The organism is Raoultibacter timonensis (genome assembly GCF_022845715.1).
Taxonomy (GTDB): Bacteria; Actinomycetota; Coriobacteriia; order Coriobacteriales; family Eggerthellaceae; genus Raoultibacter; species Raoultibacter timonensis.
Genome location: NZ_AP025564.1, coordinates 980,415 through 1,038,085, shown reverse-complemented (window position 1 = coordinate 1,038,085; position 57,671 = coordinate 980,415). Strand labels below are relative to the sequence as shown.

Sequence of the window (57,671 nt, the reverse complement as noted above, 5' to 3'; positions counted from 1 at the left end):
TCGCGCAGAGGCTCGAAAGCGCGAGAATGCCGATGATGCCGTAAAACACGTACGAGAGCGTTGCCGCGAGCCACTGGGCGACCGTGCCATAGGGAAAGGCGTTGAGCACGACGAGCACGATGGCGCACACCGGAAGGAACACCTGGTAGACAAACGACATGAGCGGCCGGTCGATCTTGAGAAGACTCAGGGGAAGCACCACGATAGCGGCCACGATACCCCCGAGCGTCTCGACGTAGAACGCATCGAACACCATGAACTTGCGCACGCCCATCACGAATGCGAACACGAGCAAGCCCGCGAACGGCAACACGGCAACCGAAGCCATCCTGCGCACGTTGGCGAGCATCTCGCGGGCATCGGTTTTCCCGTCGGCCGAAGCGGCGGACGAGCCGCCGACAAGATAGCCGAGCTCGCGATCGCCGTCGCGGCTCGGAAGGTCGGCGCCGCCGCGGTCGAGCTTTCCGCCTACCGCCTTCACGCAGGGAAGCGCCACGCCGATCAGCGCGAGCAGCCCGAACGCCACCAACCCGGGCTCGATGGCAACCGACGAGAGCATAAGCGCGATAAACGATGCGGCACCCACCATGATGGCCAGATAGAACAACGCTTGACGCAGGTCGAACAGGGCGAGGTACGTGCCCCACGCTATGCAGAGGGGAACCATACCGCAGGCAACGGCGGCGCCTGCGGCGATCATCACGCCTTCGTTGCCGAATCCCTCGACTCCGAGTCCCGCAACGAAGAGGGCGAACCCGCCGACATAGAGCACCGAAGATGAAATGACGAGCTGCGGGGTTGCGAACAGCGCAGCATTGCGCCGAAAGGCGAACCACGCCGAAACCGCTCCGGCAAGGGCGGCGACCACCATCATCGTATTCACGAACGGCGGCATGAGCGCATCCGCAGCGCCGTATTCCGAAAACAAGACAAGATTGGGCGAGTAGAGCGGCAGCGTTGCGAAGAAGGCGATGAACGCCAACGTTTCGAGTTTGAACTCCTGCGAAAAACGCACTGCTTCCACCTCCGTCGCGCATGGTCGTTACCGCCCACAGTATACCCCAAGAAACATGACGCCATTTCGTTTGGGCGCATGTGCCGTTTTGTCCAATCGCGCAGCGGACCCAACATCACGAATGACCGGAAGTCCGCCGCTCAACCGAGGTCGGGACGGCCGCGCAGGCGTTCGGCGGCGGTTCAGCGGTCCCTGCCCTGTTCGACCGCATGCCAATATCGGTTCGGCGGCAGGATGAGGTCAGCGAGGTTGCCGTGCGAGGGGGTTCCTGCATGAGATTTGCGATAGTGAACCCTCGAGGCTGATTAATGGCACGATAACCATATGCAGCCGCACGAAACCCGCAGATCAAATTCTGCGCTTCTTACCTACATGGAGTCACAATCGTAAATCTCATGCAAAATGAGGCTTTGATTCGAAACGGGCTTCGTCGCCGCCTGCATGCGCCCGTTTCGCCTGCCATCGCAAAACAACCTTCTCACCTGCAACCTTGTTGCAACTACCCCAAAACCGCGAGGACGCGTCCCGTCCGCCTCGCGGTTTCGGGCGACCTCGTTTCAGCAAATTCCCCCATCGCAGCGATTTTCACCGACGGCGGCACACCGTAGAGTGCCCTCGAAGCGTTCGTTCCCAACGGGAACCGAAAAAGCCGATTGGATAAGCGAACGCAGATCGATCGGTACCAAGGAGACAAGGGAGGAATCATGGCTATCATGAAATCAGGAATCTCACGGCGCGCGTTTCTCGGCCTCGGAGCGACGGCGGCCGTCGCGGCAGGAGCCGGGCTCGCAGGCTGCTCGCCCGCATCGAACACGAGCGGAACAGCCCAGGCCGAGCAGGGGTCGGCAGCGGAATCGAGCTGGAAGACCCCGCCTGCCGAAATCACCGACTTCGCCAAGGAGTACGACTGCGATGTAGTCGTATGCGGGCACGGGTTCGCCGGCATCACCGCATGCCGGGAACTCGCCGAAGAAGGCTACAAGGTGATCCTCGTTGAAAAGCAGCCCGAAGACACGTACGCCGCCGTGGGCAACGAGTTCGCAGCGCTCAACGCCTCCATCCTCAAGGAGCGCGGCGTTCCCGAGATCGACCCCGTGGAATTCTTCCAGAACTGGATGACCGTCACCGGAAACTACCCCAACCAAGAACTCGTTATGAAGTTCGCCCAGCACTCGGGCGAGAACTCCGACTGGTACCTCTCGGAGCTTTCCGAAGAAGACTTTGCCACCATGACGACGGCCTTCTTCCCCAAAACCGCCCATCAGCTCGACAACATCGGTCCCATCAAGTTCTGGCCGAGCGTCTGCAGCTTCTACGGCGATTGCAACCAAACCAAGATTCACGAGTACAACCGCGCCGTTGCGCAGGATAAAGGTGCCGAGTTCCTCTTCGGCACCGAGGCCCTCTACGTCATCATGGATAACGGCCAGGTGGCGGGCCTTGCCGCTAAAAACGCCGATGGCAACCTGAAGCTCAACGCCAAAGCCGTCGTCATCGCTTGCGGAGGTTTCGGCGGCAACCCCGAAATGATGGCCGACCTTATGCCCGACATGTACCACGCGCTCGTCGGCGACGAGCAGCTCACCTCCATGTCGGCCAACGACGGCCGCGGCGTGCAGATGGCCTACTGGGCAGGCGCGCACCTCGAAACCTGCCCCATCCCCGGCATGAACATGAAGGGGCTTTCGCTTCCCGGCAAGATGAACTGCCTGCCGCAGTCCGTCTGGATCGACGAGAACGGCAAGCGCTTCTGCAACGAGTACTACGCCACCTCCGAGCAGCGCGGACTCGCCACCGTATACAAGAGCCGCAAGACCAAGTTCGCCGTGTGCGACGCCAACTTCCCCGAGTACCGCCAGTACACCATCCCGCAGCACGCCGGGTTCACGGCCACCGAGGAGAACATCGCCTCGCTACAGGAATCGCTCGACAAGGCATATGCGATCTTCAAGGGAACCTACGAGGAGCCCGAGAAGGAAGAAGGGGAAGGCGGCGGCATGGGGCCGGTCACCACGATCGATTTCATTGCCGACGACACGCTCGAAGGTCTGGCGGGCCAGCTCGGCCTGACCGGTGAGGCGGCAACGAACTTCGTCGAAACGATCAACAACTACAACGCCTATTGCGAAGCGGGCGCCGACCAAGAATTCGGACGCGATAAGGCGGTTCTCTTCCCCGTAAAAGAACCGCCGTTTTTCGCCTGCACGTTCGACCCGGTTCTCGGCGAAACGATGGTCACCTGCGGCGGCATCATCACCGACGGCGAGCAGAACGCGCTCGATGAGAACTTCGAGCCGATCCCCGGACTCTACGTTTCGGGCAACGATTGCGGCCGCCGCTTCGGCTACGAGTACATCACCCCCATTCCCGGCTGCAGCCTCGGCATGGCCATCACGCTCGGCCGCGAATGCGGCAAGTCGGTCGGAGCGTACCTCGGCTAAACCGACCCCGCTCATCCCCCTAATTGCAAAGAGCCCGCTAGCGGGCTCTTTGCTCATTTGACTCGAATCGGACTGCCTCGAAGCTTTACCTCGCGCTTCAGCGGAGTGGGGACGGCAAACGCGCTTATTCCCCTTCGCCGACGGGAAACACCTCTTCGAGCTGCGGCACGGGTTCGCCGCCGTAGGGCAGACCGCCGAAATGTGCGAGCAGCTCCCTTACGGTCGCAATGTCCACGAGCGCCTCGCGGCGGGTGCCCATATCGCGAACTTTCATCTTGCCTTCGGCGAGCTCGTCGGGCCCGAGAATCACCACGCGGCGCGCACCGAGCTTATCGGCGAGCTTGAACTGACTCTTGAGGCTGCGCCCCTGATGGTCCATCTCGCCGACGATGCCCGCGTCGCGCGCCATCTGCAGAAGCTCGAACGCGGCCGAGCGCGTTGTCTCATCCACGCATGCCACGAAGAAGTCGCAGCGCGCCGCAGGGGCGAACTCGACTCCCGCCGCTTGCAGGGCGAGCACGCAGCGTTCGTAGCCGAGGGCGAACCCGAGACCCGAAGTCGGACGGCCGCCCACCTCTTCGGCGAGCTTGTCGTAGCGGCCTCCGCCGCCGATTGCGTTCTGCGACCCGAGGCCGTCGACCACCTGGACCTCGAACACGGTGCGCGTATAGTAGTCGAGGCCGCGGACCAAACGGGTATCCTCCACATAGTCGATCGATGCCGCGTCGAGATACGACTTAACGGCAGCGTAGTGCTCCTTGCAATCGTCGCACAGGTAATCGGTGATCTTCGGCGCCTCTTCCATGACCGCCGAACACGACGGGTTCTTGCAATCGAAGGCGCGCAGGGGATTGATTTCGGCGCGGCGCATGCACTCGTCGCAGAGTTCACCTTCATGCTCTTCCATGTAGGCGCGCACGCGCTCGCGATAGGCGGGACGGCACTTCTCGCAGCCCATCGAGTTCAAGAGCAGGCGCATCGATCGCTCGGGGATGCCGATAGCCGCAAAGAACCTCATGAGCATGATGATGACCTCGGCGTCGGTGGTCGGCGCTTCGGCACCCAAGCACTCCACGCCGATCTGGTTGAACTGGCGGTACCGCCCCTTCTGGGGACGTTCGGCGCGAAACATCGGCCCCGCGTACATGAGTTTCACCGGAGCCGCACCCTGCGGTACGAGATCGTGCTGCACGACGGCGCGCACAACGCCCGCGGTCCCCTCGGGGCGCAGCGAGAGACGGCTCTTGCCCTTGATGCTCTCACCCGCCAGGAGCTTCTTCAGATTCTCGCCCGAGATCGCCTGGAACATCTCCTTCGACACCACATCGGTCGCCTCGCCGATGCCGCGCACGAACAGCTCGGTCTGCTCGAACATCGGCGTCTCGATCGGCAGATAGCCGTAGCGCCCGAACACCTCGGCAGCCGTTTGCTTGAAGCGGTTCCAGAATTTCGCCTCATCGGGCAACATGTCCTTCGTGCCTTCGGGAGCCTGCAATGACATCTTGAGTTCCTTTCTCTAATCGCCCAGCGAGCGAAATACGTTTACGATGGCATCGTCGGGACGATGCTGGCAGTAAGCGGCAAGCGTGCTGCGGGCGATAACGAACAGCTCCGCATCCACCGCCGCTGCCGAAGCCTCGAGCAGCCAGTCGAGCACGGTCTCAGTCGGTGCCACCACGATACGGTTCTCAGCAAGTACCCCGTCGACCTCGTCGGGGGAAAGCAGCTTCGCCCCTGGGTCGTTCAACAGCTCCTCGAGCTCCAGCCGCGCCTGTTCGTAGACGATAGGCGAAGTAGTCATCGACTTCAGGTAGCCCGCCACCCCCGTCTGCAGCCGACCGGCCTTCCATTCGGCATACGCAAGCTGATAGTACCCCATTGCGATTTCGTTGGGAAGAAAAGCCGTTTCGAGGTAGCGGTTGATGGTAGCAACCGTATTGTCCATGTCGCCGACGAGCATGTACGTGCGCGCCATCTGCAAATACCCTGGACCGCCCATCGGCGCAAGCCCGATGCAGCGCCTGCCGTATCCAAGGGCTTCCTCGGTTCGATCGAACGAATGCTCGAGGAGCTTCACCGCTTCGAGGCAGCAGAAATACAGCGAGTCGGGAGCAAGCTTCACCTGACGGTCCGCATCCTGCCCGAACAAGCCCGCAAGCCGTCCGCGATTGTACACAACGCGGGAGGCGTAGGATTCGAAGCAACGAAACACGGTATCGGGAACATCGGCGAACCTGTCGGAAAGATCGGCTTTCCCAATCGCGGCGGCAAGCACCATAACCGCTTCGTCAAGCTCGCCTTTTTCGGCAATCGAACGCGACTGCATGATCGCGGCCATAAGCTCGTCTTCGCCGAGGAACTTGTTCACCACCGCGTTCTGGTCGTTCGGATCAACCTCGTCGGCGGTCAACGCCACCATGAGATCCGTGCACGCGTCTTGGATATCGGGGTCGTTCGATTCGCCCCGCATCGCGGTGACGATGCGGACGCGCTCGGTGGTGGTCGAAGCCTTCGCTATCGAATCGGCCAACCGCTCGCCGATGGAACGCCGTTTCGCATTGTAGTTCACCGCCAGGTCGGACAACTCGTTCGCCCCGAGCGCCGCACGGGCTGATTCGGGCACGGGCTGATCGACGATCTCGGGCTGCATACCGCGCAAGGGGTTTGCCAGCCGCTCGTCCTCGAAGGGCGACTCGATACCGGGCTGTCCGACCGTCACGCCGAGCCACGCGAAAAACGGTGCAGGATCGCCCTCGCCCGCCTGGCGGTACGCCCCGTTCGCGCAGAACGCAGACCTCTCGAACTCGACGGAGAACAGACGGGGCGGCTCGTCTTGGGGAAATTCCCCCGATCCGCCCCCCGCTTCGAGGCTATCTGACACCGTCCGCACGGCGACCCTCACGCTATCGATTGCCCGACTCTGCGAGAACGCGATGGCGGCGAGGATGATGGCGACGCGCATGGCGTACCGTACGGCCTGAGCTTCCCGCTCCGACGCCGACACCTCCACCCACCCGGCCACGCCCTGTGGCCATCGGGTTGCCGGCATAAGGGAAACGTCCGGAACCACGGCGTCGAACGCTGCCATGCCGCCTGCGGCGTTCGTTCTGAAATCCGTTGTGAAACGAAACGGGAGGCGCAACCGCTCGATTGCCTCCGCGATGCCGAGGCGCACGGACCATTCGCCCGCTCGGGCGCCCTGGGCATCGGCCGGCGCCTCCGCAAGGGGCATCTGGCGAGCGATGGATTCGATGAGGTAGTAGTCCCATTGCCCGGCTTCCGCCTCATGCGCGGTATTCGCTTTCGCCCCGAGCGATTCCGCCGAGAGGAGATAGCGGTTGAGTGCGCCTTCGAGCGCCCATACCATACGGCGATACGGAGCCGCCGCCTCGTCGTCGCTCGTACCGAGGTAGTACGTATCGGCATACCGCTTCGTGCGGATGAGCCGCAACGGATCGCCTTTGGCCATACGGCTCAGCTCCACCGCGCGCTCGGTTCCCAAACCCGCCTCGGCAAGCCATCTGACCAAACATCGCTCGAGGCCCGGCGCCGTAAGCGCCGCATCGGCATCGGCTCCGGCGACGACCTCGACAATACGGTTCATCGCATCGAGGGGCTTGCTTTTCCGGAGCGCCTCGTCAACGTTGTCGATCCCGTACAAGGGCGGCTGCGTTGCGCAAAGTGCGGGACGGTATACGAACGCGAGGTATATCCGCGCGATGAAATCCTCGTAGGTAAGGTTCTCGCTGAAAGGACCGAAGTCGAACCACGACCCCTCAATGAAATAGCGTCCTCGCTCGAACCGGTATTCGGCAACGAGGCGCATCTCGCCGTTGGGATCGAGCACCTCGATGCAACCGCGCTGGCACGCCTTTCCCGATCGTTCGGGATAATGGGAAACCGTAAGATCGGGGGTTTGGGCGGGTGGGTACGTGATAGGCTGGTCGACGGCGAACACGCGGGCGAACTTGTCGAAGTAGGCGATGACACGGTACGTGGTCTTACCGAGGAACTCGACGATGTACTTCTCGTCTTTGCCGGGAGCAGGCATGGCACCGCTCACCCATCCGTAGGGATTCTGGGGCGCGAACCCCGCGCAAGGCGGCATGGCGAGGGGAAGCTCGTGTTTCTTCGCGAAGATCAAGCTCGCCTTGTCCGCCTCGAAGATACCACCTGTTCTCTTGTCGTTATCGCCCATCGCTGCCGCCTTTCCGATACCGTCAAGGATACCAGAGTTGCGCACGATAAGCGGTTTGGCACCGCGCGATACGCGGGCAATCCATGCGCTCGCCGGGTGCACGGCAAACAGGATGGCCGATTGTGCTGGCTTCCAAGACTTCGGTTACGAGCAACCTGCATGTCAGTATGCGTTGCTTGTGGCAACGGGCAATCCCTCGTACGATAATGCGAGGAAATCAAAAGGAGGACAGATACATTGCTCAGCGAAAACATTAAGGCCATGAGGAAATCCAAAGGGCTTTCACAGCAAGAACTTGCCATCGCATTGAATGTTGTACGGCAAACGATCTCGAAATGGGAGCAAGGATTGTCGGTTCCCGACTCGGATATGCTGATTTCCCTATCGGAGGTGCTGGAGACCCCCGTGAGCACCCTGCTTGGGGAAACCGTTGCGGAAGCCAAAGTTGACGACCTGAAGGCGATTTCAGAAAAACTAGAGATTGTAAATTTGCAACTCGCACAAAAGAGGATCGCCAGACGAAGAATCATTCGAGGATCGCTGGTAGCGCTGTGCTCTCTCGTGGTAGCAATATCAGCGGTCTTAATCGTATCGAATAGCCCCTATTTGAGCTGGAACTACTATGACCCTGAAACCGCTGTTCTGGGTGTAGGCTTTCATGCGTTCGAATGGCTATTCGTCAGGTTGGCGCCCATTGTACTTATCGGTGCAATCGCAGGGCTTTTCTTAACGAGAAGGAAAGCATAGCGCCCGCATCGCTTCGATATGCGAAGCTCGACGCTCATTCGAATCACCGTACGAGAAGGCGCGCGGTGATTCGCGCGCCTTCTCGCAACCGGCTTTGCTACCGCTTATTCCTCTTGTTCCAGGCGGGGTCGGCCCCTTGCATCATCCGGTCCCGTTCGGTCTCCCGCAGGATGCGGGCGATGCGCATCGCCCGCATCCTAGTGGTGATGCTGGCAGGTGTTCTCCATGCCCATGATCGCCACGTTGCCCTGTGCGACGAGCTTCGCCACATCGCCGACGTTCGGGGTCATGTTCTCGAAGTATACGGTGATGCCCGCATCGTTGAAGCCCATGAGGGGCCTTCCGCCCATGCCCGCCGCCACGATCGCGTCGACGCCCTGCTCGGCCAGAAGGCCGACCGGGCGCAGGCAGCCGCCCTCTTCGTGGGGGGGATTGGCGAGGATCGACACCTCTTTTATCTCGCCGTCGACGATGTCGACCAGGGTGAAGCAGTCGCAATGGCCGAAATGGCCCGACCGCTCCGCCTCAAGACCGCCTTCGCCCATCGAGGGCACTGCCAGCTTCATCGTTTCGCTCATGGTTTATCCTTTCCGTTCGGGAGCAGCTCCCGTATCGTCTTGCGGACCGTCTGATCCCGTTTCCCCGAGATGGGCGAGCCCGTTTTCCAACATAGATGCGAGCAATCCGTCCAAGCGCTCGCGGCTTCGCAAGGCATCGATCCACTGTTCGGCCAGCTCAATACCTTGTTCGGTCAGCTCGTACTCGCGACGGCGCGGGCCTGCACCCTCCTCGCACCAGCGCGACACGACCGAACCTTCTTCCTCCATCCGCCGCAGCGTGCGGTACAGACCGCCCACATCGGCATCCACCTCGCCATCGCTCATCTCAAGGATGGTGCGGCGAAGGTCGTAGCCGTATCCGCCAGCGAACAGCAGGGCGGCCAAAGCAGCAGGCTCGACAAGCGCGCCGCCTCCCCCGCCTCGGCGGCGACAGCACGGCTTGCGCCCCTCGTTGCCCGAACAATCGCCCCTCGGCATGGTTGCCACCTTTCGTTTCGCACGCGTCCGTTGCGCGATATCGTGCACTCGCGCGGCTGCACATACGCCCGCCAACCCGCAGCGCGGCTTTGTCGGTATCATCTATATGACGTTAACATATACCTCCCTTTATATGTTGTCAACATATAATCGAGAGCAGAGCACATGGCAAAGGCGAGGGGCGCAGCAGAGAAGACATGAAAAAACGCCTCGTCCGCATAAAGCGGATCGAGGCGTCCCATTCCCTGTATAACAGCAGCTTAGAGCTTCGAAACCACCAGATCTCCCATGGCGGCCGTGCCGACGATCCTATCCTTCGGCGTCGTGTTGTTGGCGATATCGCCCGTGCGCCAGCCCTCGTCGAGCACCGATTCGACAGCTGCCGCGACGGCATCGGCCGCATCCTGCATGTCGAAGCTGTAGCGCAGCATCATCTCGACCGAGAGGATCTGAGCAAGCGGGTTCGCAATACCCTGGCCCGCGATATCGGGCGCGCTGCCGTGGCTCGGCTCGTACAGCGCGGTGCCGTCGCCCAAGCTCGCGCTTGCGAGCATGCCGAGCGACCCGGTGAGCATCGAGGCCTCGTCGGAGAGGATATCGCCGAACATGTTCTCGGTGACCACGACGTCGAACTGTGCGGGATTGTTGATGAGCTGCATCGCCGCATTGTCCACGAGCATGTCGACGACTTCGACATCGGGGTACTCCCCCGCTATGCGGTGCGCGACCTCGCGCCACAGGCGGCTCGTCTCGAGTACGTTCGCCTTGTCGATGGAATGCACGCGGCCCTTGCGCTTGCGCGCGGTTTCGAACGCATGGCGCACGATGCGCTCGATCTCGTATTCACGGTACTCGAGCGTATCGTAGGCGCGCTGGCCCGTTGCGCCGTCGGCTCCGCAGCCCTCTTCATCGTAGAAGCGCTCGCGCAGCCCGAAGTACAGGCCGCCCGTCAGCTCGCGCACGATGACGAGATCCACCCCATCGATGACCTCGGGCTTGAGCGAAGAGGCGTCGGCAAGCGCCCCGAAGATGCGTACGGGGCGCAGGTTCGCGTACAGGCCGAGTGCCTTACGGATGCCCAGAAGACCCTGTTCGGGACGCGGTTTATTCGGATCGGTGGTATCCCATTTCGGGCCGCCGACTGCCGCAAGCAGCACGGCATCGGACGCTTTGGCCACACGAAGCGTGTCCTCGGGCAGCGCCTCGCCCGTCTCATCGATGGCGATGCCGCCCAAAAGCGCTTCGGTGTACTCGAACGACGCATCGAACTTCGCGCCGAGAGCGTCGAGCACCTTGCGCCCCTCGGCGATGATCTCCGGCCCGATACCGTCGCCGGGAAGCAGGCATATCTTGTAGGTTGTCGTCATAGTTGCTCCTTGGTACACATCAAAAGGGCGCGGGCGGTTGCGTCCGCAGCGCACTCGATCGGTTACTTTCCCAGCTTCGCTTTCGTGCGGTTGATGAGCCCGCCCGCCTCGATGATCTCTTTGATGAACGGGGGGAACGGCTGCGCGGTAAAGGTCTGGCCCGTCGTCTCGTCGACGATCACGCCCGCGTCGGCATCCACGCTCACCGTATCGCCCTGCGAAATCGCGTCGACGGCCTCGGGGCACTCCATGATGGCGAGGCCCGTGTTGATGGAATTGCGGTAGAAGATGCGCGCGAAGCTCTTCGCGATGACCACGTCGACGCCCGCCGCTTTGATCGCGATCGGCGCATGCTCGCGCGACGAGCCGCAACCGAAGTTCTCGTCGGCCACGATGATGTCGCCGGGCTGCACCTTGCTCACGAATTCCTTGTCGAGATCCTCGAGGCAGTGCTTCGCCAGCTCAGCGGGATCCGAGGTGTTCAGGTAGCGTGCGGGGATGATGACATCGGTATCGACATCGCGCCCGTAACGGTGCGCGGTTCCTTTGAATTTCATGACAGAACTCCTTAATCCAGATCTTCAGGCAACCCGATATGACCGAGCACGGCGCTCGCTGCGGCAACGGCCGGCGAAGAGAGGTACACCTCGCTCGTCGGATCGCCCATGCGTCCGACGAAGTTGCGGTTCGTCGTGGCGATGGCGCGCTCCCCCGCAGCGAGGATGCCCATGTAACCGCCCAAACACGGCCCACAGGTCGGCGTCGAGACGACACAGTTCGCGTCGAGGAATACGTCAGTGAGACCCTCCTCCATGCACTGGCGATACACGAGCTGAGTTGCGGGGATGACGATGCAGCGCACATCCGGATGCACGGTGCGTCCGCGCAGAACCTCGGCGGCCTGACGCATGTCCTCGATGCGCCCGTTGGTGCACGAACCGATAACGGCCTGGTCGATGCGTATATCGCGCGCTTCGGCAGCGGGCCTGGTGTTGGAGGGCAGATGCGGGAACGACACCGTCGGCACGATGTCGGCGGCATCGATGTCGTACACCTTCGCGTATACGGCATCGGCATCAGGGTGGTACTCGGTGTAAGGACGCTCGGTGCGACCGTCCAAGTAGGCGCGTGTGATGTCGTCGACCTCGATGAGCCCCGCTTTGCCGCCCGCCTCGATGGCCATGTTCGAGATGGACATGCGCTCTTCCATCGACATGCTCTTGATGGCGCTGCCGGTGAATTCCATGGCTTGGTACAGCGCACCGTCCACGCCGATCATACCGATGATGTGCAGGATGACGTCTTTGCCCACCACGCCCGGAGCAAGTTCGCCCTCGATGTTGAACAGGATCGATTCGGGAACCTTGAACCAGGCCTTGCCAGTCGCATAGCCCACGCCCGCATCGGTCGAACCAACGCCGGTAGCAAACGCGCCGAGCGCGCCATAGGTGCAGGTGTGGCTGTCGGCACCGATGATCAGATCGCCCGCCCCCACAACGCCCTGCTCGGGTAGAAGCGCATGCTCCACGCCCATGCAGCCGACTTCGTAGTAGTGCGCAATGCCCTGCTTTTTGGCGAAATCGCGGACGATCTTGGCCTGCTCGGCGCTCTTGATATCCTTGTTCGGTACGTAATGGTCGGGTACGAGTGCGATCTTGGTCGGATCGAATACCGTGCCGGTGCCGATCTTCTCGAACTCCTTGATGGCGATCGGCGCGGTTACATCGTTGGAAAGCACCAGATCGAGATCGCATTCGATGAGCTGACCGGGCTCGACCTCTTCGAGCCCGGCGTGGGCGGCCAAGATCTTCTCTGCCATAGTCATGGGACGTGCCATTGTGAGCCACTCCTTATATATAGGGGAAACCCGATCATTGTACCATCGCAAACGAGAAGGGCCCCGATGAGGCCCTTCTCGCAATAAGGTTTTTACAAAATCCGTACGGCGCACCTGCTCCCTGCGGAAAACGTCCGCAGGAAACGCTTCGCCCGGCAGGGCAGCACGCTCGAAAGCGGGCAAGGAGGCGCATGCCCGGAAGGCGCCTCGGCCGACTTACCAGGAGCTGCCGTAGTGGTAGCCGCCGCCCATGGAACCCACGGCACCCGCCACGACGGCGGTGACCATGCCGGTGATCGCAAGGCTCAAGATGATGCCGAGCACGATCCAGATGACGAACCCGATGATCGCGAACTTGAGCGCATCGCTTTTCACCTGCGGAGCCTTGTCGGCGTTGGTGAGCCACGCAATAACGATACCGGGGATGCCGAGCAGCGCGCCGACGACAAGCCAGCCGAACTTCATGCCGCCGGTCAGCTGCATAAGCGGGGCCGGAGCGTACATCGGCTGCTGGTAGGGCTGCCCGTACGCAGGCTGCGGTTGCGGCTGCGGCGCTGGTTGCTGTTGCGGTTGCGGGGGCACCGCCTGCTGCGGTTGGGGCTGGGGCTGCGGCGCCGGTTGAGCCTGCGGTGCGGGCTGCGGTTGCTGGGTGTTGTTTTCTTCGGTCATGGTGAGAGCCCTTTCTCGATGGGTCCGTTCTGCTTGCCCCGCCTCAATGTCCATAAAGGTCGGGCAAACAGAACATGCCGTTTTCAGCGGCATTCTTACGCGTTTCAGTACGCTTCGCAGTATAGAAAACGCTCGGGGCCGCTTCTGAAAGCGTCAACAAACCGATGATTGTCTTACGAAACGGTGTTCGAGCGGTGAATTCGAACGCGCAACGCCCGCGATACGCGAAACGCCGCCCGAACACGGCGGCCTCCACATCGCCGCCGAACAACGCGCAACGCCCGCGATACGCGAAACGTCACCGGCAAACGGATGTCAGCGCTGAGAGAGCGCCGTGCACAGCGCATCGAGCAGCGTGATGGCAAAATGCTGCGCCGAACGACCCGCGCCGGCCTCTTCCCATACGGTCCCTGGGAGCTCGACGGCAATGCGGGCGGGGTGCATGGACGCCGCATCGATCGCCGAGGTGAGGCGAAGGGCAAGCGTCTCATCGTCTTCGTAGGCAACCCGCGGAACGCTCTCCGCCGTCTGTTCGTCGGGAAGAACGATGTGCACGAGCAGCATCGACTCGTCGGGTGCCACAAGCAGCGTGTCGGCTGAAAGTATCTTGGAGGCGGGATTGGTCGCCAACGCCAGGTTCGACATGCGCGACGCAACGCTGCGCGTGAACTCCCGCGTACCGAACAAACAGAGCGCATTGCGTTCGAGCACATCGGCCGCGCGGGCAAATCCAAGGTATCCCGCCGCCGGCGAAGCCTCTTTGCCGACCCAGGAATGCTGCAGGTTGTGGATTGCCGCATAAGTCATCGCGCCTGCGATACCGTCCGAAGGAAGGCCGAGGTTGAGCTGGAACTTTCTCAGGGCGAGCTCGGTGTACGCGCCGAAAATGCCGTCAAGGGCGCCGGTTGCGAACCCCAAAGCGCCGAGCGCCTGCTGCAGCTGCAGTACATCGTTTCCGTGGAAGTACGGCATCCGAAGGTACAGCGTGCGGTCGCCGAGACAGAACGTCGCATCGACAAGCGCCGCCCACACCTTCTCGTTGATCTCGTCCTGGGAACCGAGGCCGCCCTTTTCGCTGAAAGCGAGTACGGCGAGAGCGGTGGCATCGTCGTAGGTGCCGGTCACTTGGCTTTCATCGAGCATGCCGAGCATGCACAGACGATGCTGTACATCTTCGACTGCCGCTCCAGTATCGTGTCTGCGAATCGTATCCATGGCGGTATTGTAGCGCAGGCGAATTGCTAACCCAGCCACGTTCACAAATCGGGTAGAAAACGCCTTTACTTCAAACGGTTGACGAACCAGTCGGCCATAGAGACGAGCAGGTCGCGCGAAGGAGACGGCTTAATCATATCGATCAGGCGGTTCTTCGCAATGCTCGTAAGGTTTTCGGCATAGTTGCGCGCGTATTCGACACTTCCGGCATCCTCCATAATCGCAACCGCTTCCGCAAGCACCGCTTGATCTTTCTCTTTCGAGGAGAGGATCTCGATGAGGCGATCGCGATCCGACGAGTTCTGCAGCGCATGCACGACGATGAGCGTGCGCTTGCCCTCGGTGATGTCGTTGCGGAAATCCTTCTTCATGCTCTCTTCGGAGCCGATGAGATTCAGCAGGTCGTCCTGGATCTGGAACGCGAGACCCGTGTCGAGGCCGTAGTTGCGCAGCGCCTCGATCTCGGTCTCGGTGCCGCCGCCGATGATGGCGCCGACGGCCAGCGGAACCGCACCCGAGTAATGGGCGGTCTTGTGCGTTGCCATAACGAGGTAGTCTTCGGGCGTGATGTCGTAGCGACCGTCGCGCGCCCAACCGATGTCGAGCGCTTGGCCCTCGATCGTATGCTGCGTCATGTTGACGAGCTCGGTCACAACGCGCACCTTGGTGGCGTCGTCGAGCACCGGATCGTTCATAACCGTGCCGTTGACGAGGGACAATGCAAGATCGCCCGCGTTGATGGCAAGCCCGATCCCCTCGGTGAGATGCATGCAGGGCTCCCCCCTGCGCAGCTCGGCTTCGTCGGCGATGTCATCGTGAATGAGCGCCGCAGTATGGAAGTGCTCGATGGCCGCCGCCGCAGACGTCGCACGGGGCATATCGCCACCCACCGCTTGGCACGCCGCAAAGCATATGAGCGGGCGATGCCGCTTGCCGCCGTTTTTGCTGTAGGCGAGCAACGGCTCGTACAGATAGCGCTCCATGTCGGGATGCGCGCCTTCGGGTATGTAGGAGTTGACCAGATCGCCCACCTGCTGTGCGTAGGAGGTGAGGTATTCTTCGAAAGTCTCAGGTTGCTTCTGCACCGATGCCACGATCTCGTTGATGTTGTTCATGGAAGCTTTCTTATCCGTCTTCGTTCGCGTACTCCACGGAATGGTACCACAAGTGCCGCGTATGCCAAGAAACCGTGAATAATCGGGTCGAATTTTCCGATTTTCGTTGCCGAAGAACCACAAAACTTCGAAGCGAGCGGTTTGCGGGCTCGTCCGCTCGGGTTCGAACGCTCGGGCTCGAATCCAACGAAGCGTCGAGCCGATGCCGAGCCGCCGCACGCTCCAGCATGGTTCAATGGCATGCAAACGAGAGAAAGGGGCCCATGAACATCCTCTATCTGAACGGCAGCCCGCGCAAACACGCAAGCGCAACAAAGAAGCTCGCCGACGCCTTCGTCGCCGGCATGCGCGAAGCTGCGCCTTCGAGTACGGTTGACGAGATCGTCCTGTACGACAAATCCATCGCCGCATGCCGAGGATGCTTCGGGTGCTGGCACCGAACTCCCGGCGTCTGCGTTATCCGCGACGACATGGGCGATTTGCTTGTGTCGTTTCGCCGAGCCGACGTGATCGTGTGGTCGATGCCGCTCTACTATTTCGGCATGCCTTCGAAAGCCAAGGCCTTCCTCGATCGGCTCATGCCCAACAACAGCCCGTTGTTCGAGGAGCGCAACGGCTCGATCAGACATCCGCAAACCTACGATGCTGCATCTCAGAGCCATGTGCTCATCTCGACCTGCGGATTTCAGACGACTGAACGCAATTTCGAGGCGCTCGCACTGCAGTTCGACCTGCTCTGCGGCGAAAGGGTCTCGAAGGTCCTCTGTCCTGTCGGCGGAGCATTCGCAGCCGAGCGACCGGGAAGGGCGGCCCGCACGCGCCTTGACGAAGTGCGGGTCGCAGGTGCGATGTATGCCGTGCCGAAGAGCATCCCCCTCAACACCGAGCGCTTGCTGAGTACACCCGTGTTCGACCCCGATCGGTACATGGCCGTGGTGAACCGCGTAGCCGCTATCGCTAAAACACCGCCCGGCAAGGAGAGGACCCCGCCGTCGAACCGAGCGAATGCCATCCTCGAAGCATTCGCCGCTCGCTACTGCGAAAATCTCGAACCCGATGATGCGCTGGCCGTCGAGTGCGCATTCTCCGACGAGCCCAGCCGAGCTGTTCTACTATGCGAAGCCCGAACCTGCACCGTCCGCCCGGCGCCCGACGGGCGGACGCAAACGCGCATCGAAGCCGATGTCGCCCTCTGGGAGCGCATCGTCTCGGGCGAAACATCGATCACCGACGCACTGCTCGACGGAACACTCAGGGTCTGGGGCGATTTTGAGGCGGTGCTGCGATTCGAGGATCTGTTCGAGGGGGTCGAGGTGTGAGGGCGCTGCACTGGTGACGGTACAGGCGGAAACGGGGTTCGCATCTGCGGAAATCGTCGAGAAGGCTGGGATGGACCTGCTGCAAGGCGGGCTATTCGGATTCTCTCTGCCATTCCGACAGTTTGTCTATAAGCTCGTCTTTCGAATGCACATCGAGTTTCCTGTAGGCGCTTTTAATATGGCTTTGGGCCGTGCTCATAGAAATGAACAACAAGGAAGCAACTTTTTTCATGCTATGTCCCTGAGCGAATAAGCTTGCCACCTCCGCCTCTCGCGACGTCAATTTGAAAGCTGCAGCCATTTCCTCCGAAACGCAAGGGCGCACAAGGGAAGCCTCCGCGGTCGAAAGAGACAAAGCGTCCGCCGCCTGGCGTTTGGAGGCAACAACCCCGAAAACCAAAATGATGAGCGCGAGCAAAGCGAAGGCAGCCAGCAGCACAAGCACATCGGAGGTCGGCAGACGACCGCCCACCTCAACCGTGAGAAGGCGAGGCAACAACCAATAGCTCAACATCCACGAAACGGTATTCGTCAATATGCTGCATGCCGAAAAAACGAGGACGGGAGACAACCGCTTTGCGCTCACGAGGTTGCACAAAACAACCCACAGCAGCCAGTCGAGCATCGAACGGGCTACCACTACGATGTGCCCAGACAGGTGATATGATCCCTCGATCAAGCCGGCGAACACCGCCGCAAAAAACATGAGCGCGAGCGCCGCCCACCCCTTAAGGGCCATCGAGTCTATCGCCCTTTGCATCCAGAGCGCTTCCCCGCTCTTTAGGCCCACTCGCTTCTCTTTCATGCGACGCACCGAAATCCAGCATCCGAACAATACGATGGCAGACACGACGACCGAAAGAGGCCAGCGGAACAGGGGGCCATCGACATCCGAACTGCCCGAATCGACAATCCCGCGCAAGATGCTTCCCGAGAGCAAGAACGCTATAAAGAGCACTACGAAAGGCGTTACCTCTTTCAGAGACGAGATCTTGGAAGCAACCGCACTTCCTCGGGGCGGTTGCGCGAAAAACCAAGAAACGCCCACCCCGAGCGGAACGAATACGGCAACCAGATACGGCACCCATTGAGTGAAGAAAACAAGGCTCGCCAAATACGAGGCTGCCAGGACGACAATGTCAGAAGGCCCGAACCGGTAGCAAAAATACGTTGCCCAGCCCAAATAGCCCGCAACAAACCCTGCGGCCACCAAGGGAAGGGAGACCCATAGTGCCCATGCACCCAGCAGCCCGCTATCCGCCGCAAGAGCCATTGCCGCTCCGCCGGATGCCATCGCGCTCAAAAGCACCACTGAGTATCTTTGCGCCAGAAAGATTTTCTCAATCCGAGTCCGAAACGCAATAGAAAAGGCACACAGTACCAGCAGCACGACAAGCAGAACGCCGAACGCGGGGGAGGTGCCGGTCGGCGAATCCAACGGATACAAAAGCCCGAAATACGATTGATAACGCAAGTACACCCAGAAAAACGACATGCCGACAAAAGGCGCTACGTAGTTTTTGATTTCCACTCGTTCCATAAAACCGACTCACCCCCTTTCGCAATTCTATCGCAGAATGCCTGCTAGGCGGCGCTTGGGAACGGAGCAGAAAGAAAATCCCCTATTTTATGGGCGAGCAGAAAGCGGTATTCGCGCAATACCCGAGTTTTATGGGAAGACGTCTTTTCGCCCTCGTCGCACAATGACGCAGCACATAAACGCTCTCGCTTTACTGAAGTCGAAGCGAGGAATTCGGAGTGAAAGGGGATCAGCGTGGCAATTAACAGAAGGCAGTTTCTCAAAGGGACAGTCGCCATCGGAGGAGTTACGGCATTAGGCGGACTTCTCTCGGGATGTCAACCTGCAGATCAGCCAGCGTCGACCGGGTCATCAGCCGACGCATCGTTTCCAAAGGGCACCGTTGCCGAGGACTTCGAGAATTCCGTTGTGGAGCTCGAGCCGATCGCGGAATTCATCGAAGAGAAGACCTACGACATAGTTGTTGTCGGCGCGGGCACAGCCGGCGTCCCCGCCGTATGCACAGCGCTCGAGGAGGGGGCAACCGTTGCCTGCCTGCAGAAGGAGTCCATCGTCGTTGCACACGGAAACGGCTCATCGGGCCCCATCCTTGAAGAAAGCAACGATATCGGGAAACTGCAATACAAGCAGGAGTGGCGAAAAACCGGCGGCTACCGCATGAATCCCGATCTGCTCGATCTGTACGTTGAGCATGCGGGAGAGATGATCATGTGGATGATGGGCAAAGCAGACGAAGTAGGGCTTCCCCCTCAGGCCTCGAAAGCACGTACGGATTTCGACGAAGGCAGCTACATCACCGTTGCGAGCAACTTCTTCGGCCCAAAGCCGATCAACAACCAAGACATTATGACGAAGCTCGCAGAAGCAGCCGCCGCCGATGGAGCCGAGTTCTTCTACAGCACCCCAGCCGTTCAGCTGATCCAAGCTGACGACGGAAGCGTAACGGGCGTTATCGGCAAAACGAATGACGGCTACATCAAATTCAACGCATCCAAAGCAGTCATTGTCGCTGCCGGCGACTACCAAAACAACGAAAGCCTTGTTGAGCGATACTCGCCCGACGTCGTACGTTTTCAGCGCAAGCAGGCGAACAAGACCGCCGACGGCATCCTGATGAACATGCTTGCTGGCGGCCGCATGGTTCCGGTCAACCACGCCAAAACCATGCACGACATGGACGCTGGCCCCATGATGCTCACCGGCGTACCCTTCATGGCCCTCAACAACCAGGGAAAGCGCTTCATGAACGAAGACATTCCGATGGAATCCTGGGATCTTTCACTTCAGTGGGATGCCGATGCCGAAGACCCAGGACGATTCTTCCGCATTTTCGACAACGATTTTGCAACCAAATACAATGCCAAGGTTACCCCCGAGTCGCTCGAGAACTACATCCCCGGCCTTAAAGACAACCCAGAAGGCGTATACACGAGCCTCATCGATACGCACCGCGCCGATTCGCTCGACGAACTCGCACAAGAACTCGGCTTACCCGCAGATGCGCTCAAGGAGAGCGTCGCCAATTGGAACGCGTTCTGCGAAAACGGCGTTGACGAAGAGTTCGGCTTGGCAAAAGACAAGCTCCGTCCCATCGATACCCCGCCTTACTGGGGCATCCGTCAGTGGATTCGCTGCAGCGCCATTAACGCAGGCGTCGTCATCGATGGATGCTGTCGGGTTCTCGATCAGAACAACGAGCCCATCCCCGGACTTTATTCCGTCGGATCAGGTGCCGGCAACGTGTGCGGGGGCCTCGAATGGAACTTGTACCAAGGAGGCCTTTGCTGCGGATCGTACATGACCATGGGGCGCTACGCCGCCATCCATGCGTTGACCGGAGATATGAAGCCTTCGAATCCAGCATCGTACGACGAGGCCAAAGGCCACTGGGCATCCTAGAGACCACTTCGGCTTTCTTGTTGCCCTACGGCGTATGGGCCACTTCGGGACAGTTAAAAAGGCCGCAAGAACAACGGTTCTTGCGGCCTTACTTAGTGTTTTACCTGATCAAACCGTATGGTAGGGGCGAAGGGACTCGAACCCTTAAGACCGAAGTCGGCGGATTTTAAGTCCGCTGCGTATGCCAATTCCGCCACGCCCCCGAAAACCGTGCGGCACATCGCCGCACCGAACGAGCATCATGATAGCAAAAGACGCTACCCAGCGCCCCGTCAATTATCCGTTTCTTGAAGCATCGAGAATGATGCCCTGCAGGATGTCGGTTTCGCTCACGGTGAACTCGCCCATGCCCGCGCAGCTCATCACGGTTTCCATGATGAGCATCCCGGCCACGATCACGCTTGCACGACCCGGATCGAGTCCGACGATCCGCTTTCGCTCTTCGAGCGGCACCGAGCGAAGCTGCGCGTATACCTCCTCGAGCGCAGCGGCATCCACCACGGTCCTGTGCACCCGCGCACTATCGTACACTTCCATATGCTCATGGATCGAAACCACACTTGTCGCCGTGCCCGCAACGGCCACCATGCGCTTCGGGATAAAACCGGTCTGCTCGAGTTCGGAGAACTTCGGCCCCATCGAGCGAAGCGCCCACCCTTTTGCAACGGCGAGCTCTTCAGCGGTGGGCGGGTCGGAGGCGAGAAACTTTTCAGTCACACGACGGCAGCCGATGTCGAACGAGTGCTTGAACACCGGTTCGTCGCCGCCCGTTCCCGCGATGATCTCGGTCGAACCTCCCCCGATGTCCACAACGAGCAGATCCTCGCCGACGAAATCGCTCGAGGCGCCGAGGAACGAGAGCGCCGCCTCCCGTTCACCGGGAATCACCGTCAACCGTATGCCCAGTTCGTCAAGCATGCCCACGAACTCCCCCGCATTCTTCGCATCGCGCGATGCCGACGTGGCAAGGGCAATAACCTCGACGCGGGGATGCTCGGGCGTTCTGTACTCTTCGATGATGGAGAGGAACCGCTTCATCTGAGCGGCAACGCGCTCCATGGCCTCGGGCTTGAGCATGCCGGTCGCGTCGACCCCCTCCCCCAGGTTGGTGATGACGACCTCGCGGCGCAGCTCGGTAAGGCCGGCATCGTGCGCATCCGCCAAAAGAAGGCGGCACGTTACCGTGCCGATGTCGATAGCGGCATACCGTTTTGTCTGCATGGGCTCTTCCTCGTCAGTGTTGTGGGCGACGACTATTCGACGCCGAATAGTATATCCAATACCGGAGAATACCACGTATCGGGCGCTTCGACGCTCCCGGGCGTGACGGCCTTATTGTACGTCGACTCGTCTTCGTAGGTATCGAGTCCGTACACGTTGGCCGCGTTCTCGCCCTCTTTGACCCACCCGAACTCCTTGCGCGCCCGATCTTCGATGCCCGCTTCGGTCGAAAGGTTATCCACTTCCGCCTGGATGGTCGCGTTGCGCTGCTGAAGGGCCTCGTACTCGGCCTGGAGCTGATCGTGTTCGCGAACGGTCGTATAGTACTGCTTGGCTGCAGGATACAGGAACACGCACGAGAGCACCAAACATGCGGCGACCATCAAGCTGGCCACGAACTTCGGGGAGCGGGGGTTCAGGCTCGGCCCCGAGAAACGCTTCTTCGAAGCGCCCATCGACTGGCCGGGATTACCCTGCATACGGGTGGACTGCTTGTGCTTTTTGCCCATTTCGCCCTTGTAGAGCGCCGCACGGCTGCCGCCCGTTGCCGAAGCGTCGGAATCTCCGCTGCCGAACTGCCTGGTAAACGCCTTGCCTGCTTTGTTTTTAGCGGCGCTGCGCTTCATCTTTTCGATACGGGACCGCTTTACCTCGACATCGTCATCGAGCTCGTCTTCGTCGCGCTCGCCACTGTACACCGAAACCGCCGCCGAGCCTTTACGGCCGCGATCGTCGAAAGCGGCGCGAGAGAACGTTGCGCGCTTCGTCGAGCGGCCCATCGAATCCTGACGGCTTCTCGATGCCGATCGCGAAGCGACGGGCGCCTTCGCATCTTTCGAAGCGGGGCGGGAAGCCTTCGGTTTCGACGCCGACGCCTTCGGCTTCGCAGCCGCCTTCGGCATTTTGAGGCCGGATTTCGACGCTTGGGAAGAGGGCTTGGCGGCCTTCGCCTGAGAACCCTGCGTTGTTTTTGATTTCGCCCCCCTCTTGGGGGCCGTCTGCTTCGCCGCGCTTGCGGTAGACGCCTTCGCTTTTGCCGGCGCGGCGGTTTTCACCGAAGGGCGCTTCGAGGCCGACCGTTTAGGCGCAGCAACAGACGGACGGGCTTTCCCCGACACGGTTTTCGCCTCGTCGAACGAGACTATCTTCGCTTGTGCAGCCAACGGTATTCGACTCCCTCAGCATCTTGGTTCGTTTGCGGTGTGTTCAATGCTAGAAGCTGAACGAAGGATAGCATATTTCGCGGGGTGAATCTATGCAACTTCGGTAATATGCGCATCTTGTCAACACGGCGTTTCGATACCGATGCATTCGGCCCGAAGCGCCCGACCTGGCAAAAACAGGTTTCTTGCTGCGGCTATGCGCAGCAGGCGGGAACCGGCCGAACGACGCATCCCCTTTTTTGCGTTCCGCTCAAAAAAAGGTATCACCTTCCAATAATGAGACGCCGCCCTTCAAGTACAATCAACCCGAAAGCGGCACGGAAGCGTACCGAGGCAACCTCACCCGAGACGGGAGTCACCGATGGATACCTGGAACTACGTTATGTTCATCGAGCGCGGCAAGACGTACAACAAGATCACTAAAAAGGTAATCGAAAGCCACGTCGAAAACCTCCGGAAACTCGACGACGAGGGCAAGATCGAGCTTGTCGGCGTATTCAAAGGATACCCCGGCGTTGCCGGCATGGTGGTTTTCAAAACCGAAAGCCGGGAAGAGGCCGAGGAACTCTGCAAGCGGGAACCGCTCGTCGCGGGAGGCTACGCAACGTACAAGCTGCGCGACATGATGCCCGCGAACAGAGAGAACAACTACTTGCTGTAGCGCAGCGGGCACGTACGGTGCACGCAAGCAGGCGGCGCCCCGATCGGCGGGACTCTCCGAAGCAGCCGAACGAACCGGCCCTCGAACACGCCGAAGCGGCAACCCGCATCGCGGGCTGCCGCCTGTCGTAGCGCTTCGGTCCTCCGCCGACGGCCCGCTTCGCCCGCACCGGCGGACGACCGTCTTCACCCGTACCGGCGGATACGGTATCGATCCTTTTAAGCGTCGAGTTTCTTGATGAACGCCGCCCATTTCTTGAACGAATCGTCGCTGATGGCATGCTCCATCTGGCAGGCCTCTTCTTCGGCCACCTCAGGATCGATGCCCAGATGCTCGGTGAGGAACTTGAGCAGAAGCTCGTGGCGCCCGAATACCGACGTCCCGTACTCGTAGCCCTCTTCGGTCAAGGTGATATCGCCGTAATACGGCTGGTCGACGAGGTGCTTTTCCTTGAGCGTCGAAACCGCCTTGTTGACCGACGCCTTCGAGACGCCCATCTTTGCGGCAATATCGACCGATCGCACGGATTGTTCGGTGGTTCCCCCGAGCATGACGATGGCTTCAAGATAATCCTCGTGCGACATTGAGATTTTTTCCACGAAACGCCTCCTAACGCGCTTTTCCTATTGTACTACACAAAAGAAATGATTGAGAGAGAGGAGAGCGGCGGGGAAAGGGGGATTTCCCCGCCGCAAAATGTGGTGGTAGCCAGACGAGAGGAGCTCCACCACCCGGATAAGCAAAGGAGGTGTATGCGGGCGGTCGGTCTGCGTTTCGGTTTCGCCGCTTGCGCTTTCTCAACCGTTCCGCCTTGGCATGATGTTAGTATAGGTTAACTTCATTTGCGACGCAACATAAGTTTGCCGTGGTTTACAATTCCTCCACAACTCAGGTTCAAAGGCGGGAAACCATCGAGTCCGACCACCGCCTCCCACCCGCGCGTCCGGGGCGCCGTCGACTCAGTCGACCGCTCCCTTTCGCGTGAGCAGCCGGCGAAGCCCGGGGGTTACATGGAATTCGAACGCGCGCCGCGAGCGGACGCACTGGAGAAACCCCAAATCCGCCAACTTCAGCAGATCGGCTCGCGCCGTTGCGTACGCGACCCGATGGGTCTTCTGATGGGCCTCGATGCGAAAGACCGCTTCGGGGTTGCTCAGCGCAACCTGCAGAACCGCTCGCTGACGGTGGTTTATTTCGACGTCTTCGCGAAGCGCCTGGACGAACGCCTCGTCGCGCTTGATAACCCGCTTCAGATCGTCCTCCACCTCGTCGAGCTTACGCCGAACCAGCTTGGCAAGCACGCCGACGTATATCGTGTAATCGACCTCGTTGTCGATGAGCACCTCGGAATCGGCAAGAGAGGTCAAAACGGTGGGCGGGCGAACAACGCCGCTCTCCCACTCCCGGCATATCTTGACAAGGGGAACGAAAGCGAGTGCGGGCAGCCGTGACTTCTTGAACAAAAGCTTCATCAGAAGCGAATACACGGTTCCGTTCCAAGCCGGCAGCGGAAACGTACTCATGACGAGGTGGCGAACGGCCATACCGAGAAGCAAGGGATGCTCGGCGTGCTCATCCCGATTGCCCTCGATCAGCTTGGCAGCGAGGGCCAAAGCACTCGGACTGTCGAGCTGCTTCTTCTTCCATAAAGCGGAACGCTGCGCCACCGACGGCGTTGCCTGGACGCTCACGCCCCTCGACACCCTTTCGTACATCTCGAGGATCGTCTCGGGCGTACAGGGCCTGTCGACGTACTCGTCAAGGTCCCATATCGCCTGATGGCCGTTTAGCAGCAAGCGCTCTTCGGAGTTCTCGGGATCGCGCTCCCCCAGCAGAACCTCCCGCGCCTTTTCGTACCCGATCGTCAACCCGTCCTCGCGTATGGTGGTGATCGCCTCGTCGACGTGCGCTTCGATGAGGAAGAACGTGGTGTTGCGGGATTTTATGGCCGTATCGAGCCACGATCCCTCGTGGCACCGCCTGTCGATATCGTCCAGATCGTCGAGGATCGAACGGGTCGGGTAGTACCATCCGCACCGCCCGTCACCATCGCGAAACGGCAGCTCTATCGCAGTCTGACGCCGCAACGCATTCAGCATATCCCAGGTCTGCTTCTGCGTTATGCCCGCGGGCGTAACCATGTTGCAGAATTCCGCCCACGGCAGCGGATGTTCGTCAACCAGCCTCCGCAGGCTGCAAAACGTCGGGTCTTTCAGAAGCGCGATCATCTGGTCGACTATTTCGCTCGTCATAGGCTCCCACCCATCGGACTTCACCGTCTTACATCACTGATATCAGGAATTGATAATTAATAATACTACGCACGATCGATTTCGATCAACTGGCGATCGCTCTTATGTATACGAATGTGAAATGGTATTTCGATTGCTTTTCCGCCCCTGGTTCGACCTCGAACTCCTCCCCTCTAATTATCAACTTTTTAGATATTGACACTTACAGTAAACCGCTCATATGCTTCGGTCGAGGACGAGAGTCCGAAAGGGAGAAAAGGGAAACAAGGGAAAGGGATCATCATGCTCGAAGACAAGAAACTGACGCGGCGCGGATTCGTGGGAGCGGCGCTTGTCGGCTCTATGGGAGTTGCGGCCTCGTCCTTTCTGGCGGGATGCAGCGCACCCGAAACGTCAAACGACAAGGGCGCGGAAACGTGGGACGAGGAAGCCGACGTGGTTGTCGTAGGCTCGGGCGGCGCAGGCCTTGCGGCTGCAGTTGAAGCAGCGAACGCAGGCGCAAGCGTTATCGTGCTCGAGAAGACCAACATCGTCGGCGGCGATTCGACGCTGTGCGACGGTATCCTCGGCGGCTGGGGAACCAAGCTCGCAAAGGCACAGGGGATCGACGTCTCCGCAGATGAGATATACGACTGGTTCATGGGCCATCCCGATTGGTACGGCCCGAAGGACCCCGAGGTGGCCCGCGTTCTCGCCGACAAAAGCGGCGAGACGATCGACTGGCTACAGGAAATCGGCGTGCCGTTCGTCGAGGAGGTCGCCCCGCGCTTCGGTTACACCGAGCTGCCGGTGATACACCAGGTCGACGGCAAGGGCGCTGAGATGGTCCGCGTTCTGAAAGAGAATGCGGAGACAGCGGGCGCAACCATCGAAACAGAAACCGCCGCCACGAAGCTGCTCGCAAACGACGAGGGCCGCATCATCGGCGTCGCAGCCTCGTCGAAGAAAGGCGACATGCGCATCAAAGCGAACAAGGGCGTCGTCATGGCAACGGGAAGCTACGCCGGAAGTCCCGCGATGCTCGCCCAGCTGAACGCCGAGAGCGCGCACCTCTTGCCCGGCTCGAATCCCGGGGCCACGGGCGACGGCCTCGCGATGGCCATGGACATCGGCGCCTACACCGCACGGGCATCCGAACTGCCGCTCATGAGCTCGCTCGCAGGCGTCGAATCGGGATCGATCGTCAACTGGAACTACTACGAACGCCTGCACGGCCTGTGGCTCGATGCCGATGGCGAGCGCTTCTTCAACGAAGAGACGAACTACGAGAACCCGAACGGCCACCGCGCGATCGTGCGCAAGCAAAACGAGCAGGGCACGCAGGTAATCGCCTTCATCGGGACCACTCCCGAACTCGAAGCCGTGCTCGCCATGCGCCCGATCGAATGGGCGACCGGCGAGACGGTTGAAGAAGTAGCGGAGGCGGTAGGCCTCGACGGCGCAAAGGTGCGGGCAACCGTCGATCGGTTCAACGGCCTGTGCGAATCCGGGGAAGCAGACGATTTCGGACGTCCCGCCGAGTTCATGGTTCCGCTGACCGGCCCGTTCTACGCCGCGCCGATTTCGGTGAGCACTTCGGTGACCATGGGCGGCTTCAGGACGAACACCGAAGCCCAGGCTTTGAAGCTCATGGCCCCCACGAAAGACGGCAGCCTGACCTCCCCCATTCCCGGCCTGTACGCAGCGGGCGTGGTGTGCGAGTGGAACTGCGCAGCGGGCGCTACGGTGCTCTGCGCCGTGACGCTCGGCAGGATCGCCGGGCAAAACGTCGCCAAGGAAGCACCCGCAGCATAAGCGCCGCAGCGAACAAAGGAGCCGGAAGCCCCAAGGGTCTCCGGCTCCTTTGCATCGAACGTATACGCGGGCGCTACCTCTGAGCGCGGGCGGCGCGTTCCATATCGGCAACCATCTTGTCGACAGCGCCGCATCCGGTGCACCCGCCCGAAGAGCATTCTCCGTCATGGCAATCGCACAAACCGCGCTTCGCCATACGGCGTACGGCGAGGACCGTGAGAGCGATGATCGCCAAGCTTATGACGATGGTCGAAAAGTTCCACATCATCGGCTGCATAGCAGGCCCCTTTCTCGTTTCATCGGCCCGGCACTCTTACGCAAGACAGACCGGGTGCGTTTCCATTGCATGCGAACCCCTCTTCGAGGTTGCCCGCCTACAGCGCCATCGGTCTTACGCGGCGCTGCCTTCGGCTGCGAGCTTCTTCGCATTCTTCTTATCGTAGTTCGGCATCGGACGGAAAAGCTGGAACAGGATCGCAACCAAGCACACGCCTGCAACCACCGTCCACAGGTTGAACGACAGCTCACCGGTGATAAGACCGCCGAACTGGTAGAGCATCAAACCGACGACCCAGCCGAACACCGTCATGTAGCCGATGGCGAACCACGTCCACTTGGCGCTCTCCATCTGGCGGCGGATCGTGCCGATGGCGGCGAAGCACGGTGCGCACAGAAGGTTGAAGGCGCAGAAGGCGACGATCGCGGGCGCCGAGCCGCCGAGCATGAGGGCGAACGCCGACCACATCGAGGGATCGGCCTCCCCAACATCGCCGAGGCTCGTCAGGATGCCGACGGTCGCAACAACGTTCTCTTTGGCAACAAGCCCGGTGACCGAAGTGACGGTCGATTCCCAGTTACCGAAGCCGAGCGGCGCGAAGATCCAGGCAAGACCGTTGCCGAGACCGGCCATGAGGCTGTATTGGATATAGCCGTCCATTTCGGTATCGAGCAGGCCGAACTGGCCATCGTACATGCCGAAGTTCATGAGGAACCAGATGACGATGGTGGACAGGAAGATGATGGTACCGGCTTTGACGATGTAGCTCCTGATGCGTTCCCACGTGGCCAGAAGCACGGTCTTGATAGCCGGAATGTGGTACTGCGGAAGCTCCATGACAAACGGGCTCGCCTCGCCGGCGAACATCTTGGTCTTCTTGAGCATGATGCCCGAAATGATGATCGCAATTACCCCGAGGAAGTAGAACATCGGAGCGATCCACCAGGTAGCCTCGGTGTTACCGCCGGCCAAAGCACCGAACACGAGAGCGATGATCGGCATTTTCGCGCCGCACGGGATCATCGTCGTAGTCATGATGGTCATGCGGCGGTCTTTTTCGTTCTCGATGGTCTTGGTGGCCATGACGGCGGGGACGCCGCAGCCCGAGGCGATGAGCATCGGGATGAAGCTTTTGCCCGACAGGCCGAACTTGCGGAAGATGCGGTCCATGATGAAGGCGACGCGGGCCATGTAGCCGCACGCCTCGAGCACGGAGAGCAGCAAGAACAGGATGATCATCTGCGGGATGAAGCCGATAACGGCACCGACGCCCGCGATGATGCCGTCGATCACGAGGCTTTGCAGCCACGGTGCGGCGCCTACGGCGGTCATCGCATCGGAAACCACCGGCGTCAAACCGGGGATGAACAAGCCGAACTCCGTGGGATCGGGCTCTTCCGCCTCGAGGGCGTTTGCGAAAGCGACGCCGTTGACTTCGGTGACCTCGCCGGTCTCCTCGTCTTCGACCATGCCGACGACGCCCGCCGCCTGCGCCTCGGATTCGAACGCGGTTATTGCCGACTCGTCCTCAGCGGTAGGCTCTTCGGCCTCAAGCGCCGCCGTTACGCCTTCGACGTCGATGCCGCCTTCTTCGGCTGCGGCGAGGTAGGCTTCGATATTCGCCTGATCGCCCTCCCATTCGCCAACCGCCTCTTCGTAGGCAGCACCTCCGGTGTAGAGCCAGCCATCTCCCGAAATGCCGTCGTTGGCCCAGTCGGTCACAACGCCCGTGCCGACGGAAATGGCCAGGTAGTACACCAAGGCCATGATGACGACGAAAATGGGGAGTCCCAGCCATCGGTTCGTGACGATGCGGTCGACCTTCTGGGTCGTATTCATCCCCTTGCGCGAAACCTTGACGGCCGAAGACACCAAGCCGACGATGGAATCGTAGCGCTCGGAGGTGATGATGCTCTCGGCATCGTCATCCTCTTCGGTCTCGACACGCTCGCGGATGGCGTCGACCGTTGCGATGTCGGAAGCGGAGAGCTTCAAACCCGCGATAGTGCGCTCCTCGCCTTCGAATAGCTTGGTTGCGTACCAACGAAGCGTATCGGCGGGCACCCCGCCCTCGATCACCTTCGCGATCTCGGCAAGAGCCGCCTCGACCTTCTCATCGTAGCGAAGCTCCGACGCCGCAGGCTTGCCCGCTTTCGCCGCCTTGATGGCGGTGTCGAGCAGATCCTGCATACCCGTGCCCTTGAGCGCCGAAGTCTCCACGATGGGGCACCCGAGCTTCCGGGAGAGTTGGGCAACGTCGATCTTGTCGCCGTTCTTCTTGACCAAATCCATCATGTTGAGCGCAATAACCACCGGAAGCCCCAGATCGAGCACCTGCGTGGTCAGATACAGGTTACGCTCGAGATTCGTTGCATCGACGAGGTTGATAACCACGTCGGGACGTCCGTCGAGCAGATAGTCCCGCGTTACGATCTCCTCGGGAGAATACGGCGAAAGAGAATAGACACCCGGCAAGTCCGTGATGATCACGTCTTTGTCGCGTGTGTATTTGCCTTCCTTCTTCTCGACGGTCACGCCAGGCCAGTTGCCGACGTATTGGTTGGCACCGGTCAAGTCATTGAACATCGTCGTCTTGCCGCAATTCGGATTGCCGGCAAGCGCTATGCGAATTCCCATGTTCTACCTTTCATCTCTCGGCGGCGCGATCCTTCGCCGCCCTGCGGTTGATCCGCACTTTCAAGTTAACCTATGCTAACTCGCATCCCAAAAAAATGCTTTCCATGCCGCGGCTTCGGCCATGAAAAGCCTGCTCGGCGGTCGCTCACCGCCTCAGCCCGACCGAACGGTCGGGTACGACCCTTAACCGACGAGAATGCTCTCGGCCTCGCTTTTACGAAGAGAGAGCTCGTAGCCTCGCACCGTAACCTCGATCGGATCGCCCAAGGGTGCGACTTTGCGAACGTACACATCGGTGCCCTTCGTAATGCCCATATCCATGATATGGCGCTTCAAAGCGCCTTCGCCCGTAAGCTTGCGGACGACGGCCGACTGGCCGATCTTCACGTCGCGCAGGGTCTTTTCCCCAGCAGCTTCTGCCATGCTTCCTACCTTTCTTGCTGTTCGTATTCCCGACCAGGGCGCGCATGCCCGGCAAGCCGAAACCCGCCAAACGCCGCAGAACCCCGGATGTTTCCCTATTGGGTGATGATGCGCGTTGCAACCTGCTTGTTCAAAGCAACCTGAGAGCCCTTGATCTCGACAATCAGATTGCCGCCCATCTCGGAGACAACCGAAACCTCGGCGCCTTCGACGAACCCGAGGTTCTCGAGATGATGATGCAGATCGCCCTTGCCGCGCACTTTTGCAATGGTGGCCGACTGGCCGCGTCCCAAAAACGACAGCGGCATCTGAGCCCTTCCAACGTTGGGCGCTTCATGTACTGCGGATATCGTGCTGCTTACTGCCATAGTCTCCTGCATACCCATACACCTCACGATGTTAGCTTTATGTAACAAAATGTATCATAGACCAAACTTTTCCATAATGGAAGCTAAAGTTAACTTTTTTTACACAGGAATGCACATTTCGCAACCAAAAGTAGCCGAGATTACCTTATCGCGAGATCCACCCGAAAAACCCTTGACACAAATACTATCAGTGATAGTATTTGCTGCGAAAGGAGATTGCGATGGCAAGTGAATCGATAGAGATCATGATCCTCGGAGCTCTCATGGAGCGCCCGATGAGCGCCTATGAAATGGACAAAGAGATGGAGATCCGCAACGTACGCCGCTGGATACGCATCAGCTCCCCCTCGGTATATCGCAATCTCATCAGGCTCTACGACGAGGGGTACGCCGACGGCAGAGTGGTCAAAGAAGGCGAGATGCCCGAGAAGACCATCTATTCCATCACTGAAAAGGGCATCGAACGCCTGCGCGAGCTCATGCATAAAACGGCTTCGCAGCCGGTGCGCGTCGACTACGGGTTTTTGCCCATCACGGCGAATCTTTGCTGGATCGACGAAGAAGAGGGTCGCGGGCTCATCGCCGAGTTGATCGAATCGCATCGCGCCACTGCCGAGCGCGTTGAGAAGATGATTCCCGACTACGACCGGCTCGAAGCTCGCGCAACGATGGATCTCTGCGCGCAAACGTACCGTCTCGTGGCCGATTGGCTCGAGAAATACGAGCACGAGTTCTACGGCGACGAGGAGAACGGTGGCGCAGGCTAGCCGTATGGCAAATAACGCGCCTTCGACGCGCTTTCGACGCGCGCCTACCCATCACGCAAACGCACCGGGCTTGCCCGGTTTGTTTTTCCCTATTAACTATCAGTGATAGTACTTTCACCGTAAGTAGATTGGAGGCTCCCATGGAGCAACAAGCAAAAGCCGCCTCGGACGGCGTCATCGTCGGGCTGATGCTGAGCCTGTTCATCGCAGCGCTCGACGCAACGGTGGTGAGCACCGCCATGCCCAAGATCGCCGCTGCGCTTTCCGGCTTCGACCGTTATACGTGGCCGTTCACCTCCTACCTCCTCACCTGCACGATCGCCACGCTGCTCTGCGGCGGCATCGCCGCACGCGTGGGGCATAAGAAGATGTTCATGCTGGGTATTCTCGTATTCGCGGGCGCTTCGCTCGGCTGCGCCCTGTCGAACTCGATCGAGGCGCTCACCGCGATGCGGGCCGTGCAGGGCGTCGGCGGCGGGTTCGTGGAGTCGGGCGTATTCATCACCGTCGCCGAGCTGTTCGAACCGCGCGAGCGCGGCAAGTACATGGGAGCCATCTCGTCGATGTACGGGCTGGCAAGCGTTGCGGGGCCGCTCGTCGGCGGCCTTATCGCCGACACCGTCGGGTGGCATTGGATCTTCCTCGTCAACCTCCCGATCAGCATCGTGGCGCTCGTGCTCGTAACGAAGCTCCTTCCCGGCAAAAGCGCTCATTCGGAATCACGTCTCGATCTGCGGGGTGCGGTACTCGCCTCGGCAACCGTCGTGCCGCTTGTTCTTGCATTCAGCCTCACAGGCGACCTGTTCGCCTGGTGGTCTGCCCCGTTCTTCGGCCTCCTGATCGCAGCCGCGCTATTCGGCGCGCTGCTCGTGGCGGCTGAAAAAGGCCGAGAAAGGCCCATCGTCCCCGTGCGGCTCTTCGCCCGCAAGCAGGTTTCGGCGGCTTTCGTGCTCAGCTTCGGGGCGCAGTTCCTCCTGCTTGCCGGAATCATGTTCATACCCCGATTCGCCCAGGAAGCGCTCGGATTGAGCTCGACCGAATCCGCCTACGCAACAATTCCGATGACGCTCGCCCTGATTATCGGCAGCAACGCCTCCGGCAGGCTGTTCGGCAAAACCGGGCGCATGCGCACGCTCGCCCGCATCGCCTTTATCGTCATGGGCGCAGGTTCGCTTGCGCTCGGCATCATCGGTGCGGAAACGAACTTGGCGCAGATAGCGGTTTCGTCTGCCGTGCTCGGCTTCGGCATAGGCATGAGCATGCCGCTCGGGAACATAGCTGCGCAGACGGGCGCCGAACCGCACAACATCGGCAAGGCGACGTCGATGGCGCTGTTCTTCCGCGGCCTCGGTGGAACCATCGGCACGGCGGCATGCGGGGCGGCTGTCGGGGCGAGCAGCGTCGGTGCGGCGCCTGCCGTGTTCGGAATCTGCATTGCGTTGGCGGCAACCTGCCTGGTAACGATGGTCTGGCTGCCGAAAATGATCGAGGGCAGACGCGGTGCGAGGGGGCGGGCCCACGCAGCCGGCGGAGCCAATGGCGCCAGAGGTGCGAACGGAGACGCTTCCGTCAGGATCACCGACATTTCGTGCGAGCGTCCCGCCGCGCAGGGTGCTGAGGGGGAAATTGCCTCAGGCAACCCCCGCCCAAAACCCGCATCCCCGAACGTCGTGCCCTAGGACCGACCGCTTTCTCGCAGCAAGGCCGATACCGCCTGCCCAGCACTGGGCAGGCGCCCCCGATGCTGCCAGGCCGGCGCTGGGCAGGCACCCCGATGCCGAACGGCGCAATGCCACCCCGCATCTCCCGATGCGATGCCGACGAAGCCGCTTCCTGGCACATCTCCCGATATGTCAGAATCGACATGCGTCCATGCGAGGCTTCGAGCAGAGTCGCGTCAACGGCGATCGAGCGGCCGATGGGTAGAATCTGGCAGAAATTTCGACCTGTGTCAAAATGGAATAACTTGGGTATCAAGTGCGCATGCTTTCGATACCTCACGAACTGGGGTTTCCCTACAACTTGCCGCATTATCAATAAAGTAACTCCTTCTTGAATTGACACAGGTCGAATTCTCTGCCACATTCGGCTATGTCGGCGTCGGATCAACAATGCAAGGCGCATCGACGACGCATGCGCAAGCTGCTTTACGCGCGCCTATCCCCATCACGCAGAATCCATTTTCTTGAGCGTTGCGTCGCTCGGCCCGCCGGGCGACGCAACTGGCGCTCGCGCTCGTGCGCAGCCCCGAATGCGCCTCAACCATTGCTTGCAGCAAACAGGGAACTGCGTGCGATTCGGCCTTCCGCTTTTATACTGGGCGCACACCACATGGACAGCCCTGAAAGAAAGATCGGATCGTGGCACTTCGCGCAACATCCAAGAACCGCAAAGGCCGCATAGGCCAGAAAGCCGTCTTCATCGCAGCCTGCGCGCTCATCGCCTGTGCGGCCTCCCTGGTCAGCTGCTCCTTTGCGTCGGTTCCCGACGATCCGAGCGAAACCGCCGATAAGCCGGCCATCGAAACAGAAGCCCCGAATACGACCGAGCCCGCTGCCCCGCCGAACACGCAAAAGCCCGCCCCCGAACCGACGATCGAGGAGCAGGCCGCAGAGCGCGTTTCCGTCATGACGCTGGAGCAGAAAGTCGCCCAAATGTTCATGGTGACGCCCGAGGCGATCACTGGGGTGGACGCCGCAACGCAGGCGGGCGCGGCGACCGAAAGCGCCCTGGCAGAATATCCGGTCGGCGGCATCGTCTACTTCCAGAAGAACCTCATCGATCCCGATCAAACGAAAACGATGATCGCCAACACGCAAGCTTACTCACAGGAAGCCTCGGGCCTGCCCGCCTTCATCGCCGTCGACGAGGAGGGCGGCACGGTCAAGCGGATTGCCGACAATCCGGGATTCGATATCGAAGACGTGGGCAACATGGCGGATACCGGGGCAACGGGAGACCCCTCGCAGGCGAAGACGGCGGCAGAGACGGTGGCCGCTTATCTCGCCGACCTCGGGTTCAACCTCAACCTCGCACCCGATGCCGACATTTGCGGCGATCCGAGCACCGACGTCATGGCGCTCCGTTCGTTCGGAGGCGATCCGCAGACCGTGGCTGAGATGGTCGAAGCCCAGGTCGAAGGCTTCGAGAGCTCGGGCATGCTCTGCAGCGCCAAGCACTTCCCCGGCATCGGGGGCGTTATGGGCGACAGCCACAAGGGGGCCATCGTCTCGGACAAGACGCTCGACGAGCTGCGCGCTTGGGAGCTCGTGCCCTTCGAGGCCGCGATAGCAGCCGATGTGCCGTTCGTGATGGTAGGTCACCTTTCTCTGCCCACGGCGCTCGGCACCGACATACCAGCCTCCATCAACGCCGCCGTGGTGACCGACCTGCTGCGAGACGAGCTCGGCTTCGGCGGCATCATCATCACCGACGCCATGGAGATGGGTGCCGTCGGCGATTTCTGCACAGCCGACCAAGCGGGCATCGCAGCGATCGAAGCGGGCGTGGATATGGTGCTCATGCCATCCGACTTCCCTGCCGCCTACCAGGGCGTCATCGACGCCGTGAACGACGGACGCATCCCCGAATCGCGGATAGACGAATCGACAGCGCGCATCGTGAAGGCGAAGCTCGAATACCTCGGGGCGTAAGGTACGCGGAACCCGCAACTCCGCGCGCGGTCCGCGTCCGTCGCCAGGCGAACGAAACAGCGCGCTCCCATACCGCCCACACCACATAGGAAAGGGGCCCGAGCGGGCCCCTGAAACCGATGTTTTTCCGAACGTGTGCAGCGAGCCTACGCATGCACCTTCAGGCTCGGGATTTCCTGGAACACCGCCGCGGCACCGCGAACGACGTCGGCCTTGCCGTCGGCACCCACCTTAAGCAACGTCGGAGCCTGCATGATGCTGTAACGACGAGCGAGCTCGGGATTCTCCTCGGCGAAGATCTTCTCGAACGGCACGCCGGCATTCTGCATGAGCTGCTCGGCATGCTTGCAGTTCGCGCAGGTATGCGTTGCCACCAGGTAGACACCCGCGGGAAGCGTGCTCGACGCGGCGGCGGGCGCGCTGGCGGCCTCCGCAGACGGAGCGCCTGCGACCGCAACCGCTTCCCCACCGCACTCGGCGACGCCAGTCGACTCGGCTGCGCGGGCGGCAACTTCCGCATCGCCCTTCACGAGCTTCGACGCGCCGATGTCGTACACGACGCGATCGTGGAATTCCTGCGACTTGCCGTCGTTCCAGTTCTTGACCGGGCGGTAGTACCCGGTGATGCGGCTGTACACCTCAGTCTCCTCATGGCAGCACGGGCACTCGTACACCTCGCCGGCGATATAGCCGTGGTTCTTGCATACCGAATAGGTGGGCGACATGGTGTAGTACGGCAGCTTGTAGTTCTCGGCGATCTTGCGCACGAGCGTGGCGGCGGACCTCCAGTCGGGCAGTTTCTCGCCGAGGAACGCGTGGAACACCGTTCCCGACGTATAAAGCGTCTGGAGCTCGTCTTGCACGTCGAGCGCACTGAAGATGTCTTCGGTATAGCCGACCGGCAGGTGCGAGGAGTTCGTGTAGTAGGGCTTGCCGTTTTCGTTCGCCGTAATGATGTCGGGGAACTGCTCTTTGTCGTGCTTGGCGAAGCGGTACGTGGTGCTTTCGGCCGGCGAGGCCTCGAGATTGTACAGATCGCCGTACTCTTCCTGGTAATCGCTCAAACGCTCGCGCATGTGGTTGAGCACGTTCTTCGAAAACTCCTGGGCGGCCCTCTGCGTCATATCGGCGCGCAGCCACTTCGCATTCAGGCACGCCTCGTTCATGCCGACGAGCCCGATCGTGGAGAAATGGTTCTCGAACGTGCCGAGATAGCGCTTCGTATACGGATAGAGACCCGCATCGAGCAGTTTTGTGATGACGGTGCGCTTGGTCTTGAGCGAACGCGCCGAGACGTCCATGAGGTGGTCGAGGCGTTGGTAGAAATCGGCTTCGGATTCCGCTTGGTAGGCAATGCGCGGCATGTTGATGGTCACGACGCCCACCGAACCGGTCGATTCGCCGCTGCCGAAGAACCCGCCCGATTTCTTGCGCAGCTCGCGCAGGTCGAGGCGCAGGCGGCAGCACATGGAGCGCACGTCGGAGGGCTCCATATCGGAGTTGATGTAATTCGAGAAGTAAGGCGTACCGTATTTGGACGTCATCTCGAACAAAAGCTGGTTGTTCTCGGTCTCCGACCAGTCGAAGTCGCGCGTGATCGAGTAGGTGGGAATAGGGTACTGGAACCCGCGCCCGTTCGCGTCGCCTTCGATCATGATCTCGATGAACGCCTTGTTGACCATGTCCATTTCGCGCTTGCAGTCGCCGTAGGTGAACTCCATGTCCTTGCCGCCCACGATGGCCGGAACGTCTCTCATGTCGGCGGGCACGGTCCAGTCGAGCGTGATGTTCGAGAAGGGCGCCTGCGTGCCCCAGCGGCTCGGCGTGTTCACGCCGAACACGAACGATTCGATGCACTGCTTGGTTTCCTCGTACGTAAGGCCATCGGCTTTGACGAACGGCGCGAGGTAGGTGTCGAAGCTCGAGAACGCCTGGGCACCCGCCCATTCGTTCTGCATGATACCGAGGAAGTTGACCATCTGGTTGCACAGGCTCGAAAGATGGCTTGCGGGCTTCGAGGTGATCTTTCCCGGAACGCCGCCGAGGCCTTCTTGGATGAGCTGCTTCAGCGACCAGCCGGCGCAGTACCCCGTGAGCATCGAAAGGTCATGGAGGTGGATATCGGCGCTGCGATGGGCCTCGGCAACTTCTTGGTCGTATATCTCGGAGAGCCAGTAGTTGGCCGTGATGGCACCCGAATTCGAAAGGATGAGGCCGCCGACGGAGTAGGTGACCGTGGAGTTCTCCTTCACGCGCCAATCCTCGACGTTCACGTAGCTGTCGACGATGGCCTTGTAGTCGAGCAGGGTCGCATTCGCGTTGCGCACCTTCTCGCGCTGCTTGCGGTAGAGGATATAGGCCTTGGCAACATCGGCGTACCCGGCGGTGGAGAGCACCTCCTCGACGCTGTCCTGGATGGTTTCGACATCGACGATGCCGTTTTTGATCTTCGGCTCGAAGTGCGCGGTCACGTTGAGGGCCAGAAGATCGATGGTTGAGGGATGGTACTGCTTTTCCAACGCGTCGAACGCTTTGGCGATCGCCCCCGAAATCTTCGCGATGTCGAAATCGGAGATCTTACCGTCGCGTTTTCTGACCTGGTACATTATGCATGCTCCTTCGTTTTCCTGCCGTATGTGCTGTTTGAAGTATCAGTATCCTAGTCCCGCCTACCGCACAAGTCAACGGAAACCTCACCATATCTAGATTCTTTTCTGCGTGCGGCAACTACATGTTGTAGTTTATGTTTTTCTCTGAGTATTTTCATCAACGTAGCGGAAACGGTCGCCCAACGAAAAGCCGACGTACGGCGCCAAACAGCGCGGTCGAGCGACTGTCCTCGCCCGTCAGACCGACCATAGGAGGAAGAGGTTCGCGATGATCGGCCGGCGCACAGGAGAGGATCGAGCTCTCCTGCCGAAGTGCTACAATCAGGAGACCATGAGAATATCCGGACTCCAAAAACTCACGCTCCTCGATTTTCCGGGGAAGACGGCCGCAACGGTATTCGCACCCGCCTGCAACTTCCGCTGTCCGTTCTGCCACAATGCCGACCTGGTAGCCGGCGACGAGAACGGCGCGTTTCCGTCAATTTCCGAGGACGAGTTCTTCTCGTTTCTCGACAAGCGCCAAGGCCTGCTCGACGGCATCTGCGTCACGGGTGGCGAGCCGCTTTTGCAGCCGGACATAGCCGCATTCTGCGCTGCGATCAAGCGCCGCGGCTTTGCCGTCAAGCTCGACACCAACGGCAGCTTTCCCGAGAAGCTGCGCGAGCTCGTCGAAGCCGGTCTGATCGACTACGTTGCCATGGACGTTAAGAACTCCCGTGAACGCTACGCGGAAACCGTCGGCGTCGAGAGGTTCGATATGGCACCCATCGAACGCAGCATCTCCTATCTGCTTTCCGGGACGGTACCCTACGAATTCCGCACAACCGTGCTGCGGGAATTCCACGACGGGGAAAGCCTTGTTGCCCTTGCGCATTGGATCGAGGGCGCCGACTCATGGCATCTGCAGAGCTTCGTCGACTCCGATACGGTACTGGCCGGCGAAGGCGAACTGCACGGTTATGCCGCCGACGAGCTGCGAGGCTTTCTCCCCGAGCTTCGCACGATCGTGCCGAACGCCGAAGTGCGCGGGGTTTAGTTTATTTTGAACTGGTGTTTCGCCAATATCCTCCTTTTGTAAGGATGACGCCGTATAAGAGGTTTCCTAGACTCGCCTTGTTTCTTCAGCTTCATCAACAAGGAGGGTATATGGTAACGAACATCAACAGGCGCAGTTTCCTTAAAGGTACGGCTCTGAGCCTCGCCGTCGGAGCGAGCATGGCTACAGCAGGCGGCATCCTTAGCGGCTGCTCATCCAGTAGCGAAGCACCCCAAGGAGAAAACGGCACCTTTAGCGCATCATCCAAGGGGTTCCACGGCGACGTTACCGTCAAGCTCACGATCGAGGACGGCAAGATCTCAAAAGCCGATATCGCGGACATGGGAGAAACCCCCGAAAAGGGCGGAAAGGCAGCGCAGATACTTTCCGAGAAAATCACCGAAGCGGGTAGTCTCGAGGGCGTCGATTCGGTTTCCGGGGCGACGACGACAAGCAGGGCGATTTTTCGAGCCGCCGAAGAATGCCTACAGCAAGCCGGCCTCCTAGAAGAAACCGGGGAAATCGCCATGGAGCCGGGAATCTATGTTGGCGAGGCGTATGGCTTCGACTGGATCGAACCCGTCCGCGTCAAGGTCGAAGTCGACGAAACAAGCTTCAAGAGCATTGAAGTTATCGACAAGAAGCTCAATCGCGAAGAACCGCTCATCATGAAAGCAGCCGAAGACCTGCTCATCCCTCGCATGGTCGAATCCCAATCCGTCATCGTTGATTCGATTACCGGTGCAACAAGCGTAAGCGCTGGCATCAAAACGGCCACGGAACGCGCACTCAAGAAAGCGCTCGAAGCAGGCGGGTCAAACAGCACCGCAATCCATAACTTCTATAAGCCGCTCGAGCAATCAACCGATGAGAAAACGCTTGAATACGACATCGTCGTTTGCGGACTCGGCGGCGCAGGAAGCTCGGCGGCTATGGCTGCGGCCGAAGCGATGGCTGCAGCTGGTAGAGAGGTCAGCGTACTAGCAATAGAAACAGCAGGTAAATACGGCGGCACCGCTTCGAATGCCGGAGAACCTTTCAGCATAAACGCTCCTCGTTATATCGAGAAATACAACAACGGAGAGGAGTGGTGCGATTACGACAGTCTGTATGAAGACTGGATGGCGAACTACTCAAAGGGCACGCCATGCAAACCGGAATGCGTGAAGCTCCTCATGGACGAATCGGGGAAAACGGTCGATTGGCTTCAGTTCGATCACGGATTCGTATTCAGCAATGCCAAGAAGGGCTTTGGAACCAGTACATGGCTATGCAAACAGCAGTATATCTACCTCTCGAATCAAGATGAGGGAAAAGATTACGCATCTGAATATCCTAACTACACCTTTGGCGACCGGTCCTCTTCAGTAGGGCAATACTACGACAGCATCATCGCCGATTTCGAAGCGCTCGGCGGCAAGTATCTTCTCGAAACGCAAGCATACGAACTGATTCTCGACGATTCGGGCAACGAGGTGAGAGGCGTAAAAGCCCGAAGCAACGTCGACGGAACCGAATACACGATCAACGCCAAGGCCGTTATCCTCTGCACTGGCGGATTCGGCGGCAATGGCGATATGCTTGAGAAGTACCTGCAAAATCCCGAATATCCCCTCGCTGCACGGTGGCATCTTTGGGGCATGTACCAAAACAAAGGTCAGATGATCGATTCCGCCATTCAGCAAGGTGCCGGAACGTACAACATCGACATGTCTCCCTGCATTCATTTCAAAACCACGTCCGACTACCTTACCGAATACCCTTGTTACTATCGCGACGGCCTCGAAGAGCGAATGCTTGAACAGAACACCTGGTCACTTAACGACATACCCATGATGATGGGGATCAACGGAAACGCCCTTCAGGTAGGAGCAGACGGGGTTCGCCATTACAACGAAAGCGGCACGTTCGCATTCTGGGCCGGCGGGCCGAGCTGGTTCACCATATACGGCAGCGACTATGTTGACGGACTTGCTCAGAATGGATATCCCGGCGAAGACGGTAAGTTCCAGAGTTCGACGAAAGTATTTGGCCAGGGAGGCTACCCCCAGGTAACGCCCATTCCGCAAGTCTACGAAGTTCTGAAAACCGCCGAAGACAAAGGATACGTGTTTAAAGCGGATACGCTTGAAGAGCTCGCTGGGAAAATCGGTGTGCCTCCGGAGGAGTTCGTAGCGCAAGTTGAGAGGTATGAGAGCTACTGCAAAAACGGAAAGGACGAGGAGTTCGGCAAAAGCGAGAAGACCCTCATCTCCCAGATTAACTACGGTCCCTATTATGCGATAAAGGCGGATGCGACGCCCTATGCAACGATAGCCGCACTCGACGTCGATACGAGCCTCAACGTTCTCAAGGCGGATGGCAGTACGCCGATCAACGGCTTGTACGCATGCGGTAACGACAGCGGGGGCGTGCTCTACACGAACCTTGAACCCTACGCGCAATACGGCGGCGTGGCACTTGGATGGGCCTTCACCTCGGGGCGATTGGCTGGAGCCAATGCAGTAGAAAAACTCGATTCGTAAAAGATCACATTGCCCGAGGCCGGGTTGCACATCGCTTCCCGGCCTCGATCTGCCGATACGGAAGCCCCGTGGCGCTTTGCTATACTTGATCGAAATGACGACCGATAGAACTTGGATAACATGGCATGGGCAACGAAGCACAAGGAGCCAAAAAGCCGCTTGACAAGGACAGCTTTGCGCTGGCCAGCATAGGCCTTGGCCTCTGCATCGCTTCAACCGAGGCGTTGAGATACAGTGCTCTATGGCGTATTTCCGACGAGGGGTCGCTCGATGTATTGGCCGTGAAGATCGCTTCCCTTCTAGCCGTATTTGCCACACTGATCGCGCTCTCCCGAAAACCGAGCTTCAGGCCACACGAGAACACCTGGATGCTTGTCGCCCTGGCAGCGCTGCAGACCATCGGCTTTGCCATGCAGATATCGGCAACCCTGCACCCGGTTCAAAACCACTTCTTCACCATCGTCCAAAGAGCCGTCTTGGAATCGTCGTACATCCTATTCGTTGCCTTTGCAAGCTTCTTCCTGAGAACTAGGTTAAAAGCTGCGATACAGGCACTCGTAATCGGCGTCATCATCGCCGGAACGATTCAGATTGCCATCCCCTTTGTCTCGTTCGGAATAGCAAGTGCGATGATCTTGCTTCTCACTCCCACCTCATGCGCATGCCTTTTTCTGGCAGTGCGGAAACAACGAGCGTCGGACGAATGGCTTAACACCCTGCCCGAAAATGAACGGGTAGAATTTGACGAAACTCCGCCCAAGACCGCTCCCTTCGCGTCGAGCGCCGATCCCGAAACGTATGCTATCCCGCTCTGGCAACTGTGCCTCACGATAGCCCTCTTCTCATTCATCGTTTCTGCAATACACTTGCAGTGGCTACAAGCCCAGGATGGAGAATCGGCCTCAACGATCATTCAGGTCTGCGCAGGCGTCGGTGCGATACTGGCGGGAAACCTCCTGCTCCTCGCAAGAAACTCGCTTCAAGGTGTCGCGGCCGTCGATTCCGTTCGCCTGCTCGTCCTTCCCATCGCCCTCGCCACTCTCTATGTCGCATCCCTTCTGAGCGGAGCGTTGATTGCCCTTTCGGTCATTCCTCTCAACATTACGTACGTCGCCGTGCTTTTCCTCACATGGATGATCCCTTTCGTCTATCGGTTCAGACGCCCCGCCCTGTTTGCCTGCGCATCGCTTTTTCTCGCGAAAAAGCTCGGTGTTGTCGTGGGCCTCGGCATCATGCGGGACTTCGCGAAAGGCGATGCCGATTGGATCGGTACGATCATGATCGTCGCCACGTTGTTCGTTCTCATCGTATTGAGCGTGATGCACTTCTTCCGAATGGGACGGCAAGAACCCGTCTCAGCCTCCGCAGAAAGTGAGCAGGTCATCGATTCGGAGACAGCACTCGGCTTAGCATGCGAGAGCATATCGAAACAGTACAAGCTGACGAAAAGAGAAGGTGAGGTGCTCGTGCTTCTTGCGAGAGGCCGTAGCGCTACGTATATCGCCGAAGCACTCGTCATATCGAGCACGACAGCAAAAACCCACGTTAAGCATATTTACCAAAAAGTCGGCATCACATCCAAGCAGGTTCTTCTCGATATCGTGGAAGACGAACTCAACACTATCCTTGCGACGCATGGCAAGGAAAGCAGCGGCCAATCGGCATATCGGCTCAATCCTTCCAAGCCCACCACTTGAGCTTTTCGGGATCGGGCTGCTCGGTCTCGGCGAAGTAGACGGCCTCGCGGTATACGTAGAGGCAGCACCGGTCAGCCGAACCCCCGTGCACGATGCAATCGCGAGCGTAAAGCTCTTCCGGATCGGCTCCAGCCAGATCCTCAACGCACTCGATGCCGATTGCTCGCAAGCGAGCTTCCATATTGGGTCCGACGCCCGGAATGACTTTCAGGTCAATCGCCATAGCGCACTTCCTCTCATCGTCTGCCGCCGAAGCCTACCTCGAGCCTACCGCATGCCCGCATTCGCTGCACACGCCCCGATGCTGCGACACCGCTCCCCTGCCGCACGAGGTGCACGACCAGCGCTCGCGCTCTTCGCGCATGAACGCATCGAGACCGACTGCGCGAGCCCTCACTAGATTGCCGACTGGGCTCACGCCGTACTTTTTGTAGTTGCGCTCCATACGTTTGCTTTCGGGGCAGGGAAATTCTGCACATTCGAAGCAGCGGGCAATTCCCTTGCCCTCGCAGCACTCCTTGATAAAGCATGTTCGACAATGCCCCGGCTTGCCCTCGTCGCCCGCAAGGCATCCGCAACACGGTTTTTTCGCCGCAAGGTGCTTATAGCACGCAAAGCAATTCACGCCGCAGGGAGCCAAAAGGCTCGAATCGATGTGCTCGGGCACGCGCATGGGGCTCCTCCGATTCCTCGGATCGACGTCAATGATCGTAGTATATCAAAAAACGAACAGATGTTTCACGTGAAACATCGCCTATCGCGTGGGCGTACGAGACAAGGAACCAGCGCATGTGCGCCTGCGAGATCGTCACCGCTTCGTATCCGGCGGATTCGCCAACCTTACCTTCCACGTTCCCCGCAGGTAATACGCCCACCCGACGAGCACCGGCAGCACGGGCGAGAGCGCCTGGGCAAGATAGACGCCGACGAACCCCATGCCGAACACGGTACCGAGCACCCACGCAAGCCCGAATCGGATTGCCACCGCATCGAGAACCGCATTCACGAGCGCGAGGTTGGGCGAACCCGAACCGAGCGCAAACGAATCGAAGCAGTACATAAGCGCGTAGAAAGCCGAGTTGACCGAACAGGTTATACGCAAATAGAGCACCGTCGTCTCAATCGCCTCAGTGCCCGATGCGCCGAACAGCAGGGCAAGATCGTAGGCGAACGCCTGGGTCGCCACTGCGATGAGCGCGATAATCGCCACCGAGATACCGCAGCTCGCCCGAACGATCGAGCGCATTCTTTCCACCCGCTGCGCACCGGCATTCTGGCTTGTCATGGCCGTTGCCGCCTGTCCCATTGCCCAACAGGGCAATCCGGCGAACGTGCTGATCTTGAGGCCTATGCCCGAAGCGGCAGCAACATCGGTGCCGTAGGCGTTCAGCATGCCGGTCACGAGCAGGTACGATATATTCACGACGATCATCTGAGACGCCGAAGGAACGCCCACCTTCAGCACTTCCGCCGCGCTGCGGGCGAACGCGCGGCCGAACCCGAAGCGAGGCCGAGCAGACGGATGGCGGGCGAAAAGGTGCCGAAGCGCCAAGGCGCACGATAGCGCCTGCGCGATAACGGTCGCCCATGCGGCACCCGCTACCTCCCAACCGAGCACCCCGACGAATGCGATGTCGAGCACGACGTTCACGACCGAGGCCACAGCGATGAACGCGAGCGGTCCGCGCGCATCGCCGAGCGCCCTCATGAGGGAACACGCCGCATTGTATCCGAATGTGAAAATCGAGCCTGCGCTTACGATGACCATGTACGACACCGCTTCGTCGAGCGACGGACCCGGAACGCCGAGCGCCGTAAACACCGGCAACACGAACATGATGCCGGGTACGGTGACGGCAAGCGCGCACAGCGCCGATAGGACGAACACCGCCGCCGATGCGGTTCTCTGGCCCGCAGCATCGCCCGCCCCTTTGCAGCGAGCGAGGACGACGGTCCCGCCGCCTGTCATGCCGATGGCGAACGAGCCGATGCAGAACGAGATCATCGAAGCGTTGCTGATGGCGACGAGCCCGTCGTTGCCCATCACCTGACCGACGACGATCATATCGGCTGCTTGATAGCAGTATTGCAGAATGTTGGCCGCCAAGAGCGGCAGTCCGAACTTGATAAGATGTTTAACGACGGACCCCTGCGTGAAGTCCTGTTCTCTTGATTCCATATCTCTCCTCGAAACGAAAAAGCCGTAGACGGAACACCATCTACGGCCTCGAGGTTCGATGCATCGAAATCCGACGGATCCCCATGCGCAACGCGGATAGCCCATTGCCGCACAGAGTCACCGCACACGATGCGCGGTATCGGCATACATGCCGTATCGGTTTCGATGAGAAAGGACAGGCGATTCGCCTATCCGGCAAGCCCTGCGCGATGTCCCATCATATCCATCTGCACAGAGCACGGCCAATGCAAAGCTTCATAGCTCTTCCGATCGAGTAGCACCAATAGAACCAACACGCCTTCGGGAACGCCGGCTTCCACTTTCCGGGAACGCACCCGCATGGCGGTCGAGACGCCCACGCGGCAGCGGGCGCAACTCCACAAAACCGAATCCGAGCATGACGCATTCCGGAATGCGAAGACGAGCGCTATTCTACCGCATCGTCCGCAATTGGCAAGTACGGCGACAGCGCTTCCGCCACCGACGGTCAACGTTTTGGCGTGCAGGCCCGAGCGAACGAGACGATCAGCGCCCCATCCTTATAGCGGGCACCCGCAACCTCACGCCCGCGAAGGCATGCGGGCAGCGCGACACGGCGCGTTTGGTTTGCGAGCGATACGATCAAATGATCTCCGTCTTGCAGCAAGCCCAAATCCCGTTTGTCGAAAAACGGGACAGCGAGCGAAAGCTCGTATCCATCGGTCGTCTCGCACAGCTCGATCGCACAAGACCGCGCGAGCACTTCGGCAGGGTCGATGCCGCCGTACAGATCACCCGCCGCCTCCCGCAGGTTCGCCACCCCACGCAACTCACCATGGCGAAGCGCCAGACGCAGGATAGGCACGTCGACGAACGCCTCCCCGATCTCATAGAGCGACGTTCGCTGCAGCTCGGTCCACCGATCGAAGTAGCCCGCCAGCGCATCTTCGGGATAGAGCCTGTTCACGATCACGGCATCCACGTTATACCCGTAGAGCGAGAGCCACGAATAGGCTCGCTTCGCCTCCTTGACGACGATGCGCTCGGCGGTCGTGACGACGCGCAAGCTCACCCGATCGTGATCGACCAGCAGAGCGCGAAGGCGTTCGAGCCGACCGACAAGGGCCGCCACCTCATCGAACAGCTCGTCTTCGGGCATGGGTATCTTCATAACGCCCTCGATGACCGGGCGGCCCACCTTGAGCGCGGCGCGCTTCATCGGAAGCATGTCCTCGATGAACGATCCGAGGCGCTCGGGGTACTTGAGCAGCGAAAGCGTCTCGCCCGTCGGCGCGCAGTCGACGACGAGCACGTCGTAGAGTCCGCTGTCTTCGATATCGAGAACGGCCAGCAGGGCGAAGAGCTCTTCGAGTCCGGGAAACACCAGCAGCTCGTCCGCTTCGATGCCGCCTTCCGCATGGCTCGTCATGAGCAGCCGAAGGTATTCCTGCATGCGACCCCATGCAGCGCGGCCCGCAACCACCGGGTCTATCTCAAGCGCCCAAAGGTTCTCTGAGACTTCGACGGCTTCGCTTCCAACGGGCACGTCGAGCGCATCGCCGAGGCTATGGGCCGCATCGGTACTCGCGACAAGCACGCGTTTACCCCGTTCGGCCAGATGGATCGCCGTTGCAGCAGCGACACAGGTTTTCCCCACGCCGCCCTTACCCGTATAAAGGATGATTCTCATAGCGTATCTTCCGATCTACTCGATGGGAATGGATTGCATGCCGGAGCGGGAGCTTCGCTTCGCCGAGACGGCCGTGCTACCCTCGCATGCGCCCGGCGACGCGCCCCGAGAAGGAGCATGCGAGCCGTCGAGCACCTCGAGCGCGGCTGCCGAGCACACGCGCACGGCAGCCGCGGCAGCAAGGCGGGCTTCGGGTGGTACGAGCAGGGCCATCGCCTGCGCTTCCAAGCGCTTTGCCTGCAGCATCTTCTCAACGAAATCAGCGTTCATCGCGCGCCTCCTGATCGAACTCAACGGTCAACAGCCCGTCTTCGAGTTTCGCCCTTGCAACCTCTGCGCCTGCAAGCACGTTCGGCAGCGGAAGGCATCGGGTAAACCCGCCGATGCGCACGACGAGATCGGCGCCGGCACGATACAGCTCGAGCGAACCCTTCTCGGCAAGCGGAACGAACAGGCTCAAACGCCAACCGCTTTCGGTTTTTTCGTAGCGCTCGTGCTCGACGTTCGGCGCTTGCTCGAACGTCGATTCGTCGGGCATGGCTTCGGATAGACGGCGGATGCCCGCAACGCCGCAGATATCGGTTTCGTACCAGGGCACCTGCGCCATGGGCACCTCGGCGAACACGTGCTCGAGCTCTTCGATACAACGATGCTGGATATCGGCCCATTCGCAGAAAAACCCCGTCGTCGCCTCGACGGGCAGTACGCGGTTGACGATCACCCCGTCAACGCGGTATCCGAACAGGTTCAGATAGAGATAGTTGCGCTTCGTCTCCTCTACCACCATCTTCTCGGGCAGCGTAACCACACGTACGGTGGTTTTCTCGCCGTCTTTCAGAAGCGCTTGAAGATCGAGGAGGCGCGCATAGAGCCGCTCGATGTCGGACATCGCATGTTTATCGGGAAGCTCTACTTTGAGGATCTTCTTCGAAACGGGCGAGAGCACGCGCACTGCGACCTTCCCGATCGGGAGCCATTTCTCCACATACCAGCTCAGCAATTCGGGAAACTTGAGCAGGGCAAGCGTTTCCCCCGTCGGCGCGCAATCGACGACGATCGAGTCGTATTCTCCGCTTTCGGCGTAGTCTATCAGCTTGAGGAGAGAGAACAGGCCGTCGAAACCCGGCAGGGAAAACGGTACCTCGTCGGCCGCATCGGCCGCTCCTATGCTGCCCATCATCGACGTAATGCCGCGCACCATGTCGCCGTACTCGGTTTCCATGATGCGATCGGCATCGAGCTCGATTGCATCGAGGTTTTCGACAACGTGTACGATATCGGGTCCGATACGACGATCGAGCACATCCCCGATGCTGTGCGCCGCATCGGTGCTCACCACAAGCGTCCTCGACCCGCGCGAAGCCGAACCCCACGCGCAGGCGGCAGCAACGCTCGTCTTGCCAACACCCCCCTTGCCGGTGAAAATTCGTATGCGCGTCATGCTCGCTCCTTACTTCTTTCCTCGAATTATTCTTTACTCGAACTATTTTCCTGAGAAAAACGGCGTCGCCGCCGCTCTTCTGACTGCACCTGAAACCCGCGCGTACCGACCCGGTCGCATTCGGCTCGCAATCGGCAAGCGCTGCCCGATAGGAGCACCGCCTTGCTCGCCTGCTCATTCGATGGCGATGCGCTTAACGCCCCTTCGTCCCGCACCCGCCGTTTTCGCCGCATTCGCTTCGCGAGACAAAAGCTCGGGGATCCTGCCGACGACCTTGAGGAACACACGCTGCTCTTCGTCGGTCAGATCGCCGAAGAGTACGCCCACCAGTTCGCCGACGTTTTCCATAACATCGGCCACCTGCCGTCTGCCCTGCTCGGTAATGCGCACCGACACCACGCGTTTATCCTGTTCGCTTCGCCAACGCTCCACCAACCCGCGGCGCTCGAGACGGTTCGCGATGCCCGTTGCCGTATTGAGCGGAACCCCCACATAGTCGGCAATGCCCGACATGGTAGTCTCCCCCGCACGATACACGTGCACCAACGCCAAAAGCTCGTTTTTCGAGCAATCCATAAGAACGCTCTGCCATCGTTCGGCGGCAAACAGATCTTTCGACGCATCGAGAAAATCCCAAATCGTGCCCTCAAGAGGGAATACGGGCTGCTTCGTCGATGCTGTCATTTACTTCCTTTCTCGAAGTAATTTAATTCTTACACCGAAGTATTCCTTTGTCAAGAAAAATTCTCGCAGCGCATGGCTCGCGGCGCATGGTCCAGCTCGACCAGCAGCGAACCCGCCCCCGCTAGAGCATCGGCACCCAATGCCCGACCGGACGTCTCCGCTTCAGCGCATCACGCGCTTCACCACTTCAAGGGCAGGGGGCAAAAAGAACGGTTGCAGGCGACGGCGAACCTCTGACAGCGATGCGGGCACGTCGATGCGCTGGGGACACTTCTTCACGCACGCGCCGCACGATATGCAATCGCTCGCAAGGCGCGAATTGTCGCCCATAGCCCCCGACGCAACAACGTACTGGTACATCCCCGCGAAACGACCGGTCACGAACGAGGTGTTGTATGCCGAGAACAGCGCGGGAATGTTGATGCCCTTCGGGCAGGGCATGCAATAGTTGCACCCCGTGCACGGTACGCGGTAGCTTTCGCTTATGATGCCCACAGCTGCGGCGACGGCGGCGTGATCGGCCTCGCTCATGCTGCCGGGCAGCGCTCGCTCGGCAACGGCGACGTTTTCCGCAAGCTGATCGAGGTCGTTCATCCCCGACAGGAGCACCGTTACCTGGGGGTGGCTCCATACCCAGGCGAGCGCCCACGCTGCGGGAGACGCGCTCGGATCGACCTTCTCGAACTCTCGCACCGCATCGCGCGGCAGGCCGCCCGCAAGCTTGCCGCCCAGAAGCGGCTCCATCACGATGACGGGCAGGCCCCGCTCGGCGGCAGCCTCGAGCCCCGCGCGACCCGCCTGGTAGTTCTCGTTGAGGTAGTTGTACTGAATCTGGCAGAAATCCCAATCGTAGGCATCGAGCATGCGCATGAAATCGTCTTGCGAACCGTGGAAGGAGAACCCGATGCGCTCGATCGCGCCGGAGCGCTTCTTTTCGGAAATCCATCTCTCGATACCCAGATCGACGAGCCGTTCCCACTGCTCGAAGCTCATGATGTTGTGAACGAGGTAGTAGTCGATGCGATCGGTGCGCAGCCGATCGAGCTGTATGCCGAGGAAGCGATCGAAATCCTCGAACGACGTGCACGACCCGTGCGGAAGCTTGGTGGCAATGTGCACGCTGCCGCGCAAGCCGTTCTTCTCGATGATGGCGCCGAGCACCTCTTCGCTGCCCCGGTACAGATAGGCCGTGTCGAAGTAGTTGACGCCCTTGCCCACCGCATCGAGCACGAGCGCTTCGGCCTTGTCAGCGTCGATGCGACCCAGCGCCGTGAGGGGGAAGCGCATGCAGCCGTACCCGAGGGCCGACAGCCGAGCTCCGCTTCGCGGGTCGATCCGATATTGCATGGGGCCTCGCCTCCCAGTAAAATAAGTTACATGATGTAATTTAGGTACTATAAGTTGCACTCCGCAACTTGTCAAGGAAAACGGGAGCGGAACATGCCAAAAGCAGACGGCTCGTTCAAGCGAGCGCGCACCGACGAGCAGAAGCAGGCGCGCATGGAGGCGATCCTCCTTGCAGCCGACACCCTGCTCGACGTGCATGCGTACCGCGATATCACGATGACGATGATCGCCGACGGCCTCGGATTCTCCCGCGCGAACCTCGTCCACTACGTTGCCACCAAAGAGGAGATCTTCCTGAGGCTCTACGTGCGCGACATCGAGGCGCTCGCAGCCGATGTTGCCGTTTACCAGAGAAACGAAGCGCAGCGCATCCCTGCCGATGCCGAAAGCGGCGAGGACGACGGGGGTGGCGCCTTCGAGCGGTTCGCCCGATTCTTCGCAACCGCCTGCATGCGCCGTCGCAACTTCGGGCGCATCGGCGCGCTGCTGACGACGATCATCGAGACGAACGTCGACGTCGAGGCGCTTACCGCCTGCAAGAGGAGGATATACGCGGCGGCAGAAACTGCGGCAACCCAGATTGCTCGCCTGTTCGGCTTTCTTGCGCCGAGCAGCGCGATGGAGCTGATCATGGCAACGACGCACTACGTTTCGGGGCTCTATCCCGCTGCACACCCGAAACCCGAGCAGATCGAGGCCATGCGCAACTGCGGTATCATCGGGTGCGAAGAGACTGCCCAGCCCTTCGAGCCCGCGCTCGAACGGTTCCTCGTCGTTCAGCTGACGGGATACCGCGAGCTCGCCCGCCGCTAGGCAGACGACCGCCGCCCGGCTTCGTGGCAGAAAAGTGACGGCGTTCGTCGCCACCCGGAATCTCTTCTGAGGCCAGATTTCAGGACGTGTCGCTGAACAGGGGCGATGAAGCGGTCTTGTTTTGCAGCCTGCGCCCCATCGTGCCGAACGGGCTTAAACGACGAATACCGTCCTTTTTCTGCCACGTTCCGACGATTCCGCCGTTAGGCTAGAGCTGGCATGCGCCGAACGCCGCAGCGCACCACGCACCCTATCCGAACGACATGATCACCACGACGAACGCGACGGTGAGCACCAAGCCGCCCACCATAATGGCCCAGATGGCAGGCCGTGCATAGTTAAAGGTCCACCCTACCCCGAAGCGGGCGGGCAGAAACAGGCTCGGATCGTCGCGGTTGAAGTAGAATATGCCGAACTTCCAATGCGCGTCGTCGTCGGCAAGGATTTCTTCGCTTGCCCCCATGCGGGCGAATAGGCGCGCGCCGCCCTGGCCGTACACGACCGAAATGGCAATGCCGCCTACAACGATGAAGAGGCACACGACCATGATTACAACCGCGCCCTGCATGAGCGAGACAAGCCCGATGAACGAAAGCGGCATGAGGATGATCGCAATGCAGATGGCAAGGCCCATCGCCAACAGGAAGATGCTCTGCGCGCGGGCGAACATACCGTAGGCGAGAGCCGAGGTAGCGGGTGCGTTCGGATCGGACAGGCGCTTGGATCGCAGGATGTTCCAGTGCGAGAACACGAGGCACGCTATCATGAACAGCTGGATGAGCACCGGCATGAATACGATGAACGGTGATTTGTCGACCCACCTGCTCACCTCCCCGTCGAACCCGACCTGCATGGGGATCACGTCGGGCATGCTCGCATACCCCGCAATGCCGACGCCGAGCGTCACAAGCAGCACCGGCACGTACAGCAAACTCCATTTGAGCGAGATGGCGCGGGGCACATCGCGCTCCCCCACCACGGCGACCGCCTCCTGCGCCTCGGCGCGCCAACCCTGCTTTGCCTTATAGGTCGAAACCTTTTTACGGTAATGCAGCATGAGCGCATACCCGACGACGCAGATACCGAGCGTGCCCACCACAACGATCGCCAGGACACCCGAGGGGATGTTGAGGGCGATGAGCGCGAGCCCCACCGCCGTAAGCGCAGCGGAAAAAACGAGCATGATCGCGAGGTAGCGGCGCTTGAGGCCCTTGAGATACGGATCGTTCGCCGCCGATTCGGGAATCGTAACGGTAAAGCACTCGCTTTTCTTCATGAGGTACGGCGTAAGCGCCATGAGCACGCCGACGATCGGCACGAGAACGATCGTCAGACCCATAATCACGGTAGTGTCCATCGACGCATTCATCTATCGCTCCTCCTTATATGCCCGTTCGGCCTGCGCGGCGGCGCGGGCAACGAATTCTTCCTGCGGACCGCCGTGGGCACGGTATTCCAGCGCAAGCGCAAACAGCGCTTCATCCATGCGGGCGAGCCCGGCTTCCGTCTGCGCGGGTCCGTGATCGGCCGGATCGGCCACATAGGCGCCCGAACGTCCCCGCATGACCACGTACCCCTCGTCGCGCAACACCGCGTAGGCCTTGTTGACCGTATGCAGGTTGATGCCGAGATCGCTCGCAAGCGAACGAACCGAGGGAAGCGCATCGCCGGGTTCGAGCGTGCCCTGGGCGATGGACGCGATGATCTGCGACCGCAACTGCAAATACAGCGGCTCGTTCGACTTCTGGTCGATTCGTATGATCATTCGATCCCACCCCTATTCCCGCAACGGCGCCGCTGACAATTTCCCGAACAAGAACCACGCAGCCGCAACAAGCGCGACCGAGAAGATGATAGCACCGATCGCCCCCGCCACGGCCGTCGCGAGAACGCCGGCGAGCACGATTGCAAACCCCGAGAACACCGTGATCGTAACCGAAACCGAACGCTTCACGGGCTCGTATTCGCTCTTCCAATCGAAGCGCGGACGACGCGCATCGACGAACAGACCGAACACGGTAACGAACACCGCCACCGACGCCGGCACGATCACGGCCAGAACCCCCGACAACAACCCCACCCCGAATGCAATCGAGAGCAGAACACCGCCCACCAGCACCGAGGGGATCGCGATCGCAAGGCTCAAAAGCGCTTTCGCCCCGAGCACCGTCCGCGCCGATACGGGCGCGGTATACATGAGCCATCGGCTTTTGCCCTCAAGCGAAACCGAGGCAGCCGTCGTCGAGGATATGCCGACGAAGAACGCCATCATCCACGGGAGGAAGGCGGCAATGAGTGCGCCCACCTTGCCGCCCATAATTTCGGGCGGCAGCATCCCGAGCGCGGACGCAGCCGCAGCCGCGATGCTGGCAACCAGTACGAGCACGTATCCGATGCACGAGTTCATCAGGTAGATGGGCGTCGATACGAGTCTGCTTGCCTCTTTGGCAAGCAGAGCCACGAGCGGCGAGCGCGGCTTGGCCGATGCTTCGTTTTTGCCGGCCGCGTCGAACGAGAACGAGCCTTTCGGACGACTTGCCATGAGAAGCGTATTGATGGATGCGAACCGATGGGAGATCAGGGCGATCCCGAGGGCAGCGGGAATGATCGATGCCGCCGCGAACAGCCCGAATGCCACCATATCGCCGCTCACGATGCCCGTGCTCGCCCATGCAACGGGCGGAAGAAGCGCCGCCATCGCCGAGAGCTGCTGGGCCAGAAACGCCATGATTTCGGCGTCGTCGCCGCCAGTCGAGCCCACTATCGCGTTGGGAACGACGATAATCGCAAGAACCGCCGCGATCGAAAGCACGACCGTCACGATATTGGCGTGGCGCATCCTCGCCGCAACGGCGGAGATGCCCACCGCAAGCAGCACCGCTACCGTCATGGGCAAAAGCGGCGCTAAAAACACCGAAAGCACGACCATGACGACCGAGGAGAACGAAACGCCCGCATACGTCGCATACACGCCGAACGCCGGCAGCATGGCGACCGCTCCGAACAAAAGAGCAACCGCATAGAGCGCCGCGAGCCGCGACAGCACGACCGCCATCGTGGTAACCGGCAGCGACATGACGATGTCGTAGTCCTTGAAAGCGAACAGTACGCCGTTCGCCTTGAGAAACGCCGCAACCGCCCCGGCGAGCGACCCCACGAGCACCGCAACGAACGGAATGTCGTCGGCAAGGCCGAAAGAGCCGAGGCCGAACGCCGCACCCAAGCTGTAGCCGACGCAGAGCGCACCGATGGCGATGACCGCGAGAAGGAACAAGGCAATGGACCGCTTCGCTTTTGCGCGATCGGTATGGAGGGCTTTGTTGAGCCCGAAGGTGCCAAGCAGCTGTATCTTGAGCAGAAGCCCCAATCCGTGCAACATCGCAACCGCCTACTTTCCCAAACCGAGGAAAACGGCCTCGAGGCCGGAATCGCCGATGACCTCTTCGGTCGGTCCGTCGGCGATGAGCTTACCGGCCTTGATGATGGCAACCTTGTTGCAGAGCTTCTCGACCACTTCGAGCACATGGCTTGAAAAGAAGATGGCCGATCCCCGCTCGGTCAGTTCGCGCATAAGCCCCTTCAGGATATAGGAGGCCTCGGGGTCGAGGCCGACGAAGGGCTCGTCGAGCACGAGCAGTTTCGGTTCGTGCAAAAGCGCGCCGATGAGCACGACCTTCTGCTTCATGCCGTGGGAATACGAAGAGATGAGGTCGCCGAGCGCCGGCGTAAGCGAGAGCTTGCCGGCATAGCGCTCGATGCGCTCGCGACGCACAGCGGCAGGAACCTCGAAGATGTCGGCGATGTAATCGAGGTACTGGATCCCCGTCAGAAAATCGTACACGTCGGGGTTGTCGGGCACGTAGGCCGTGATCCGCTTGACAGCGAGGGGGTCGGCGGCGATCGAGGTGCCGTCGATGCGGATGGTACCGCCGTCGAAACCGGCAACGCCGACCACCGAACGGATAAGCGTCGTTTTTCCGGCACCGTTGTGTCCGACGAAACCGTATATATCGCCCGGCATAACCGTCAGGCTCGCATCGTCAACCGCACGCTTCGATCCGAAGGTTTTGGTGAAATGCTCGATTGAAAGTACCGGTGTACGCGTGTCCATGGGCGCTCCTCTTCTGCTTTGCCGTTTCGAAAACCCGAGGCCGCAAGTCCAATATGTCGCATCGTCAAATTCTCGCTTGCATTGGCTGTGCCTTGTTGTTATATTTATGCTATAACAGATAGAACAGCAATGCAAGGGGCAATCGGGCGATACGGAACGGAGCATACCATGAAGCGAATCGGCATCTATCTGGCGATAACCTTCGCCATCACCTACGCACTCGAGATACTGGTAGTCATCCCCTTGGCCACCGGTACCGGTATGGGCAGCGCCCTTGCCGCGCCGCCCGTAGCCGTGCAGTTCATCATCGGATCGATGATGTTCATACCGGCGATCGGCGTGCTGCTCACGCGGCTCATCACCAAAGAGGGGTTCAAAAACGCGATGATCAAACCCGTCGACTTCAGGCATACGTTCAAGTACTATCTCATCGCCTGGTTCGGACCCGCCGTGCTCACCGTTGTCGGGGCCGCGCTGTACTTCCTCGTCTTCCCGAACGACTTCGATCCCACCATGTCGGCCGCCGCGCTCATGATCCAGCAGGCCGCCGGAGCCTCGGGCGGAGAAACCATACCGGGCGACGTTATGCAGACGATGCTCTGGGCGCAACTCGCCGTTGGCGTCGTGCTCTCCCCCATCCTCAATTGCCTGACCTGCTTCGGCGAGGAATGGGGCTGGCGAGGCTACCTCGTGCCGAAAGTCCACGAGAAGCTCTCGTTTATCCCGACCGTTCTCATCACGGGTGTGATCTGGGGATTATGGCATGCACCCCTCACGGTGATCGGCCACAACTACGGCGTGGGGTATCCAGGCTGGCCGTTTCTCGGCATCTTCGCCATGTGCATCTTCTGCATCGTGATCGGCACGCTGTTCAGCTACCTCTCGCTCAAGGCGAAGAGCTGCCTGCCCGCAGTCATCGGCCACGGCGCTGTAAACGGATTCGTAAGCGCCGCCGCCCTCTTCTCGATATCGGGCGGGAACCCCTTCATCGGGCCCATGCCCATCGGCATCATCGGAGGCATCGGGTTCATCGCGGCCGCCGTCGTCTGCTGCGCAGCCATGCGCAAAGAGGAGCAGCGCAAGCCGGCCGAGCCGACGGCCTCAAACGCCTAGCGATTCGGCTCGGCTTAACAACTGCAGGAGAACAAAGGGTTCGCGAAAGCGGGCCCTTTGCTACCGCCCCTGCAGAAAGTCGATCGCGTACTGGGCGGCAACCATCGACCCTTTCGCGAGCACGCTCTCGTCGACATCGTAATAGCAGCTGTGCTGCGGATGGCTCGCGCCCACCTCGGGGTTGCGGCACCCGATGAACACGAACACGCCGGGAACGACGCGCAGGTATTCCGAGAAGTCCTCGCCCGAAAGCGTTCCGCGGTACTTGCCAAGCGCCTCGGCCCCCAGAACTTCCGCCACCGCGAGCTGGGCGCGCTTTGCGCATTTCACATCGTTGGAAAGCCCGGCGTTGCCCTCTTCGTACGTAACGCGAGCCACGGCGCCGAACGTATGGGCCGTCTTCTCGGCAATGTGCTCGATGCACGAGGGCAGTTCGCGACGCAGCTCGTCGCTCCACGTTCGCACGGTGCCCGTCAGGTAGGCCGAGCCCGCCATGATGTTGCGCGCCTCTCCCCCATGAAACTCCCCCACCGTCACGACTGCGGGCTCGAACGGCGAAATGTCGCGGCTGACGAGGATCTGCAGCGCATCGATCATCTCGGCTCCCACAACGATCGCGTCGACGCCTTTGTGCGGCATCGAGCCGTGCGCGCTCACACCCTCGATGTCGATGCGGAACCAGTCGGTATGGGCCATCCGGCGACCCGCTTCGCACGAGAACAGCCCCGCATCGATTTCGCTCCAGATATGCGCACCGTAGATCGTATCGACCCCGTCGAGAGCGCCCGCCTCGATCATCTTGGTCGACCCGATGGATATCTCCTCGGCCGGC

General features: G+C 60.2%; 48 protein-coding genes and 1 tRNA gene (2 of these 49 cut by a window edge). 14 read left to right on the top strand and 35 right to left on the bottom strand.

The window, feature by feature from the left end; translation table 11 throughout:
* Nucleotides 1-1,015 carry the 5' portion of a helix-turn-helix transcriptional regulator gene (locus MWL89_RS04080; RefSeq protein ID WP_244411858.1) on the bottom strand. 470 nt of this gene lie to the left of the window's left edge, so only the first 1,015 of its 1,485 coding nucleotides appear in the window; the start codon lies at nt 1,013-1,015; its stop codon lies off the left edge, out of view.
* A 704-nt stretch (nt 1,016-1,719) separates the two neighbouring features.
* Between MWL89_RS04080 and MWL89_RS04075 the strand changes: the two genes are divergently transcribed.
* On the top strand, nt 1,720-3,456 hold the full coding sequence (locus MWL89_RS04075; protein ID WP_244411857.1) for an FAD-dependent oxidoreductase: 1,737 nt from the start codon (nt 1,720-1,722) through the stop codon (nt 3,454-3,456).
* Nucleotides 3,457-3,580: 124 nt separating this feature from the next.
* On the opposite strand, the gene hisS is transcribed toward MWL89_RS04075, so the two are convergent.
* Nucleotides 3,581-4,957 carry a histidine--tRNA ligase gene (hisS, locus tag MWL89_RS04070; RefSeq protein ID WP_244411856.1) on the bottom strand — a complete coding sequence of 459 codons (1,377 nt, stop codon included), beginning with the start codon at nt 4,955-4,957 and terminating at the stop codon, nt 3,581-3,583.
* Between the two features lie 15 nt (nt 4,958-4,972).
* Nucleotides 4,973-7,654: a hypothetical protein gene (locus MWL89_RS04065; protein WP_244411855.1), complete on the bottom strand. Its 2,682-nt coding sequence runs from the start codon at nt 7,652-7,654 to the stop codon at nt 4,973-4,975.
* Between the two features lie 237 nt (nt 7,655-7,891).
* Between MWL89_RS04065 and MWL89_RS04060 the strand changes: the two genes are divergently transcribed.
* A complete protein-coding gene (locus MWL89_RS04060; protein ID WP_244411854.1) occupies nt 7,892-8,401 on the top strand; it encodes a helix-turn-helix domain-containing protein in 510 nt (169 codons plus the stop codon).
* 197 nt (nt 8,402-8,598) lie between these two features.
* On the opposite strand, the gene MWL89_RS04055 is transcribed toward MWL89_RS04060, so the two are convergent.
* From MWL89_RS04055 to MWL89_RS04020, 8 genes are all read right to left on the bottom strand, one after another.
* Nucleotides 8,599-8,979, bottom strand: a complete 381-nt coding sequence (locus tag MWL89_RS04055; protein WP_244411853.1) for a NifB/NifX family molybdenum-iron cluster-binding protein — start codon at nt 8,977-8,979, stop codon at nt 8,599-8,601.
* Nucleotides 8,980-8,982: 3 nt separating this feature from the next.
* Entirely contained in the window at nt 8,983-9,438 is a 456-nt protein-coding gene (gene mprA, locus MWL89_RS04050; protein ID WP_244411852.1) for an MprA protease, GlyGly-CTERM protein-sorting domain-containing form, read from the bottom strand.
* Nucleotides 9,439-9,698: 260 nt separating this feature from the next.
* Nucleotides 9,699-10,805, bottom strand: a complete 1,107-nt coding sequence (leuB, locus tag MWL89_RS04045) for a 3-isopropylmalate dehydrogenase (RefSeq protein WP_244411851.1) — start codon at nt 10,803-10,805, stop codon at nt 9,699-9,701.
* 62 nt (nt 10,806-10,867) lie between these two features.
* Nucleotides 10,868-11,362, bottom strand: a complete 495-nt coding sequence (gene leuD, locus MWL89_RS04040) for a 3-isopropylmalate dehydratase small subunit (protein WP_102378893.1) — start codon at nt 11,360-11,362, stop codon at nt 10,868-10,870.
* Between the two features lie 11 nt (nt 11,363-11,373).
* A complete protein-coding gene (leuC, locus tag MWL89_RS04035) occupies nt 11,374-12,642 on the bottom strand; it encodes a 3-isopropylmalate dehydratase large subunit (protein WP_244411850.1) in 1,269 nt (422 codons plus the stop codon).
* 216 nt (nt 12,643-12,858) lie between these two features.
* On the bottom strand, nt 12,859-13,311 hold the full coding sequence (locus MWL89_RS04030) for a spore coat protein SP96 (RefSeq protein WP_244411849.1): 453 nt from the start codon (nt 13,309-13,311) through the stop codon (nt 12,859-12,861).
* Between the two features lie 315 nt (nt 13,312-13,626).
* The gene (locus MWL89_RS04025; RefSeq protein WP_341801930.1) at nt 13,627-14,565 is read right to left on the bottom strand and encodes a peptidoglycan-binding domain-containing protein; all 939 of its coding nucleotides are present in this window, start codon (nt 14,563-14,565) and stop codon (nt 13,627-13,629) included.
* Between the two features lie 26 nt (nt 14,566-14,591).
* Entirely contained in the window at nt 14,592-15,641 is a 1,050-nt protein-coding gene (locus tag MWL89_RS04020; protein WP_102378895.1) for a polyprenyl synthetase family protein, read from the bottom strand.
* A 263-nt stretch (nt 15,642-15,904) separates the two neighbouring features.
* Here MWL89_RS04020 and MWL89_RS04015 point away from each other — a divergent pair, with 263 nt between their 5' ends.
* Nucleotides 15,905-16,960, top strand: coding sequence for a flavodoxin family protein (locus tag MWL89_RS04015; protein WP_244411848.1), 1,056 nt, complete (start codon nt 15,905-15,907; stop codon nt 16,958-16,960).
* 91 nt (nt 16,961-17,051) lie between these two features.
* On the opposite strand, the gene MWL89_RS04010 is transcribed toward MWL89_RS04015, so the two are convergent.
* Nucleotides 17,052-18,500: a helix-turn-helix transcriptional regulator gene (locus MWL89_RS04010; RefSeq protein WP_244411847.1), complete on the bottom strand. Its 1,449-nt coding sequence runs from the start codon at nt 18,498-18,500 to the stop codon at nt 17,052-17,054.
* Nucleotides 18,501-18,734: 234 nt separating this feature from the next.
* On the opposite strand from MWL89_RS04010, the gene MWL89_RS04005 reads away from it, so the two are divergent.
* Nucleotides 18,735-20,399, top strand: a complete 1,665-nt coding sequence (locus MWL89_RS04005; protein ID WP_244411846.1) for an FAD-dependent oxidoreductase — start codon at nt 18,735-18,737, stop codon at nt 20,397-20,399.
* A 118-nt stretch (nt 20,400-20,517) separates the two neighbouring features.
* Here the strand turns inward: MWL89_RS04005 and MWL89_RS04000 are convergent.
* The 3 genes from MWL89_RS04000 to MWL89_RS03990 form a co-directional block, all read right to left on the bottom strand.
* Nucleotides 20,518-20,602: transfer RNA gene (locus tag MWL89_RS04000), tRNA-Leu, on the bottom strand.
* A gap of 73 nt (nt 20,603-20,675) precedes the next feature.
* Nucleotides 20,676-21,620 (bottom strand): Ppx/GppA phosphatase family protein, encoded by a 945-nt coding sequence (locus MWL89_RS03995; RefSeq protein WP_244411845.1) that lies wholly within the window; start codon nt 21,618-21,620, stop codon nt 20,676-20,678.
* Between the two features lie 32 nt (nt 21,621-21,652).
* Nucleotides 21,653-22,783 carry an FtsB family cell division protein gene (locus MWL89_RS03990; RefSeq protein ID WP_244411844.1) on the bottom strand — a complete coding sequence of 377 codons (1,131 nt, stop codon included), beginning with the start codon at nt 22,781-22,783 and terminating at the stop codon, nt 21,653-21,655.
* A gap of 361 nt (nt 22,784-23,144) precedes the next feature.
* Between MWL89_RS03990 and MWL89_RS03985 the strand changes: the two genes are divergently transcribed.
* The gene (locus MWL89_RS03985; RefSeq protein ID WP_244411843.1) at nt 23,145-23,444 is read left to right on the top strand and encodes a YciI family protein; all 300 of its coding nucleotides are present in this window, start codon (nt 23,145-23,147) and stop codon (nt 23,442-23,444) included.
* 218 nt (nt 23,445-23,662) lie between these two features.
* On the opposite strand, the gene MWL89_RS03980 is transcribed toward MWL89_RS03985, so the two are convergent.
* A complete protein-coding gene (locus MWL89_RS03980; RefSeq protein WP_244411842.1) occupies nt 23,663-24,043 on the bottom strand; it encodes a metal-dependent transcriptional regulator in 381 nt (126 codons plus the stop codon).
* 360 nt (nt 24,044-24,403) lie between these two features.
* On the bottom strand, nt 24,404-25,696 hold the full coding sequence (locus MWL89_RS03975; RefSeq protein ID WP_244411841.1) for a Fic family protein: 1,293 nt from the start codon (nt 25,694-25,696) through the stop codon (nt 24,404-24,406).
* 282 nt (nt 25,697-25,978) lie between these two features.
* Between MWL89_RS03975 and MWL89_RS03970 the strand changes: the two genes are divergently transcribed.
* Nucleotides 25,979-27,490: an FAD-dependent oxidoreductase gene (locus tag MWL89_RS03970; protein ID WP_244411840.1), complete on the top strand. Its 1,512-nt coding sequence runs from the start codon at nt 25,979-25,981 to the stop codon at nt 27,488-27,490.
* Nucleotides 27,491-27,563: 73 nt separating this feature from the next.
* Here MWL89_RS03970 and MWL89_RS03965 read toward each other — a convergent pair whose 3' ends face one another.
* From MWL89_RS03965 to MWL89_RS03950, 4 genes are all read right to left on the bottom strand, one after another.
* Nucleotides 27,564-27,767, bottom strand: a complete 204-nt coding sequence (locus MWL89_RS03965; RefSeq protein WP_244411839.1) for a hypothetical protein — start codon at nt 27,765-27,767, stop codon at nt 27,564-27,566.
* 114 nt (nt 27,768-27,881) lie between these two features.
* The gene (gene feoB, locus MWL89_RS03960) at nt 27,882-30,404 is read right to left on the bottom strand and encodes a ferrous iron transporter B (RefSeq protein WP_244411838.1); all 2,523 of its coding nucleotides are present in this window, start codon (nt 30,402-30,404) and stop codon (nt 27,882-27,884) included.
* 183 nt (nt 30,405-30,587) lie between these two features.
* Nucleotides 30,588-30,827: a FeoA family protein gene (locus MWL89_RS03955; protein WP_102378906.1), complete on the bottom strand. Its 240-nt coding sequence runs from the start codon at nt 30,825-30,827 to the stop codon at nt 30,588-30,590.
* 95 nt (nt 30,828-30,922) lie between these two features.
* The gene (locus MWL89_RS03950) at nt 30,923-31,195 is read right to left on the bottom strand and encodes a FeoA family protein (RefSeq protein WP_244411837.1); all 273 of its coding nucleotides are present in this window, start codon (nt 31,193-31,195) and stop codon (nt 30,923-30,925) included.
* A 221-nt stretch (nt 31,196-31,416) separates the two neighbouring features.
* On the opposite strand from MWL89_RS03950, the gene MWL89_RS03945 reads away from it, so the two are divergent.
* The 3 genes from MWL89_RS03945 (at nt 31,417) to MWL89_RS03935 (ending at nt 35,615) form a co-directional block, all read left to right on the top strand.
* Complete coding sequence (locus MWL89_RS03945) at nt 31,417-31,962, top strand: PadR family transcriptional regulator (RefSeq protein WP_102378908.1); 546 nt, start codon at nt 31,417-31,419, stop codon at nt 31,960-31,962.
* A gap of 140 nt (nt 31,963-32,102) precedes the next feature.
* Entirely contained in the window at nt 32,103-33,641 is a 1,539-nt protein-coding gene (locus MWL89_RS03940) for an MDR family MFS transporter (protein WP_244411836.1), read from the top strand.
* A gap of 681 nt (nt 33,642-34,322) precedes the next feature.
* On the top strand, nt 34,323-35,615 hold the full coding sequence (locus tag MWL89_RS03935) for a glycoside hydrolase family 3 protein (RefSeq protein WP_244411835.1): 1,293 nt from the start codon (nt 34,323-34,325) through the stop codon (nt 35,613-35,615).
* 146 nt (nt 35,616-35,761) lie between these two features.
* On the opposite strand, the gene MWL89_RS03930 is transcribed toward MWL89_RS03935, so the two are convergent.
* Nucleotides 35,762-38,221: a ribonucleoside triphosphate reductase gene (locus MWL89_RS03930; protein ID WP_244411834.1), complete on the bottom strand. Its 2,460-nt coding sequence runs from the start codon at nt 38,219-38,221 to the stop codon at nt 35,762-35,764.
* 334 nt (nt 38,222-38,555) lie between these two features.
* Between MWL89_RS03930 and MWL89_RS03925 the strand changes: the two genes are divergently transcribed.
* The 3 genes from MWL89_RS03925 to MWL89_RS03915 all read left to right on the top strand — a co-directional run bounded on the left by MWL89_RS03925 (nt 38,556) and on the right by MWL89_RS03915 (nt 43,482).
* Nucleotides 38,556-39,260, top strand: coding sequence for an anaerobic ribonucleoside-triphosphate reductase activating protein (locus tag MWL89_RS03925; RefSeq protein WP_244411833.1), 705 nt, complete (start codon nt 38,556-38,558; stop codon nt 39,258-39,260).
* Between the two features lie 110 nt (nt 39,261-39,370).
* A complete protein-coding gene (locus MWL89_RS03920) occupies nt 39,371-41,785 on the top strand; it encodes an FAD-dependent oxidoreductase (RefSeq protein ID WP_244411832.1) in 2,415 nt (804 codons plus the stop codon).
* Nucleotides 41,786-41,910: 125 nt separating this feature from the next.
* Entirely contained in the window at nt 41,911-43,482 is a 1,572-nt protein-coding gene (locus MWL89_RS03915) for a helix-turn-helix transcriptional regulator (protein ID WP_244411831.1), read from the top strand.
* Here MWL89_RS03915 and MWL89_RS03910 read toward each other — a convergent pair.
* From MWL89_RS03910 to MWL89_RS03875, 8 genes are all read right to left on the bottom strand, one after another.
* The gene (locus tag MWL89_RS03910) at nt 43,457-43,705 is read right to left on the bottom strand and encodes a helix-hairpin-helix domain-containing protein (protein ID WP_102378913.1); all 249 of its coding nucleotides are present in this window, start codon (nt 43,703-43,705) and stop codon (nt 43,457-43,459) included. The genes MWL89_RS03915 and MWL89_RS03910 overlap by 26 nt on opposite strands.
* 33 nt (nt 43,706-43,738) lie before the next feature.
* A complete protein-coding gene (locus MWL89_RS03905) occupies nt 43,739-44,155 on the bottom strand; it encodes a DUF3795 domain-containing protein (RefSeq protein WP_102378914.1) in 417 nt (138 codons plus the stop codon).
* 135 nt (nt 44,156-44,290) lie between these two features.
* Nucleotides 44,291-45,661, bottom strand: a complete 1,371-nt coding sequence (locus MWL89_RS03900) for an MATE family efflux transporter (protein WP_244411830.1) — start codon at nt 45,659-45,661, stop codon at nt 44,291-44,293.
* A gap of 487 nt (nt 45,662-46,148) precedes the next feature.
* On the bottom strand, nt 46,149-47,330 hold the full coding sequence (locus tag MWL89_RS03895) for an ArsA family ATPase (protein ID WP_244411829.1): 1,182 nt from the start codon (nt 47,328-47,330) through the stop codon (nt 46,149-46,151).
* Between the two features lie 15 nt (nt 47,331-47,345).
* Entirely contained in the window at nt 47,346-47,600 is a 255-nt protein-coding gene (locus MWL89_RS03890) for a hypothetical protein (protein WP_244411828.1), read from the bottom strand.
* On the bottom strand, nt 47,590-48,771 hold the full coding sequence (locus MWL89_RS03885; protein WP_244411827.1) for an ArsA family ATPase: 1,182 nt from the start codon (nt 48,769-48,771) through the stop codon (nt 47,590-47,592). The genes MWL89_RS03890 and MWL89_RS03885 overlap by 11 nt, the downstream gene beginning before the upstream one ends.
* 174 nt (nt 48,772-48,945) lie before the next feature.
* Entirely contained in the window at nt 48,946-49,455 is a 510-nt protein-coding gene (locus MWL89_RS03880) for a MarR family winged helix-turn-helix transcriptional regulator (RefSeq protein ID WP_244411826.1), read from the bottom strand.
* A gap of 162 nt (nt 49,456-49,617) precedes the next feature.
* The gene (locus MWL89_RS03875; protein WP_244411825.1) at nt 49,618-50,802 is read right to left on the bottom strand and encodes an aldo/keto reductase; all 1,185 of its coding nucleotides are present in this window, start codon (nt 50,800-50,802) and stop codon (nt 49,618-49,620) included.
* Nucleotides 50,803-50,895: 93 nt separating this feature from the next.
* On the opposite strand from MWL89_RS03875, the gene MWL89_RS03870 reads away from it, so the two are divergent.
* Nucleotides 50,896-51,615 (top strand): TetR/AcrR family transcriptional regulator, encoded by a 720-nt coding sequence (locus tag MWL89_RS03870; RefSeq protein ID WP_102378921.1) that lies wholly within the window; start codon nt 50,896-50,898, stop codon nt 51,613-51,615.
* Nucleotides 51,616-51,865: 250 nt separating this feature from the next.
* Here the strand turns inward: MWL89_RS03870 and MWL89_RS03865 are convergent, their stop codons facing one another.
* Genes MWL89_RS03865 through MWL89_RS03850 form a run of 4 tightly spaced genes read right to left on the bottom strand, consistent with a single transcriptional unit; the run spans nt 51,866 to nt 55,726 of the window.
* Nucleotides 51,866-52,984 carry a DUF1648 domain-containing protein gene (locus MWL89_RS03865; RefSeq protein WP_244411824.1) on the bottom strand — a complete coding sequence of 373 codons (1,119 nt, stop codon included), beginning with the start codon at nt 52,982-52,984 and terminating at the stop codon, nt 51,866-51,868.
* Complete coding sequence (locus MWL89_RS03860) at nt 52,985-53,380, bottom strand: GntR family transcriptional regulator (protein WP_102378922.1); 396 nt, start codon at nt 53,378-53,380, stop codon at nt 52,985-52,987. It lies immediately after the preceding gene.
* 12 nt (nt 53,381-53,392) lie between these two features.
* A complete protein-coding gene (locus MWL89_RS03855) occupies nt 53,393-54,994 on the bottom strand; it encodes a hypothetical protein (RefSeq protein ID WP_244411823.1) in 1,602 nt (533 codons plus the stop codon).
* Between the two features lie 9 nt (nt 54,995-55,003).
* Nucleotides 55,004-55,726, bottom strand: a complete 723-nt coding sequence (locus MWL89_RS03850; protein ID WP_244411822.1) for an ABC transporter ATP-binding protein — start codon at nt 55,724-55,726, stop codon at nt 55,004-55,006.
* A gap of 168 nt (nt 55,727-55,894) precedes the next feature.
* Between MWL89_RS03850 and MWL89_RS03845 the strand changes: the two genes are divergently transcribed.
* Nucleotides 55,895-56,839, top strand: coding sequence for a CPBP family intramembrane glutamic endopeptidase (locus MWL89_RS03845; protein ID WP_244411821.1), 945 nt, complete (start codon nt 55,895-55,897; stop codon nt 56,837-56,839).
* A 60-nt stretch (nt 56,840-56,899) separates the two neighbouring features.
* On the opposite strand, the gene MWL89_RS03840 is transcribed toward MWL89_RS03845, so the two are convergent.
* Nucleotides 56,900-57,671: the 3' portion of an amidohydrolase gene (locus MWL89_RS03840; RefSeq protein ID WP_244411820.1), read on the bottom strand. It continues 428 nt past the right edge of the window; only the last 772 of its 1,200 coding nucleotides appear in the window; its start codon lies beyond the right edge, outside the window; it ends in the stop codon at nt 56,900-56,902.

Coding starts and splice junctions, on each gene's coding strand:
- MWL89_RS03940 (WP_244411836.1), top strand. CDS start 32,103: ATGGAGCAACAAGCAAAAGCCGCCTCGGACGGCGTCATCGTCGGGCTG.
- MWL89_RS03920 (WP_244411832.1), top strand. CDS start 39,371: ATGGTAACGAACATCAACAGGCGCAGTTTCCTTAAAGGTACGGCTCTG.
- MWL89_RS03955 (WP_102378906.1), bottom strand. CDS start 30,827: ATGGCAGAAGCTGCTGGGGAAAAGACCCTGCGCGACGTGAAGATCGGC.
- MWL89_RS03915 (WP_244411831.1), top strand. CDS start 41,911: ATGGGCAACGAAGCACAAGGAGCCAAAAAGCCGCTTGACAAGGACAGC.
- MWL89_RS03995 (WP_244411845.1), bottom strand. CDS start 21,620: ATGCAGACAAAACGGTATGCCGCTATCGACATCGGCACGGTAACGTGC.
- MWL89_RS04030 (WP_244411849.1), bottom strand. CDS start 13,311: ATGACCGAAGAAAACAACACCCAGCAACCGCAGCCCGCACCGCAGGCT.
- MWL89_RS03875 (WP_244411825.1), bottom strand. CDS start 50,802: ATGCAATATCGGATCGACCCGCGAAGCGGAGCTCGGCTGTCGGCCCTC.
- leuC (WP_244411850.1), bottom strand. CDS start 12,642: ATGGCACGTCCCATGACTATGGCAGAGAAGATCTTGGCCGCCCACGCC.
- MWL89_RS03865 (WP_244411824.1), bottom strand. CDS start 52,984: ATGAATGCGTCGATGGACACTACCGTGATTATGGGTCTGACGATCGTT.
- MWL89_RS03860 (WP_102378922.1), bottom strand. CDS start 53,380: ATGATCATACGAATCGACCAGAAGTCGAACGAGCCGCTGTATTTGCAG.
- MWL89_RS03970 (WP_244411840.1), top strand. CDS start 25,979: ATGCTCGAAGACAAGAAACTGACGCGGCGCGGATTCGTGGGAGCGGCG.
- MWL89_RS04075 (WP_244411857.1), top strand. CDS start 1,720: ATGGCTATCATGAAATCAGGAATCTCACGGCGCGCGTTTCTCGGCCTC.
- MWL89_RS04055 (WP_244411853.1), bottom strand. CDS start 8,979: ATGAGCGAAACGATGAAGCTGGCAGTGCCCTCGATGGGCGAAGGCGGT.
- MWL89_RS03905 (WP_102378914.1), bottom strand. CDS start 44,155: ATGCGCGTGCCCGAGCACATCGATTCGAGCCTTTTGGCTCCCTGCGGC.
- feoB (WP_244411838.1), bottom strand. CDS start 30,404: ATGGGAATTCGCATAGCGCTTGCCGGCAATCCGAATTGCGGCAAGACG.
- MWL89_RS03890 (WP_244411828.1), bottom strand. CDS start 47,600: ATGAACGCTGATTTCGTTGAGAAGATGCTGCAGGCAAAGCGCTTGGAA.
- MWL89_RS03850 (WP_244411822.1), bottom strand. CDS start 55,726: ATGGACACGCGTACACCGGTACTTTCAATCGAGCATTTCACCAAAACC.
- MWL89_RS03880 (WP_244411826.1), bottom strand. CDS start 49,455: ATGACAGCATCGACGAAGCAGCCCGTATTCCCTCTTGAGGGCACGATT.
- MWL89_RS03950 (WP_244411837.1), bottom strand. CDS start 31,195: ATGGCAGTAAGCAGCACGATATCCGCAGTACATGAAGCGCCCAACGTT.
- leuB (WP_244411851.1), bottom strand. CDS start 10,805: ATGACGACAACCTACAAGATATGCCTGCTTCCCGGCGACGGTATCGGG.
- MWL89_RS03870 (WP_102378921.1), top strand. CDS start 50,896: ATGCCAAAAGCAGACGGCTCGTTCAAGCGAGCGCGCACCGACGAGCAG.
- MWL89_RS03945 (WP_102378908.1), top strand. CDS start 31,417: ATGGCAAGTGAATCGATAGAGATCATGATCCTCGGAGCTCTCATGGAG.
- MWL89_RS03885 (WP_244411827.1), bottom strand. CDS start 48,771: ATGACGCGCATACGAATTTTCACCGGCAAGGGGGGTGTTGGCAAGACG.
- MWL89_RS03855 (WP_244411823.1), bottom strand. CDS start 54,994: ATGTTGCACGGATTGGGGCTTCTGCTCAAGATACAGCTGCTTGGCACC.
- MWL89_RS03925 (WP_244411833.1), top strand. CDS start 38,556: ATGAGAATATCCGGACTCCAAAAACTCACGCTCCTCGATTTTCCGGGG.
- MWL89_RS04020 (WP_102378895.1), bottom strand. CDS start 15,641: ATGAACAACATCAACGAGATCGTGGCATCGGTGCAGAAGCAACCTGAG.
- MWL89_RS04015 (WP_244411848.1), top strand. CDS start 15,905: ATGAACATCCTCTATCTGAACGGCAGCCCGCGCAAACACGCAAGCGCA.
- MWL89_RS03930 (WP_244411834.1), bottom strand. CDS start 38,221: ATGTACCAGGTCAGAAAACGCGACGGTAAGATCTCCGATTTCGACATC.
- MWL89_RS03985 (WP_244411843.1), top strand. CDS start 23,145: ATGGATACCTGGAACTACGTTATGTTCATCGAGCGCGGCAAGACGTAC.
- mprA (WP_244411852.1), bottom strand. CDS start 9,438: ATGCCGAGGGGCGATTGTTCGGGCAACGAGGGGCGCAAGCCGTGCTGT.
- hisS (WP_244411856.1), bottom strand. CDS start 4,957: ATGTCATTGCAGGCTCCCGAAGGCACGAAGGACATGTTGCCCGATGAG.
- MWL89_RS03895 (WP_244411829.1), bottom strand. CDS start 47,330: ATGAGAATCATCCTTTATACGGGTAAGGGCGGCGTGGGGAAAACCTGT.
- MWL89_RS03975 (WP_244411841.1), bottom strand. CDS start 25,696: ATGACGAGCGAAATAGTCGACCAGATGATCGCGCTTCTGAAAGACCCG.
- leuD (WP_102378893.1), bottom strand. CDS start 11,362: ATGAAATTCAAAGGAACCGCGCACCGTTACGGGCGCGATGTCGATACC.
- MWL89_RS03965 (WP_244411839.1), bottom strand. CDS start 27,767: ATGCAGCCGATGATGTGGAACTTTTCGACCATCGTCATAAGCTTGGCG.
- MWL89_RS04065 (WP_244411855.1), bottom strand. CDS start 7,654: ATGGGCGATAACGACAAGAGAACAGGTGGTATCTTCGAGGCGGACAAG.
- MWL89_RS03900 (WP_244411830.1), bottom strand. CDS start 45,661: ATGGAATCAAGAGAACAGGACTTCACGCAGGGGTCCGTCGTTAAACAT.
- MWL89_RS04010 (WP_244411847.1), bottom strand. CDS start 18,500: ATGGAACGAGTGGAAATCAAAAACTACGTAGCGCCTTTTGTCGGCATG.
- MWL89_RS03845 (WP_244411821.1), top strand. CDS start 55,895: ATGAAGCGAATCGGCATCTATCTGGCGATAACCTTCGCCATCACCTAC.
- MWL89_RS03910 (WP_102378913.1), bottom strand. CDS start 43,705: ATGGCGATTGACCTGAAAGTCATTCCGGGCGTCGGACCCAATATGGAA.